This window comes from Providencia sp. JGM181 (assembly GCF_018257375.1).
GTDB lineage: Bacteria > Pseudomonadota > Gammaproteobacteria > Enterobacterales > Enterobacteriaceae > Providencia > Providencia lanzhouensis.
In genome coordinates, this window is record NZ_JAERJY010000001.1 from 1 (window position 1) to 57,671 (window position 57,671).

At 43.6% G+C, this 57,671-nt stretch carries 51 protein-coding genes and 2 tRNA genes (1 of these 53 running past the window's edge); 14 read left to right on the forward strand and 39 right to left on the reverse strand.

What is annotated here, in order from left to right; all coding sequences use genetic code 11:
• Nucleotide 1 precedes the first annotated feature (1 nt).
• Nucleotides 2-77 (reverse strand) — tRNA-Val (locus JK188_RS00005).
• Nucleotides 78-433: 356 nt separating this feature from the next.
• Between JK188_RS00005 and gltX the strand changes: the two genes are divergently transcribed.
• The 3 genes from gltX (at nt 434) to JK188_RS00020 (ending at nt 3,681) form a co-directional block, all read left to right on the forward strand.
• Nucleotides 434-1,855 carry a glutamate--tRNA ligase gene (gene gltX, locus JK188_RS00010; protein ID WP_211886116.1) on the forward strand — a complete coding sequence of 474 codons (1,422 nt, stop codon included), beginning with the start codon at nt 434-436 and terminating at the stop codon, nt 1,853-1,855.
• Between the two features lie 192 nt (nt 1,856-2,047).
• Nucleotides 2,048-2,123, forward strand: a tRNA-Ala gene (locus JK188_RS00015).
• Nucleotides 2,124-2,334: 211 nt separating this feature from the next.
• Nucleotides 2,335-3,681: a flavin monoamine oxidase family protein gene (locus JK188_RS00020; protein ID WP_211886118.1), complete on the forward strand. Its 1,347-nt coding sequence runs from the start codon at nt 2,335-2,337 to the stop codon at nt 3,679-3,681.
• A 22-nt stretch (nt 3,682-3,703) separates the two neighbouring features.
• Here the strand turns inward: JK188_RS00020 and JK188_RS00025 are convergent, their stop codons facing one another.
• The 4 genes from JK188_RS00025 to zipA all read right to left on the reverse strand — a co-directional run bounded on the left by JK188_RS00025 (nt 3,704) and on the right by zipA (nt 8,567).
• Entirely contained in the window at nt 3,704-3,919 is a 216-nt protein-coding gene (locus JK188_RS00025; protein ID WP_211886127.1) for a DUF3820 family protein, read from the reverse strand.
• A 95-nt stretch (nt 3,920-4,014) separates the two neighbouring features.
• Nucleotides 4,015-5,199, reverse strand: a complete 1,185-nt coding sequence (locus JK188_RS00030) for a NupC/NupG family nucleoside CNT transporter (RefSeq protein ID WP_036949543.1) — start codon at nt 5,197-5,199, stop codon at nt 4,015-4,017.
• Between the two features lie 242 nt (nt 5,200-5,441).
• Nucleotides 5,442-7,478 (reverse strand): NAD-dependent DNA ligase LigA, encoded by a 2,037-nt coding sequence (gene ligA, locus JK188_RS00035; RefSeq protein ID WP_211886129.1) that lies wholly within the window; start codon nt 7,476-7,478, stop codon nt 5,442-5,444.
• A gap of 45 nt (nt 7,479-7,523) precedes the next feature.
• Complete coding sequence (gene zipA / locus JK188_RS00040; RefSeq protein WP_211886131.1) at nt 7,524-8,567, reverse strand: cell division protein ZipA; 1,044 nt, start codon at nt 8,565-8,567, stop codon at nt 7,524-7,526.
• 219 nt (nt 8,568-8,786) lie between these two features.
• On the opposite strand from zipA, the gene cysZ reads away from it, so the two are divergent.
• The 5 genes from cysZ to crr all read left to right on the forward strand — a co-directional run bounded on the left by cysZ (nt 8,787) and on the right by crr (nt 13,798).
• A complete protein-coding gene (gene cysZ / locus JK188_RS00045; protein ID WP_187129367.1) occupies nt 8,787-9,551 on the forward strand; it encodes a sulfate transporter CysZ in 765 nt (254 codons plus the stop codon).
• A gap of 255 nt (nt 9,552-9,806) precedes the next feature.
• Nucleotides 9,807-10,763 carry a cysteine synthase A gene (gene cysK / locus JK188_RS00050; protein WP_211886133.1) on the forward strand — a complete coding sequence of 319 codons (957 nt, stop codon included), beginning with the start codon at nt 9,807-9,809 and terminating at the stop codon, nt 10,761-10,763.
• 355 nt (nt 10,764-11,118) lie between these two features.
• A complete protein-coding gene (gene ptsH, locus JK188_RS00055) occupies nt 11,119-11,376 on the forward strand; it encodes a phosphocarrier protein Hpr (RefSeq protein ID WP_006658608.1) in 258 nt (85 codons plus the stop codon).
• A 136-nt stretch (nt 11,377-11,512) separates the two neighbouring features.
• Nucleotides 11,513-13,240 (forward strand): phosphoenolpyruvate-protein phosphotransferase PtsI, encoded by a 1,728-nt coding sequence (ptsI, locus tag JK188_RS00060; RefSeq protein WP_211886135.1) that lies wholly within the window; start codon nt 11,513-11,515, stop codon nt 13,238-13,240.
• Between the two features lie 48 nt (nt 13,241-13,288).
• A complete protein-coding gene (gene crr / locus JK188_RS00065) occupies nt 13,289-13,798 on the forward strand; it encodes a PTS glucose transporter subunit IIA (protein ID WP_006658610.1) in 510 nt (169 codons plus the stop codon).
• A 109-nt stretch (nt 13,799-13,907) separates the two neighbouring features.
• On the opposite strand, the gene cysM is transcribed toward crr, so the two are convergent.
• The 5 genes from cysM to JK188_RS00090 form a co-directional block, all read right to left on the reverse strand.
• A complete protein-coding gene (gene cysM / locus JK188_RS00070) occupies nt 13,908-14,792 on the reverse strand; it encodes a cysteine synthase CysM (RefSeq protein WP_211886137.1) in 885 nt (294 codons plus the stop codon).
• 81 nt (nt 14,793-14,873) lie between these two features.
• Nucleotides 14,874-15,962, reverse strand: a complete 1,089-nt coding sequence (gene cysA, locus JK188_RS00075; RefSeq protein WP_132495536.1) for a sulfate/thiosulfate ABC transporter ATP-binding protein CysA — start codon at nt 15,960-15,962, stop codon at nt 14,874-14,876.
• A 2-nt stretch (nt 15,963-15,964) separates the two neighbouring features.
• The gene (gene cysW / locus JK188_RS00080; RefSeq protein ID WP_036949527.1) at nt 15,965-16,825 is read right to left on the reverse strand and encodes a sulfate/thiosulfate ABC transporter permease CysW; all 861 of its coding nucleotides are present in this window, start codon (nt 16,823-16,825) and stop codon (nt 15,965-15,967) included.
• Complete coding sequence (gene cysT / locus JK188_RS00085) at nt 16,825-17,655, reverse strand: sulfate/thiosulfate ABC transporter permease CysT (RefSeq protein WP_036949525.1); 831 nt, start codon at nt 17,653-17,655, stop codon at nt 16,825-16,827. The genes cysW and cysT overlap by 1 nt, the downstream gene beginning before the upstream one ends.
• Nucleotides 17,655-18,677, reverse strand: a complete 1,023-nt coding sequence (locus JK188_RS00090; protein ID WP_211886139.1) for a sulfate ABC transporter substrate-binding protein — start codon at nt 18,675-18,677, stop codon at nt 17,655-17,657. Before JK188_RS00090 ends, cysT begins: the two co-directional genes overlap by 1 nt.
• Nucleotides 18,678-18,956: 279 nt before the next feature.
• Between JK188_RS00090 and JK188_RS00095 the strand changes: the two genes are divergently transcribed.
• Entirely contained in the window at nt 18,957-19,142 is a 186-nt protein-coding gene (locus tag JK188_RS00095) for a type II toxin-antitoxin system HicA family toxin (RefSeq protein WP_132495542.1), read from the forward strand.
• 54 nt (nt 19,143-19,196) lie between these two features.
• Nucleotides 19,197-19,613, forward strand: a complete 417-nt coding sequence (locus JK188_RS00100; protein ID WP_036949521.1) for a type II toxin-antitoxin system HicB family antitoxin — start codon at nt 19,197-19,199, stop codon at nt 19,611-19,613.
• A gap of 50 nt (nt 19,614-19,663) precedes the next feature.
• Here the strand turns inward: JK188_RS00100 and JK188_RS00105 are convergent, their stop codons facing one another.
• The 3 genes from JK188_RS00105 to JK188_RS00115 all read right to left on the reverse strand — a co-directional run bounded on the left by JK188_RS00105 (nt 19,664) and on the right by JK188_RS00115 (nt 21,915).
• Nucleotides 19,664-20,560, reverse strand: a complete 897-nt coding sequence (locus JK188_RS00105; RefSeq protein WP_036949519.1) for a Dyp-type peroxidase — start codon at nt 20,558-20,560, stop codon at nt 19,664-19,666.
• Between the two features lie 236 nt (nt 20,561-20,796).
• Nucleotides 20,797-21,381 (reverse strand): RpoE-regulated lipoprotein, encoded by a 585-nt coding sequence (locus JK188_RS00110; RefSeq protein WP_211886141.1) that lies wholly within the window; start codon nt 21,379-21,381, stop codon nt 20,797-20,799.
• 102 nt (nt 21,382-21,483) lie between these two features.
• The gene (locus tag JK188_RS00115) at nt 21,484-21,915 is read right to left on the reverse strand and encodes a GNAT family acetyltransferase (RefSeq protein WP_211886447.1); all 432 of its coding nucleotides are present in this window, start codon (nt 21,913-21,915) and stop codon (nt 21,484-21,486) included.
• Between the two features lie 137 nt (nt 21,916-22,052).
• On the opposite strand from JK188_RS00115, the gene hemF reads away from it, so the two are divergent.
• The gene (gene hemF / locus JK188_RS00120) at nt 22,053-22,976 is read left to right on the forward strand and encodes an oxygen-dependent coproporphyrinogen oxidase (protein WP_211886143.1); all 924 of its coding nucleotides are present in this window, start codon (nt 22,053-22,055) and stop codon (nt 22,974-22,976) included.
• Between the two features lie 149 nt (nt 22,977-23,125).
• Entirely contained in the window at nt 23,126-24,256 is a 1,131-nt protein-coding gene (locus JK188_RS00125; RefSeq protein ID WP_211886145.1) for a M4 family metallopeptidase, read from the forward strand.
• A gap of 172 nt (nt 24,257-24,428) precedes the next feature.
• Here JK188_RS00125 and rluF read toward each other — a convergent pair whose 3' ends face one another.
• From rluF to trmJ, 22 genes are all read right to left on the reverse strand, one after another.
• Nucleotides 24,429-25,307, reverse strand: coding sequence for a 23S rRNA pseudouridine(2604) synthase RluF (gene rluF, locus JK188_RS00130; RefSeq protein WP_211886146.1), 879 nt, complete (start codon nt 25,305-25,307; stop codon nt 24,429-24,431).
• Nucleotides 25,308-25,434: 127 nt separating this feature from the next.
• A complete protein-coding gene (der, locus tag JK188_RS00135) occupies nt 25,435-26,913 on the reverse strand; it encodes a ribosome biogenesis GTPase Der (RefSeq protein ID WP_036949510.1) in 1,479 nt (492 codons plus the stop codon).
• Between the two features lie 129 nt (nt 26,914-27,042).
• Complete coding sequence (bamB, locus tag JK188_RS00140; RefSeq protein WP_211886147.1) at nt 27,043-28,215, reverse strand: outer membrane protein assembly factor BamB; 1,173 nt, start codon at nt 28,213-28,215, stop codon at nt 27,043-27,045.
• Between the two features lie 21 nt (nt 28,216-28,236).
• Nucleotides 28,237-28,860: a YfgM family protein gene (locus tag JK188_RS00145; RefSeq protein ID WP_181477332.1), complete on the reverse strand. Its 624-nt coding sequence runs from the start codon at nt 28,858-28,860 to the stop codon at nt 28,237-28,239.
• A 10-nt stretch (nt 28,861-28,870) separates the two neighbouring features.
• Nucleotides 28,871-30,148, reverse strand: a complete 1,278-nt coding sequence (gene hisS, locus JK188_RS00150; protein ID WP_132495550.1) for a histidine--tRNA ligase — start codon at nt 30,146-30,148, stop codon at nt 28,871-28,873.
• Nucleotides 30,149-30,361: 213 nt separating this feature from the next.
• Nucleotides 30,362-31,483 carry a flavodoxin-dependent (E)-4-hydroxy-3-methylbut-2-enyl-diphosphate synthase gene (ispG, locus tag JK188_RS00155; RefSeq protein ID WP_036949502.1) on the reverse strand — a complete coding sequence of 374 codons (1,122 nt, stop codon included), beginning with the start codon at nt 31,481-31,483 and terminating at the stop codon, nt 30,362-30,364.
• A 178-nt stretch (nt 31,484-31,661) separates the two neighbouring features.
• Nucleotides 31,662-32,612 (reverse strand): cytoskeleton protein RodZ, encoded by a 951-nt coding sequence (rodZ, locus tag JK188_RS00160; protein ID WP_211886148.1) that lies wholly within the window; start codon nt 32,610-32,612, stop codon nt 31,662-31,664.
• A gap of 199 nt (nt 32,613-32,811) precedes the next feature.
• A complete protein-coding gene (locus JK188_RS00165) occupies nt 32,812-33,957 on the reverse strand; it encodes a bifunctional tRNA (adenosine(37)-C2)-methyltransferase TrmG/ribosomal RNA large subunit methyltransferase RlmN (RefSeq protein ID WP_410431076.1) in 1,146 nt (381 codons plus the stop codon).
• 225 nt (nt 33,958-34,182) lie between these two features.
• On the reverse strand, nt 34,183-34,608 hold the full coding sequence (gene ndk, locus JK188_RS00170) for a nucleoside-diphosphate kinase (RefSeq protein WP_006658631.1): 426 nt from the start codon (nt 34,606-34,608) through the stop codon (nt 34,183-34,185).
• 288 nt (nt 34,609-34,896) lie between these two features.
• A complete protein-coding gene (gene pbpC / locus JK188_RS00175; protein ID WP_211886149.1) occupies nt 34,897-37,218 on the reverse strand; it encodes a peptidoglycan glycosyltransferase PbpC in 2,322 nt (773 codons plus the stop codon).
• A gap of 112 nt (nt 37,219-37,330) precedes the next feature.
• Nucleotides 37,331-42,370, reverse strand: coding sequence for an alpha-2-macroglobulin family protein (locus tag JK188_RS00180; protein ID WP_211886150.1), 5,040 nt, complete (start codon nt 42,368-42,370; stop codon nt 37,331-37,333).
• A 240-nt stretch (nt 42,371-42,610) separates the two neighbouring features.
• A complete protein-coding gene (locus JK188_RS00185) occupies nt 42,611-43,063 on the reverse strand; it encodes an enhanced serine sensitivity protein SseB C-terminal domain-containing protein (RefSeq protein ID WP_154602674.1) in 453 nt (150 codons plus the stop codon).
• 113 nt (nt 43,064-43,176) lie between these two features.
• The gene (gene pepB, locus JK188_RS00190; RefSeq protein WP_211886151.1) at nt 43,177-44,472 is read right to left on the reverse strand and encodes an aminopeptidase PepB; all 1,296 of its coding nucleotides are present in this window, start codon (nt 44,470-44,472) and stop codon (nt 43,177-43,179) included.
• A 243-nt stretch (nt 44,473-44,715) separates the two neighbouring features.
• Entirely contained in the window at nt 44,716-44,916 is a 201-nt protein-coding gene (gene iscX / locus JK188_RS00195; protein ID WP_006661301.1) for a Fe-S cluster assembly protein IscX, read from the reverse strand.
• Nucleotides 44,917-44,923: 7 nt separating this feature from the next.
• Nucleotides 44,924-45,256 (reverse strand): ISC system 2Fe-2S type ferredoxin, encoded by a 333-nt coding sequence (fdx, locus tag JK188_RS00200; protein ID WP_132495558.1) that lies wholly within the window; start codon nt 45,254-45,256, stop codon nt 44,924-44,926.
• A gap of 2 nt (nt 45,257-45,258) precedes the next feature.
• Nucleotides 45,259-47,109: a Fe-S protein assembly chaperone HscA gene (gene hscA / locus JK188_RS00205; protein WP_154633966.1), complete on the reverse strand. Its 1,851-nt coding sequence runs from the start codon at nt 47,107-47,109 to the stop codon at nt 45,259-45,261.
• A gap of 12 nt (nt 47,110-47,121) precedes the next feature.
• The gene (hscB, locus tag JK188_RS00210; RefSeq protein WP_036949485.1) at nt 47,122-47,643 is read right to left on the reverse strand and encodes a co-chaperone HscB; all 522 of its coding nucleotides are present in this window, start codon (nt 47,641-47,643) and stop codon (nt 47,122-47,124) included.
• 112 nt (nt 47,644-47,755) lie between these two features.
• Nucleotides 47,756-48,079 (reverse strand): iron-sulfur cluster assembly protein IscA, encoded by a 324-nt coding sequence (iscA, locus tag JK188_RS00215; protein WP_154628970.1) that lies wholly within the window; start codon nt 48,077-48,079, stop codon nt 47,756-47,758.
• A 204-nt stretch (nt 48,080-48,283) separates the two neighbouring features.
• On the reverse strand, nt 48,284-48,670 hold the full coding sequence (gene iscU / locus JK188_RS00220; protein ID WP_036949481.1) for a Fe-S cluster assembly scaffold IscU: 387 nt from the start codon (nt 48,668-48,670) through the stop codon (nt 48,284-48,286).
• A gap of 24 nt (nt 48,671-48,694) precedes the next feature.
• Complete coding sequence (locus JK188_RS00225) at nt 48,695-49,909, reverse strand: IscS subfamily cysteine desulfurase (RefSeq protein WP_132495564.1); 1,215 nt, start codon at nt 49,907-49,909, stop codon at nt 48,695-48,697.
• 128 nt (nt 49,910-50,037) lie between these two features.
• Nucleotides 50,038-50,535 (reverse strand): Fe-S cluster assembly transcriptional regulator IscR, encoded by a 498-nt coding sequence (iscR, locus tag JK188_RS00230; protein WP_036949477.1) that lies wholly within the window; start codon nt 50,533-50,535, stop codon nt 50,038-50,040.
• 117 nt (nt 50,536-50,652) lie between these two features.
• On the reverse strand, nt 50,653-51,384 hold the full coding sequence (gene trmJ / locus JK188_RS00235; protein WP_211886152.1) for a tRNA (cytosine(32)/uridine(32)-2'-O)-methyltransferase TrmJ: 732 nt from the start codon (nt 51,382-51,384) through the stop codon (nt 50,653-50,655).
• A 124-nt stretch (nt 51,385-51,508) separates the two neighbouring features.
• Here trmJ and suhB point away from each other — a divergent pair, with 124 nt between their 5' ends.
• Nucleotides 51,509-52,312, forward strand: a complete 804-nt coding sequence (gene suhB / locus JK188_RS00240) for an inositol-1-monophosphatase (RefSeq protein ID WP_211886153.1) — start codon at nt 51,509-51,511, stop codon at nt 52,310-52,312.
• Between the two features lie 81 nt (nt 52,313-52,393).
• On the opposite strand, the gene JK188_RS00245 is transcribed toward suhB, so the two are convergent.
• Together JK188_RS00245 and glyA are read right to left on the reverse strand one after the other, a co-directional pair.
• The gene (locus tag JK188_RS00245) at nt 52,394-53,545 is read right to left on the reverse strand and encodes a 3-phenylpropionate MFS transporter (RefSeq protein ID WP_211886154.1); all 1,152 of its coding nucleotides are present in this window, start codon (nt 53,543-53,545) and stop codon (nt 52,394-52,396) included.
• 129 nt (nt 53,546-53,674) lie between these two features.
• Nucleotides 53,675-54,928, reverse strand: a complete 1,254-nt coding sequence (glyA, locus tag JK188_RS00250; protein ID WP_211886155.1) for a serine hydroxymethyltransferase — start codon at nt 54,926-54,928, stop codon at nt 53,675-53,677.
• Between the two features lie 350 nt (nt 54,929-55,278).
• Between glyA and hmpA the strand changes: the two genes are divergently transcribed.
• Nucleotides 55,279-56,478, forward strand: a complete 1,200-nt coding sequence (gene hmpA / locus JK188_RS00255; RefSeq protein ID WP_211886156.1) for an NO-inducible flavohemoprotein — start codon at nt 55,279-55,281, stop codon at nt 56,476-56,478.
• 186 nt (nt 56,479-56,664) lie between these two features.
• Here the strand turns inward: hmpA and glnB are convergent, their stop codons facing one another.
• Both glnB and JK188_RS00265 read right to left on the reverse strand, forming a co-directional pair.
• A complete protein-coding gene (glnB, locus tag JK188_RS00260; RefSeq protein WP_004921424.1) occupies nt 56,665-57,003 on the reverse strand; it encodes a nitrogen regulatory protein P-II in 339 nt (112 codons plus the stop codon).
• A gap of 12 nt (nt 57,004-57,015) precedes the next feature.
• Nucleotides 57,016-57,671 carry the 3' portion of an NAD+ synthase gene (locus tag JK188_RS00265; protein ID WP_211886157.1) on the reverse strand. 967 nt of this gene lie beyond the right edge of the window, so 656 of the gene's 1,623 nt are visible here — the last part of the coding sequence; the start codon falls outside the window, past its right edge; the stop codon is at nt 57,016-57,018.

A 57,671-nucleotide genomic window follows, 5' to 3' on the forward strand; every position in this document is an offset into this window, starting at 1 on the left:
GTGGTGGGCGATAGCGGGCTCGAACCACTGACCCCCTCCTTGTAAGGGAGGTGCTCTACCAACTGAGCTAATCGCCCCGTCGTCGATGGAGGTGCATTATAGGGATACTGCGTTCTGAGTCAACGGTTTTTGAATAGATTTTTTCTGTTCGTTGCAAAAATAATCAAGATGTTTTAATTATCACCTAAGAAGTACCCTTTTTAATCAATTATCTACATTATCCTACTAAATTTTATTAGAAAAAAATCATCCAAAGCCCACCAGACTAAAAAATTTAGCGGTTATTTTCCCAATTTGATGATTTTCTTTATCAGTATAGGGATAAGCAGATTGAGGATTCACTACAGGGTGATAGAATAGAGGAACTTTTAGCAATGCTTACGATGATCATAAGCGCATTAAGAAACAACGTTTCGCAATTAAGGCAATCTCGATGAGTAAAATCAAAACCCGTTTTGCACCAAGCCCAACTGGCTACTTGCACGTTGGTGGTGCTCGTACCGCCCTGTATTCCTGGTTATATAGTCGCCACAATCAGGGCGAATTTGTCCTGCGTATTGAAGATACCGACTTAGAACGTTCAACTCAGGAAGCTATCGATGCCATTATGGACGGTATGAACTGGTTGAATTTAAATTGGGATGAAGGTCCTTACTATCAAACTAAGCGTTTCGACCGCTACAATGCGGTAATCGATACCATGTTAGAAGCAGGTACCGCTTACCGCTGCTACTGCTCTAAAGAGCGTTTAGAAGCGTTACGCGAAGAACAAATGGCAAAAGGTGAAAAACCTCGCTATGACGGTTGTTGCCGTGACCATGAACATAACCACACTGCGGCAGAACCACATGTTGTTCGCTTCCGTAACCCGCAAGAAGGTTCCGTTATTTTCAATGACACCATTCGTGGTCCAATTGAATTCAGTAACCAAGAACTGGATGACTTAATCATCCGTCGCACTGATGGTTCTCCAACGTATAACTTCTGTGTGGTGATTGATGACTGGGATATGGAAATTACTCATGTCATTCGTGGTGAAGACCATATCAATAACACCCCTCGCCAAATCAACATTCTCAAAGCATTAGGCGCGCCAGTGCCTGAATATGCCCACGTTTCGATGATTTTAGGTGATGATGGTAAAAAACTGTCTAAACGCCATGGCGCTGTTAGTGTTATGCAATATCGCGATGACGGTTACCTGCCACAAGCACTATTAAACTATTTAGTACGTTTAGGCTGGTCACACGGCGACCAAGAGATCTTCTCAATTGAAGAAATGAAAGAATATTTCTCTCTTGATGCTATCAGCAAATCAGCGAGTGCATTCAACACTGAGAAATTACAGTGGCTGAACCATCACTACATCAATACCCTGCCAGCTGAAGAAGTCGCAACTTACCTTGCATGGCATATCGAACAGCAAAATATCGACACCAGCACAGGTCCACAGTTAGTTGAATTAATCAAGTTACTGGGTGAGCGCTGTAAAACACTGAAAGAAATGGCGGAATCTTGCCACTACTTCTATCAGGATTTTGAAGAGTTTGATGCTGATGCAGCAAAAAAACACTTACGCCCAGTTGCACGTCAGCCATTAGAAGTGGTGAAAGACAAATTAATCGCTATTTCCGATTGGACGGCAGAGAATGTCCATCAAGCGATTGAAGCGACTGCGGCTGAATTAGACGTGGGTATGGGTAAAGTAGGAATGCCTTTACGTGTAGCGGTAACGGGTGCAGGTCAATCTCCAGGGTTAGATGTTACCGTTCATGCTATCGGTCAGGCTCGCTCTGTGGCTCGTATCGAAAAAGCATTAGCGTTTATCGCAGAACGCGAAGCATCCGCACAATAAATTTCTAAACAAGATTCCTCTCTATATACTGCCTCTTAACTTAAGGGGCAGTTTTTTTTTCAGCTACCATATCAAATGGAAATCGATTGCAAAATGTTCTATATTTCAGCAGTTAAACCCGAAAAACATATTAATATATTGACACTCCAACCGAGCTTGAATATGATGCCTCCCGTCCAAAAGATTTTGTTTGGGGCTATAGCTCAGCTGGGAGAGCGCTTGCATGGCATGCAAGAGGTCAGCGGTTCGATCCCGCTTAGCTCCACCAAACTCTTTCCTATCTCCCTTTAATTTATTCTTTATTCTTCCAAATCCCATTTGCAGTTATTCTTGGAATTTAGCCTAATTCACTTTCTTCTACTTTACCGTCTATTCACATTTGATTAACTCATATATAATTGGCTCATAATTTTATTTAAATGAAATTATTCAGATGTGTAATCACACATCGTCCGTATTCCATTTCAACTAGGTGAGTTATGCCACACATAGATGCCGATATCATTGTGATAGGAGCAGGCGTTTCAGGTTTATCAGTCGCAAATCAATTACAGTCACAACCCCAAAACTCCCAACATAAAAAAGTCCTTATCTTAGAAGCACGCGACCGTCTTGGTGGGCGTATTCATACGCGTGAAATTGATAACCAATTTTATGATTTAGGCGCTTCTTGGATCCACGGTATTACCGACAATCCAATTAGTGCAATCGCACAACAGCACCATATCCAAACCGTTGTTTTCAATTACCAAGACGCTATTTTCTATAAAAAAAATGGCTTGGTTTTGTGTGAGAACGAAAAAGAGGCTTTTGAAGCGGGTCTTGACTATTTAATGGAACAGTTTGAAACCATTTCATCACCCTGCCAATTTAACAATGCAGCCGAAGCGTTAAATAGTTGGTTGCAAAGCCCTGAATTCCACCATTTATTGACAGTAGACCACCATGCAAGTCAATCCCTGTTTGAACAGCTACAAACAGGTTTACATGAGTTTTTTGAAGTTATCGCTGAAGATCCCTGTGCTTGCACATTAGAGACATTATCTCCCTATTTTTTACAACTTGAAGGCTTTTGTGAAGGCGATGAAGTGATCTTCCCTCGCGGATATTCCCAAATTATCGAAACGCTATCAAATGGGCTGGATATTCGCCTTAACCATCCAGTTGAACATATTCATTACTTAGATAATTATGTCACTATCACCACGCTTAATGGACAACAATTCAATGCCCATAAAGTCGTTGTCACCGTACCGCTAGGGGTGTTGAAGAAAAACAAAATTCATTTTACGCCTGCACTGCCTGAAAAAACTCAAGAAGCTATTCATCAGTTAGGTTTCGGTGTATTCAACAAGTTATTTGTCACCTTTGAACAGGCTTTCTGGCGTAAAAACTCACTCAATAACGTCAATAGTATGTATATTCATGAGTCTGATTATTGGCTAAATTTTATGGATGTGAGTGCAATTTACCAAAAACCAACGTTGCTGTTTTTATTTGGTGGGTTATCCGCAAAATGGCTTGAAGAGTGTGATGAATACGCCGCATGGCATGAACTGCAACAATCGCTCAGTAAGGTATTTGATAATGTACCCGCACCTATACAGCTGATAAAAACCGAGTGGGAAAAAGATATTTACGCTTATGGTTCGTTTAGCTACCCCGCCCCTAACTATTCGGCGGATCAAATAGCCCAGTTAAAACAGCCTATTGATAACAAAATTTTCTTTGCTGGAGAACATTTAGCACTATTAGGAGCCGGCACCGTACATGGTGCTTACCAATCGGGTATAGATACGGCCAACAGCCTACTCAACACGCTTTAATTATCGATTAAGCCTCTAACCCTTACCTTCGTTTTAGGGGCTTAACAATACTATCTAGCCCTTCTATCTTCAGCCCGAGCGTCATCTCCATCAATTGCCCTAATCGCCCTGCCGGAAACTCCCCTTTTTTATAAAACCACAGCAAGTATTCCTCAGGAAGATCAATCAGGACACAACCTTTATATTTACCAAATGGCATCGATGTATTGGCTATATCGAGTAAGTCTTGTTTTTCCATTTCTTCCCCATTCCTTCTAAACAGAAAGCGTTAAACATAAAAAAACGGCATTCACTGAATGCCGTTTCTCACTGTAACACTTTTTATCGTAATGACTACAGGATTAATCCAACCACCGCAGCAGATAAGAAGCTTACCAGCGTTGAACCGTACAGTAATTTCAGACCAAAACGTGCAACGGTATTACCTTGTTTTTCATCTAACCCTTTAATTGCACCAGCAATAATACCGATGGAAGAGAAGTTAGCGAATGACACTAAGAATACCGATAAGATGCCCACAGAGCGGTCAGATAAACCCGATGCTACCGCTTTTAAGCCATCCATTGCCACGAATTCGTTGGTCACCATTTTCACTGCCATGATGCCGCCAACTTGTAGCGCTTCATTCGCAGGGATACCTAACATCCAAGCAAATGGATAGAACACATAGCCCAGCATAGTTTGGAAGCTAACATTGAAAATTGCAGAACAGATTCCATTAACCATCGCAATCAGGGCGATAAAACCAATCAGCATCGCAGAAACGATAATCGCAACTTTAAACCCTGCAAGAATATATTCACCCAGCATTTCGAAGAAGCTTTGACCTTCATGCAGGCTGCGCATTTGGATCTCTTTTTCCCCTTCTGGTGGGTAAGGGTTGATCAGCGATAACACCACGAATGTACCAAACATGTTTAAGACCAAAGCGGCAACCACATATTTTGGATCTAACATGGTCATGTATGCACCCACGATGGACATTGAAACGGTAGACATCGCCGTTGCCGCCATGGTGTACATTCTTCTTTCTGACATGCTGCCTAATTGGTCTTTATAGGCAATAAAGTTTTCTGACTGACCCAACAGTAATGAACTTACTGCGTTGAATGACTCAAGTTTACCCATGCCGTTTACTTTCGACAGCACCGTACCGATGATGCGGATAACGAAAGGCAGGACTTTAATGTGCTGTAAAATACCAATCAGTGCAGAGATAAAGATAATTGGACACAATACTTGTAGGAAGAAGAATGCTAAGTTGCCTTCAATCATTCCGCCAAAGATAAATTTGGTCCCTTCTGCCGCATAACCCAATAAATGGGTAAATACGCCAGCAACACCAAGAACGAAAGACTCACCGATACCTGATTTTAAGAACAGGTAAGCGAGTGCAATTTGGATCACAAGTAATTGAATAACATAACGAGGGCGGATCCCTCTACGGTTACTACTCGCTAAAATAGCGAGAGCGCCGATGATGACAATGGATAAAATAAAGTGCAGGATCGAGGTCATATTTGACTCCAACAAAGTTACGAATCAGTCTATGCGCATATTCTATGTAATAGACAACATTTAAATGAGATTAACGTCACATTAATATGAAAACTGACTCAGCCTATCTTTCAAAAGTCACGACCAGATCACGTTTCATGAGTAACACATTAATAACAACTGTAAAAATGTTAGCCCGAAAATAAGAAATGCCATTATCACCGTGGACGATAATGGCATTGCGCATTAAATATAGGTCACGATTAGATATTCAGCAAACGAATTAATTCTTCTTCATCAATGACTTTTATCCCCAATTCTGTCGCTTTCGCTAACTTTGAACCCGCCGCTTCACCGGCAATCACCAAGTCAGTTTTTTTCGATACACTACCCGCGACTTTCGCGCCTAAGGCAATCAATCTATCCTTAGCTTCATCGCGAGAAAGCGTTGACATCGATCCGGTTAGCACGACCGTTTTTCCAGCAAATGGGCTATCGATGTCAGCACTGTTAATCACTTTCACTTCAGGCCAGTGGATGTTCGCGATGGTCAGTAAATCATGAATCACTTGGCGATTGTGCTCTTCGCGGAAGAAATGCACCACATGTTTTGCCACCACTTCACCAATATCTTGAACGGTTTTCAGTGATTCTTCATCCGCCGCCATCACCGCATCTAATGATGCATAATGTGCTGCAAGGTTCGCCGCTGTCGCCTCACCCACTTCACGGATCCCTAATGCATAGATAAAGCGAGCCAGTGTCGTTTGTTTGGATTTTTCGAGCGCATCAATGAGTTTTTGTGCAGATTTCGGTCCCATTCGTTCTAGGCCGGTTAATTTACCCGCTGATAATTGATAGAGCTGCGCCGCATTTTTCACATATTCCGCGTCGACCAGCTGCTCAATAATTTTATCCCCCATCCCATCGACATCCATCGCACGGCGAGAAACAAAGTGTTTCAGTGATTCTTTTAATTGAGCGCCACAGGTTAATCCGCCGGTGCAACGTGCCACCGCTTCCCCTTCGATACGCTCAATATCCGAATTACAGACTGGGCAATGGGTTGGGAATAAAATTTCACGACTATCCGCAGGGCGTTTATCTAGCACGACACTCACGATTTGAGGAATAACATCCCCTGCTCGACGGATCACAACAGTATCCCCAATGCGAACACCCAAACGGTCAATTTCATCCGCGTTATGGAGTGTGGCATTACTCACCACAACACCCGCAACTTGCACTGGCTCTAATCGAGCCACGGGCGTAATCGCCCCTGTGCGCCCCACTTGGAACTCGACATCTTTTAGTAATGTGATTTGCTCTTGAGCTGGGAATTTAAACGCCGTCGCCCAGCGTGGTGCCCGGGAAACAAAACCTAATTCTTCTTGAGTGGCAATATCATTCACTTTAATCACGACACCATCGATATCAAAACCGAGCGTCGGGCGAATTTTTTCAACATGGTGATAGAAATCAAGCACTTGCTGGCAACCAACACGTAGCTGTACATGCTCACTCACTGGCAGCCCCCACGCTTTAAATTGCATCAAGCGCTCATAATGGGTATCTGGCAATGTTTTGCCTTCCACCAGTCCTACACCATAGCAGTAGAAAGTTAATGGACGTTTAGCGGTAATACGCGGGTCTAACTGGCGAAGAGAACCCGCCGCCGCATTGCGTGGGTTAGCGAAAATCTTACCATCTGTTTTACGCGCTTCTTCGTTCATGGCCTCAAAGCCTTTTTGAGGCATAAAAACTTCACCACGAATTTCAACACGGGCAGGAATATTATCCCCCCGTAAACGTAGCGGAATAGCTTTGATCGTGCGTACGTTGGCCGTGATATTTTCGCCAACAGTACCATCACCACGGGTTGCCGCTTGAACTAACTCACCATTTTCATACAGCAAACTAACGGCTAGACCATCCAATTTAAGTTCGCAGCAGAATGTCAATTCCGTGTGATTATGCAGTCGGTCTTTCACGCGTTTATCAAATGCAAGATAGCTTTCTTCATCAAATACGTTATCTAAAGAAAGCATGGGAATTTCATGGCGAACTGTATCAAATGCGGCTAATGGCGCAGCGCCCACTCGCTGGGTTGGGGAATCTGTGGTGATCAGTTCTGGATGCTGCGCTTCGAGGCTTTTAAGTTCCTGCATCAGCTTGTCATATTCCACATCAGGAATTTCTGGTGCATCCATAACGTGATAGAGGTATTCGTGATGGCGCAATTGTTGTTTTAACGCGTCTATTTTTTGCGTGAGTGCATCTGAGGTTTGTTTCGTCGTCATGTTTCACCAATAGATATAAAAAACCCCCTGAATCGGGGGTTTTAATTAACTTAATGTATTTCGAATTCTAGCATGATACACCTCTATTTTTTGAGGTGTCAGTATTTTTCGTTCATCATCCAACACAACACCACCTGCATCTGATGCAATACGTTGTGCCGCTTGGAGCATTAATTTAAAGTTCTGGCTAGCTTCACCATAAGACGGCACCATCATAAAGATAGAGACGCCCGGTGTGGTGAAATCAGACATAGCTTCTGGGTCAAATGACCCCGGTTTCACCATATTTGCCAAACTAAATAATACTGGCCCCGATCCCGCTGGATGAACGTGACGGTGGAAGATATTCATGGCACCGAATTGGAAGCCAGCTTGAAGAATGCTTTGCAGTAATGCTTCACCTTCAAGAACCTGCCCGTGATGCGCTGCAACATGCAGTACCAGAACAATTTCTTTTTCGCTTGCAACTGCCGCTTTTTCTGCTGGTGCACTTGGTGCTTCGTGATCGACTTCACTATGAGGTTGAGCCACAGGTTGTACCGCTTCTTGATGAACAGAGACTTGTGGTACAGACTCTTGCTGTGCAGACACATGAATTTTCGGCTCTGTATGAATGCGTACAGGTTCTGAAACATGCTCTTGTAAATCTGCTTCATCTGCCATATTAATCGTCAATTGCTCAGGAGCATGGCGATTATCAACATGTGGAGCAAACACAGGCTCAGAAGCTGTTGGTTTAACTGGCTTTGAAGCAGGCTGTGGTGAGTGCTCCGCAGTTAAATTAAACTCAGGCTCAGCGTCACGTTGAATTGTATGGGGTTGAGAAACAGGTTCAGCACGTGGCTCCTCTTTCACCATATAGATAGGCTGATCTTCAACAGCGGCTTTTTGTACCGGTTGATTTTCAGTAAACAGAGCAGAATCATCATATTCTGATGAATTTTCCTGCGTGTCATTCTTTCTACGTTTTACAGGTCTGTCGCGAAATAACTTAGAGCGCTCTTTACGGCTGGTCCATAAACCATGCAGTAATAAAGCGACAATGGCTATCGCACCTACGACCACTAATATTAGACGCAAATCCTGCATCGCTGCTATCTCTAGTTGATGAATAATGATGCCATCACGGCGGAAACTACCTTAAGATTATTTCTCAATTGCTCTAAGTGCAACCCTCAGAACGATTTTCTTACAAGAAAGAGAATATTCCGCCTTCGTTTGCTGCTTTTTTAAACAAAATTATCACTAGTCAGTGTAATTTCATACCTATATGATACATGCTCACCCGCAAAGGAGATAATAAGAAGTATGACCCAATCGACATTTTCGCCACAAAAAAATCACTCTGGTTTTTATTACTTTTCACAAGGGTGGCGACTAATCACTCGTCCTGGCATTAAGCGTTTTGTTATTTTACCCCTATTAGCAAACATTCTGCTGCTTGGTGGCGCTTTTTGGTGGTTATACAGCAAGCTTGGCGGATGGATTGAGCAGGTAATGAGCTACATCCCTAGCTGGCTACAATGGCTTGACTATCTGATTTGGCCTGTCGCCGTCATTTCTATCTTACTGGTTTTCAGCTATTTCTTTAGCACGATTGCCAATATCATCGCGGCTCCGTTTAACGGCTGGCTATCAGAGCATTTAGAAGCTGAATTGACCGGTAAGCCTGCACCTGATACGGGAATGGCAGAATTGCTAAAAGATGTACCGCGCATGATTAAACGCGAATTTGTGCGAATTGCTTACTATTTGCCGCGAGCCATAGTGTTATTGGTGCTGTTCTTTATTCCCGGTATTGGGCAAACTGTTGCACCCGTTTTATGGTTCCTGTTCGGCGCTTGGATGATGTCTATTCAATATTGCGATTACCCATTTGATAACCATCGAGTTGGGTTTAACGACATGAAGCAAGCACTCTCAAAAGACCGAGTGAATAATGTTCAATTTGGTGGTGCCGTCAGCTTATTAATGATGATCCCAATTTTGAATTTAGTCATCATGCCGGTTGCAGTTTGTGGCGCAACCTTAATGTGGGTTGACCGTTATCGCGCTCGTTATGCTCGCTATTAGCCCTTATCAAAACTAACGCTTTCTAGGGATATGCAGGTACCTATCTGCATATCCTTCTCCACTGCTCCTACTCTCAAATTCGCCCGATATCAAACATTCCATCTTAGTTATAATAATCCAATTTTAAATAACCCATGGTTATATTCTAGCGTTAAATCATATTTGCAATAATCAGATGTTCGAGTATGTTGAATTCATATTCAATTTTGAAAACACACCTAATTCTTGGCTAACCGTTAATTTTAAGGATGTCCCATGAGCAAAATTTATGAAGATAATTCGTTGACCATTGGAAATACTCCATTAGTGCGTTTACAGCATTTTGGCAACGGTAATATTTTGGCAAAAGTGGAATCTCGTAACCCAAGCTTCAGCGTGAAATGCCGTGTGGGCGCGAACATGATTTGGGATGCAGAGAAAAAAGGCATCCTGACAAAAGATAAAGAACTGGTTGAGCCAACAAGCGGAAATACAGGTATTGCCCTCGCTTACGTGGCTGCGGCTCGCGGTTATAAACTGACGCTAACCATGCCAGAAACCATGAGCGTAGAACGCCGTAAACTTCTAAAAGCCCTTGGCGCTAATTTAATCCTAACTGAAGGCGCCAAAGGTATGAAAGGCGCTATTGCGAAAGCGGAAGAAATCGTCAACAGCAACCCAAGTAAGTATCTGCTATTACAGCAATTTAGTAACCCAGCCAACCCAGCCATTCACGAGAAAACGACCGGACCTGAAATATGGAATGATACTGATGGCAACGTGGATGTCGTTGTTTCTGGTGTTGGAACTGGCGGAACTATCACAGGTATTGGACGCTATTTAAAGCAGACAAAAGGGAAAAAAGATGTGGTAATGGTTGCCGTTGAACCCGCAACTTCCCCAGTAATCACTCAAGCTCTTTCTGGTGAAGAAATTAAGCCAGGCCCCCATAAAATCCAAGGAATCGGTGCTGGTTTTATCCCTGGCAACTTAGACCTTTCTATTATTGATAAAGTCCTGCAAATTACTGATGACGAAGCAATTTCAACCGCTCGTGAGTTAATGGAAAAAGAAGGTATTCTGGCAGGTATTTCTTCGGGTGCTGCGATTGCGGCAGCCGCTAAACTTGCTGCACTACCAGAATATAAAGACAAAAATATTGTGGTCATTCTTCCGTCTTCAGGAGAGCGTTACTTATCCACCGCACTGTTTGCAGATATTAATGCTGAATAATGATTGTTAGGTTAACATTACGTTAAAAAAGCACCAATTAGGTGCTTTTTTTGTGGGTGAGATCATAGATTAGCACGGATTGGGATGATTTATTATCCGGCATTTAGTATTAAACATAGTAATTATTTCACACCTCGAAATTAATCATTTTTTAGTCACTCATCCATTGAATGGCAAAATACCCACTAAAAGCGTCGTGTGAAATTTAAGCTAAATAAATGATAATTTGGTTGATACCAAACAAAGTAGAAAACCAAATGAATCGTTGATAATCTAAATTATACGCATGCTCAGCATATTTCATCTACAATAGGCTGTGTCATCATAAAAATCTTAAAATCACTGAGGAAATATTATGTTCCAGCAAGAAGTTACTATTACAGCACCTAACGGTTTACATACTCGTCCTGCGGCTCAATTCGTTAAAGAAGCAAAAGCGTTCACTTCAGACATTACTCTGAGTTCAGGAGGCAAGTCAGCTAGCGCAAAAAGCCTGTTCAAACTACAAACATTAGGTTTAACCCAAGGCACCGTAGTCACCATTTCTGCTGAAGGTGAAGATGAGCAACAAGCAGTTGAATTTTTAGTTAAACTGATGGGCGAATTAGAATAACGTTTCACTTTGCCATCTTGTTTTAACGTAATAATTCCCTGTCCCTGAATAGATTATTCGGGGACACCTGCTTAATCACTTATATCTACTGTTGTCTCTGCAACATCAAATCTCCTATCAGTAGTAAGGTAATATTATGATTTCAGGAATTTTAGTATCCCCAGGTTTTGCTTTTGGTCAGGCTCTCATCCTCAAAGAAGATCCTATTGTTGTCAGCACCCGTAAAATCACTGACGAGCAAATTGATAAAGAGATCCAAAACTTCATTGATGGACGTAACAAATCAGCTGAGCAGCTTAGCCTTATCAAAGATAAAGCAGAAAAAAATCTTGGTGCGGAAAAAGCTGAGATTTTTGAAGGTCATATCATGCTGCTGGAAGATGAAGAATTAGAGCAAGAAATTGTCTCTCTCATCAAAGGCGATAAAAAAACCGCAGATGCGGCGGTATACTCAGTCATTGAAGACCAAGCCCAAGCATTAGAAGCATTAGACGACGAATACCTAAAAGAGCGTGCCGCTGACGTACGCGATATTGGTAAACGACTGCTCAGAAACATTCTGAATATGCCGATTGTGGATTTAAGTGCAATCACCGAAGAAGTTATTTTAGTCGCCCCAGATTTGACACCATCCGAAACCGCTCAGTTAAACTTAGACAAAGTATTAGGTTTTATCACTGACCTCGGTGGTCGTACTTCCCATACCTCTATCATGGCTCGTTCACTGGAAATTCCTGCGATTGTCGGTACCACCGATGCGACCAGCAAAGTGAAAAGCGGTGATTTTATTGTATTAGATGGCGTGAACAACACCATTTACCTCAATCCATCTGAAAGCGAAATTGATAAACTGAAAGCCTTCAGAAATGAATACCAGCAAGAAAAAGAAGAGCTGGCAAAATTAAAAGATTTACCGGCAATGACCTTAGACGGTCATCAAGTTGAAGTCTGTGCAAACATCGGTACTGTGCGTGATGTTGCAGGTGCTGAGCGTAATGGCGCAGAAGGTGTAGGTCTATACCGCACTGAATTCTTATTCATGGATAGAGACGCTCTGCCAACAGAAGAAGAGCAATTCCAAGCATATAAAGCTGTAGCAGAAGCCATGGGCAGCCAAGCCGTGATTGTACGTACAATGGATATTGGTGGTGATAAAGACTTACCTTACATGAACTTACCGAAGGAAGAGAACCCATTCCTTGGCTGGCGTGCAATTCGTATTTGTCTTGACCGCAAAGAAATTCTACACTCTCAATTAAGAGCTATTTTAAGGGCGTCTAAATTTGGTAAACTGCGTATCATGTTCCCGATGGTTATTTCTGTCGAAGAAGTTCGAGAACTGAAAGCAGAACTTGAGATGCTTAAAGAGCAGCTACGAGAAGAAGGCAAAGCCTTTGATGAAGCGATTGAAGTCGGTATTATGGTGGAAACGCCAGCTGCAGCAATCATTGCTCATCATTTGGCGAAGGAAGTTGATTTCTTTAGTATTGGGACGAATGATCTCACTCAATACACTTTAGCGGTTGACCGTGGTAATGAGCTGATTTCACACCTTTATAATCCTATGTCTCCAGCCGTCTTGAACTTGATTAAACAAGTGATTGACGCTTCTCACGCGGAAGGTAAATGGACGGGTATGTGTGGTGAATTAGCAGGTGATGAACGTGCGACCTTATTGCTGTTAGGCATGGGGCTGGACGAATTTAGTATGAGCGCAATCTCAATTCCTCGTATCAAAAAGCTGATTCGTAATGCGAATTTTGCAGATACTCAAGCGCTAGCGGAACAAGCACTTGCTCAACCAACAGCCGATGAATTGATGAAACTTGTCGATACCTTTATCCAAGAAAAAACGTTATGCTAACAGCAGCACATTAGTTCGGTCCCATATAAAACGATTAGGAGAAGGTCCATGGGTCTGTTTGACAAACTGAAATCACTAGTTTCGGAAGACAAGAGTAGCAGTGGCAATATTGAAATCATCGCGCCATTATCAGGCGAGATAGTCAATATTGAAGATGTACCAGACGTTGTGTTCGCAGAAAAAATTGTTGGTGACGGTATTGCTATCAAGCCTTCTGGCAACAAAATTGTGGCTCCGGTTGATGGTACAATCGGTAAAATCTTTGAAACTAACCATGCGTTTTCTATTGAATCTGATGATGGTATCGAACTGTTTGTTCACTTCGGTATTGATACTGTTGAACTCAAAGGCGAAGGCTTTAAACGTATCGCAGAAGAAGGTCAATCTGTGAAAAAAGGCGACGTTGTCATTGAGTTTGACTTAGCCCTGTTAGAAGAAAAAGCAAAATCAGTTCTGACTCCAGTTGTTATTTCAAACATGGACGAGATCAAAGAGCTGAATAAATTAAGCGGTACCGTGACTGTGGGTGAAACAGTCATTATGCGTATTAAGAAATAATTGCGCTAAACCTTAAAAAGCAGCTTAATAACAAACCACCAGCGACATTTTTGCCCTGGTGGTTTTTTGTTGGGTTCTATTTTCTAGTCGTTGATTTATCAAAAAACGTTTACTTATCAAAAACACCTGTCGACAAATAGCGATCACCACGGTCACAAATAATCGCCACAATCACCGCATGAGGGTTCTCTTTTGCTACACGCAACGCACCCGCTACCGCTCCGCCAGAACTTACACCACAGAAAATACCTTCACGTTTTGCTAAAGCACGCATCGTATCTTCAGCTTCTTGCTGATTAATATCGAGTACAGTATCCACTAATTCACTGTCAAAAATCCCCGGTAAATATTCTGGAGACCAACGACGAATCCCTGGGATTTGGCTCTTTTCAGCGGGTTGTAAGCCCACAACTTCCACATCTTGTGATTGGCTTTTTAAGTAACGACTCACGCCAGTGATGGTGCCTGTTGTCCCCATACTGGACACAAAATGGGTAATTCGCCCTGCTGTTTGTTGCCAGATCTCGGGTCCTGTAGTTTTAAAATGGGCTAAAGGATTATCAGGGTTATTAAATTGGTCTAAAACCTTCCCTTCGCCTCGCTTAGCCATCTCTTGAGCTAAGTCCCTCGCCCCTTCCATTCCTACTGTCGTACTCACTAAAATAAGTTCTGCACCATAAGCTTGCATAGACGCTTTACGCTCTTGGCTCATGTTATCCGGCATTAACAGCTTCAGTTTGTAACCTTTCACCGCAGCAATCATCGCTAAAGCGATCCCTGTATTGCCACTGGTGGCTTCAATAAGCGTATCTCCCGGTTTGATCTCCCCGCGTTTTTCCGCTTCGTTGATCATCGAAAATGCCGCTCTATCTTTTACTGAACCGGCAGGGTTATTTCCTTCAAGCTTTACCCAGATTTCAGCATCCAAACCTTCCGTTAGACGTTGCAAGCGAACCAACGGCGTATGACCAATAAACTGTTCCAACGTTGACACTGTGTTTTTCCTTATAATAATTTTTTATTGATTGATAATATAATTAACAATTAATTCTAAAATCAATCATCCCTTATTAATCTACGCGCTTTTAGCTAGAGAGGGGAAAAATAATGGCTCTTTACCCTGATAAATTTGTGTTTGTTGGCTGCCGAGATAGTAATTTTCGCCCCTTGTAGGAACAGTACGCGCATCCTGCCATACCACGGATAAGGTTTCCTCATTCCAGCCTAAAGGTTGCACCGTTAATTGCCAAAAATGGCCGCGAGGGCCCGATTCAATGATCCTTACTGGCAATTGGTGTTGTTCATCCCTTTCTTTCTGCAAACGAATATCCCAAGGGCGAATAAACACATCAACCTCCCCTTGCTGAGCACTAACCTGCGCGAGTGGGAAGGTAAAGTTCGCTATCTGCAACTGTGAACCGCGGATCTGTCCAGGGATTTTGTTAACCTCCCCCATGAATTCAAGCACAAAACGCGTTTCCGGTGATTGCCAAATTTCATTTGGAGTACCGACTTGTTCAATATGCCCTTGGCTCATCACGACTATGCGATCTGCAACTTCCATCGCTTCCTCTTGGTCATGAGTCACGAATACACTCGTGAATTTCAACTCTTCATGAAGCTGACGCAACCAACGACGTAATTCAATACGCACTTGCGCGTCTAGTGCACCAAACGGTTCGTCTAACAGCAAAATTTGCGGCTCTACCGCTAATGCTCTTGCCAATGCTACCCGCTGTTTTTGTCCACCAGAAAGCTGAGAAGGAAAACGCTCAGCCAAATGGGCTAATTGCACCATCTCAAGCAGCGCCATTGCTTTTTGCTTAATCGCTGCTTTTGAGGGTCGCTGTTTTCGAGGTAATACCGTCAAACCAAACGCCACATTCTCGAATACCGTCATATGGCGAAATAGCGCATAATGCTGGAAAACGAAACCGACATGCCTATCTTTCGCATGGACTTGGCTTACATCTTGACCATGGAAACGTAACGAACCGTGGCTTTGTTGCTCTAGCCCCGCAATAATCCGCAACAAGGTGGTTTTCCCAGAGCCAGATGGCCCCAACAATGCCACCATTTCCCCTGAGCCGATATCCAATGAGATATTGTTCAGCACTGATGTTTTACCAAACAATTTACCAACATGATTAATTTCAATACTCATAATTAATGGACTCCTGACTCAGTTTGCTGCCGGCTTAAATGCCATTGCAAAGCACTTTTCACAATCAAGGTAATAATCGCTAATAACGCTAAAATAGCCGCAGCCGTGAACGCACCTACCGTATTGTAATCTTGATGAAGCAACTCAACTTGCAGAGGCAATGTGTAAGTTTCACCACGAATAGCGCCCGATACCACAGACACCGCACCAAATTCGCCAATGGCACGCGCATTGGTTAATACCACGCCATAAAGCAGCGCCCAGCGAATATTAGGTAGAGTGACTCGCCAAAACATTTTCCAACCCGAAGCACCCAATAATGTTGCTGCTTCGTCCTCTTGGCTTCCCTGACTTAGCATCAATGGCACTAACTCCCTGACGACAAATGGGCATGTCACAAAAATAGTCACTAACGCCATTCCCGGCCATGAAAACATCACCTGAATATCAAAGCCTTCTAACCAGCCACCAAACCAACTATTCGAACCGTAAAAGAGTAAATAGAGTAGCCCTGCCACGACCGGCGAAACCGCAAAAGGAATATCAACTAAGGTCAATAACAACTGGCGCCCTGGAAACTGAAAACGCGTCACCAACCATGCCAACATCACGCCAAAAACCAAGTTAACAGGCACTGTGATCAACGCGATAAGAATCGTTAATCCGATGGCATGGAGCATATCTGGGTTGCTTAAGTTGACGAGTACTTCACCTAATCCCTTCTCAAATGCCGTGATAAAAATCCAGATAATTGGCACCACCAGCAGCAATACCGAAAAAAATAGCCCAATTCCAATGAGTGCCCATTTTCCCCAGTTGATATTTCTGCGTTGAGTGACTGGAAATGGTGTGACTTGTCCCATTAATGCCCTCCTAAGCGTTTACCAAAGCGGCTTTGGATTACATTCACCGTGAATAAAAGAAGCAGTGATACCGCTAAAATTACCGAGGCAATCGCACTAGCGGCAGGGTAATCAAACTGTTGCAATTGGCTGAAAATCATTAAGGAGACCACCTCCGTTTGCCACGCAATGTTTCCGGCGATAAAAATAATCGCCCCAAATTCACCAAGGCTGCGTGTAAAAGATAAAACGGTTCCCGCTATTAGTGCAGGAGAAACTTCCGGTAACACAACACGGCGGAACGTTTGCCAGCGTGTTGCACCTAGCGTTTGTGCAGCTTCTTCGTATTCAGGTCCTAACTCTTCCAGTACAGGCTGAACCGTTCTGACCACAAAAGGAATGCTGGTAAAAGCCATCGCGACGGCGATACCTAACCAAGTATTTACCACTTTGATATCGAACTGATGCAGATACTGTCCATACCAGCCCGATGTGGCAAATAAGGTCGCAAGAGTCAGCCCAGCGACCGCCGTAGGAAGTGCGAAAGGTAAATCTACCAATCCATCTAGGAACAAGCGACCAGGAAAGCGATAACGCGTTAAAATCCATGCCAGCAACATGCCGAAAACCGCATTAAACAGGCTTGCGACCAGAGCCGCCAATAAAGTTACTTTATAAGCAGCAACCACTTGAGGGTAACTGATCACAGCCCAATACTGCTGCCATGTCATATCGGAAAGCTGCACTACGAGAGCGCTTAAAGGCAATAGCAAAATCAAACAAACGAAAAACAAGCTGCTGCCTAACGTCAGTCCGAAACCGGGTAAAAACCGCTTTCCTGATTTACGCATTAACGACGACCTTGTTCCATAAGTTGATCAAATTCCCCGCCCGTCGAAAAGTGGTCATTCATCACATTGTTCCAGTTGCCAAATTGTGATTCCACCGTAAATAGCTGAGTTGACGGAAATTTGCCTTTATTCGCTTCCATCACCTGTTTGTCATTCACGCGGTAATTAAAGCGAGTAATAATATTTTGTGCCTCAGGTGTGTAGAGGTAATTCAAGTAGGCTTTTGCCGCTTTTTCTGTGCCATTTTTTTGCACATTTTTGTCAATCCACGCGACTGGGAATTCCGCCAAAATATCGACCGGAGGCACAATCACTTCGTAGTCGGATTCGCCATATTGACTACGGATGTTATTTACTTCTGACTCAAAGCTAATTAAAACATCCCCTAACCCTCGCTCGATAAATGATGTCGTTGCACCACGACCGCCCGTATCAAACACTTCAACGTTTTTCAGGAATTGCTGCATTTTTTCGCGTGTTTTAGGGCTATCTTTACCATTTTCTTGGTTAAATGCTCCCCATGCGGCAAGGTAGGTATAGCGACCATTTCCCGACGTTTTGGGGTTTGGAAATACCAGTTTCACGTCACTGCGTGCAAGGTCGTCCCACGTTTTAATGCCTTTCGGATTGCCCTTACGAACTAAAAACGCCATTGTCGAATAATAAGGGGAGCTATTATTCGGTAAACGCGCTTGCCAATCTGCCGGGATTAATTGCCCTTTATCGTGGAGAATTTGCACATCAGTCACTTGGTTAAACGTCACCACATCCGCTTTTAGCCCTTGCAAAATGGCCAACGCTTGCTTCGATGAGCCCGCGTGAGACTGCTTGATTGTCAGTGGATCATTAGGGTTTTCCTGCGCCCACTGTTTTTCAAATTCAGGGTTTAACGCCGCAAATAGCTCTCTTGAAATATCATAGGAACTATTCAGTAATTCAGCCGCCGTCAGGGATGCGCTACTCATTAACGAAAACATCGCCAAACTCGCTAAGCCTGTATTTTTAAAAATTGATTTTTTCATATGATCCCTACTCGTGACTAAACCCAAACATGATCTAAAAAACAATGTATATGTTTTGGTTATAACTTTGTAGTTATCAATCATCTTTTGATATATCAAGTTGGAATAACAAAGAGGTTATAGCAATAAGCCATAAAATTCAGAGGAAATTTAAGACGTTAATGTAATGAGGAAGGTTCATTTAAGCCTAGAATAAAACGTTAAGAATAAACATGCATACTTGCCAAACCTAATTGTAGTGTGTATCGTGTGTGTGTCAGTTAACGAGATGGAGGGATCTTGAAAAGTTCGGAGCTGATAAATATGTTAGAAAATAATGGATGGAAATTAGAGCGAGTTAAAGGGAGTCATCATCAATTTTCTCATCCAGACTTTTCAATTGTTATCACAGTCCCGCATCCTCGAAAGGATTTAAAGATAGGTACACTTAATCAAATTCTTAAAGCGGCTAAACTGAAACATTAATTAAAGACGCGCTCTTTTAACACGCTCCGAGCGCTATCTTTATGGAGACAAAACATGCTATACCCAGCCTTTATTGAAATTGATCATGATGGTAGTGCGAGTGGTTGGTTTCCAGATATTGAAGGTTGTACTTTTGCTGGCGACAATATTGAAAATGCTTACACTGATGCAAAATCAGCACTCGATGCCCACTTTGAATTATTAAGTGAAAAAGGGTTTGAAATTCCTGAGCCAAAATCTCAGCAAGAGCATCTAAATCGTACAAAAGATGAATATCAAAATGGTCTTTGGTTATTCGTTGATATCGACATGGATAAATATGATGGACGTGCAGAAAGGATTAATATTACGCTACCTCATCGCTTACTACATCGTATTGATACGCTAGTTAAAGCCAATCCCGAGTATGGAAGCCGCAGTGGATTCATTGCTGCCGCAGCACGTAAAGAACTCCAAAAAACCGATCAGTAAACACTTTCAAGCTGCCGCTATCTGCGACAGCTTGAATTGTCTCGATAAGATTATAGGGATAATAATCTTTCAATTGATGGCGCGTAATAATAGCTACCAGAAACGGCTTTCGTCATACGCAGCAGATCATCATATTTACCATCAGTTTCACCAAACATGCTCAGCAATTGTTGTTCAATATTATGGATGGTTGCGCAGTAGGCAATAAAGAATAAACCATGTTTACCGCTTGCTGTGCCGTATGGCAGGCTATGGCGCATCACAGAAAGCTCTTCCCCCTCTTCTTCAATCACTACGCGAGAAACGTGAGATGTTTTATTACGTGCATCTTCGTCTAATTCAACGCTATCGTGTTTAGTACGACCAATCATTTTCTCTTGTTCATGCTCAGAGAAACGAGACCATTTTTTCAGGTCATGCTCATAGCGTTGTACCATGACATAGCTACCACCAATGTCATCGCCTTGATTAATCAACGTCACTTCAGCAATTTCTTCGCCTTGAGGGTTTTCTGTACCATCAATGAAACCGCTTAAATCTCTATCTTCAACCCAACGGAAACCATGAATTTCTTCAACCACTTCAATGGATGAACCAAATGCTTTTAGCGCGGCTTGCGCCAGAGAAAAGTTAATATCATGACGTAATGATTGAATATGAATAAACATATCGCGCTGAGTCGCAGGCGCTAGCCCTTTGCCGAGCGTGCGAAATGGCTTTAATTCTGGTGAAACAGCGGAGTGTCCGAGCTGCTTCCAAACATCTGAACCAAATGCAATCACTGCACCAAGACGATCATCAGGGAATTTTGCTTGTAGTTTGGTTAATTCATCAACAAAAATCTTGCACCCTGATTTCACCTCTTCGAGCGACCCGGTCACCATGGCTTCAATAAAAATACCAAAACGACTATGTTCCTTCAAAATACCACTTTGGGAATGAGACATGCATAAACCCCTTAGAATGAATAAATTACACAAACCTATACTTTAAATTAGTTTATCGCATTAATAATGATTTTCACCTTGTTTTAACGCAAGAGTTGGTCAGTCTAGAAGATATCAGAAGGGTCTGATGCGAGAGGAGAATAAATATGAATATTATCAGCAGATTAAAACCGTAAATTATTGCCTATTAAATCGAATAACTTACGGTATTTTGTTCAAAACCTTAGCGAAGTAACTTATTTATGCCAAATAATTTGCGACACTTTCCATGTTTTCAACACTTCATCCGCAGGCATTAAATTCTCAGGACCTTGCCATTTTCCGCTGAATTTATAAACCACTTTGCTACTTTGCGGTGCAACACACAGTACCGTCGGCACATTATCAACCGCTTCCCCTAAGGAACATGAGCCGTAGGCTTTCTGGTAAATGTCGCTAAACTCAGTACCAATTTGGGTATCCCATTCAGTGAGCATATCCGGATCATTCACGACAATACGAGATACGGTGCCTTTTTCAGGACCAAAGACTTCGACCTCAACGTCTAAATCTTTCATGGCTTGAAACACAGAAACCATTTCACCATTTTCAAGCTGCAGGCCACCACGCACTGCGTAGCGGTCATCAAGTTGATTATTAATCACATCACGATCCATTGGGGTCAGACTTGTGATTGCCCCCACGCCCGATTCTGAAATCATCAGAGGGCTATGAAACCATGTGGATGGTGAAAATAGGCTTTTACCAGCACAACCCGATAGCATCACCGCGCCACCGAGTAGAGAAATTTTAAATAAGGTTACGAATGCGTTTTGGGACATATCATCCTCTTTAGCGGGTCATATAATGGATACTGAGACCGTCCATTTCATAAAAGATTCACGCTATTTAGCTAAACCTTCAAGAAAATAATCACCGGTAGTTTAGAAATCCACTTCGTGAGTCAATCTTTTGGAATAGATCAAACGCTCAGCTTGCTCTTCTTCATATAACATTTTTTCAAACATGCAGATTGCCGAATCAGCCTCTTCGCTGACCAATAATTCAATTCTGCCACAGCCACGGGCAATCAATTTTTTCTCTAAACGACTCACTAACGCGTTAGCAATACCGCGCCCGCGAAATTCAGGATGAACGGCTAAATACACAGCGGTACCACGAATTCCATCGTAGCCCCCCATAATGGTTCCGACCACTTCACCCGATACCTCGGCGACAAGGAAAAGATCGGCGCCACACTGTAGTTTACGCTCAATATCTAATTCAGGATCACCTGAAATTTCATTCAATTGGCAACGTTCCCACAATGTAAGCACTTCTTCATAATCATTTTGGCGAAATATGCGTATTTCCATCATCTTATCCGTTTGAGCTAAACTGTCTGCCATTATCACTGCTTTTGATACACAATCAATAATCAATATGCCTTTTTTACCTCAACGGGGTATACTTTACCCAATTTATTTCTCTCGACGGTTTTATTAAAAAAACAATGAATTACCCAGATATTGAACGCATAAAAGCCTATTTTCAAAGCTTGCAAGATACCATCTGCCAAAAAATCACAGAATTAGATGGCAAAGAAACCTTCCTTGAACAAACTTGGGAACGTACTGAAGGCGGTGGTGGACGCAGCCGAGTCTTAACCCAAGGTGCACTTTTTGAACAAGCTGGCGTGAATTTTTCACATATCAAAGGTGAAAAAATGCCCGCTTCAGCGACTGCACATCGCCCGGAGTTAACAGGGCGTAGCTACCAAGCCATGGGCGTTTCATTAGTTATCCACCCTCTCAACCCTTATATACCGACCACACATGCCAATGTGCGCTTTTTCATTGCTGAAAAAGAAGGTGCCGATCCCGTTTGGTGGTTTGGTGGTGGCTTCGACTTAACCCCCTATTATGGATTTGAAGAAGATGCAGCCCATTGGCATACCGTCGCTAATGAGCTTTGCACCCCTTATGGAGCAGAGATTTACCCTAAATTCAAACAGTGGTGCGATGACTATTTCTTCTTAAAACATCGTAATGAGCCTCGTGGTATCGGCGGATTATTTTACGATGATCTCAACCAATGGGACTTTGAGTCTTGTTTCTCATTCACACAGGATGTTGGCAATGGCTTTTTACAAGCTTATGTACCCATTGTCGAAAAACGTCGAGAGATCCCATGGGGTGAGCGTGAACGCCAATTCCAACTATATCGTCGTGGGCGCTACGTAGAATTTAATCTTGTCTGGGATAGAGGCACACTCTTTGGCTTGCAAAGCGGCGGGCGCACAGAGTCCATTTTGATGTCTATGCCACCATTAGTGCGTTGGGAATATGATTACCATCCAGAAGCGGGTAGCCCAGAAGCTAAGCTATGTACCGACTTTTTGGTCACTGGCAAAGATTGGCTCACACACAATAAATAGTACAAACTTTTGTAATTAATCAGATTTCTATCTGCTAGTTATGTTAATAAAAATTAGCAGATATTGATTTAATTACTTAATTATCATGTAGTTACAATAAAATCACAACCGTTTATGATTCCATTTCGTCAAACAAAATGGAGTTATAAATGAATCAGATACTTGGTCGTTCACTATTATCACCTAGCTTAATCTCTCACTTCTATCAAGAAAGCCAATGCAATGATTTAAAATCTACCTTATTTCATATCAATGACATCATGAGCCGCACTTACTCTGAAGAAGATGTGAATTATCAACGTCAATTATTGGCTAGCGCTTGTAACATTACCGGCGGCACTTATAACCGAGTGATCCGTGATGCCCAACAACGTGTAGAGAATTACACTCACAACCACTCTAGCCTACCGATTTGTCGACGCGAAGAAATGCCAGCTGATGAGCATATGGCACATAACGATTTCGCCGTTATTATGCGAGAAGAGGATAAGGTGGCACCGACTGAGCCAGCACATCGCGTGTTCGCTGCTATTGGATTGATCCGCTCATTCCTTAAGGAGAAACTCAATATTGATCAGATGTTTGGTTGTGATGCTGATATCAATGCGGTTATCCATTATGACAAAAACTATTCCAATGCATTTTGGAATTCTCAAGCTATTTTCTTTGGGGATGGTGATGGAACTGTTTTTGGTCCGTTCTACAACGATATTGACATAATTGCTCACGAACTCGCTCATGGGTACATTAGCTCACAAGCTGACTTTGATTATGTCGATCAATCCGGTGCGTTAAATGAATCTGTCGCTGACGTATTAGGCATCATGGTGAAACAATATGTTCAAAAGCAAACCGCAACACAATCTAGTTGGTTGCTGGGTGAAAATTTGTTTATTGATAAGAGAAAAGGACCTGCATTACGCTCAATGAAAGAGCCTGGTACCGCTTACTATTTCACTAAATCAAATAATGACCCGCAAGTGGGACATATGGATCAATATCGCGATTTACCTCGCTATGTGGATAATGGCGGTGTGCATATCAACTCAGGTATTCCAAATAAAGCCTTCTACTTACTGGCAACAAGATTAGGCGGTTATTCCTGGGAAATAACAGGGAAAATCTGGGTTGCCGCGGTATCGGATCCAAGCGTCTCGAATACGGCGACGTTTATTGAATTTGCTCAGGCAACAATTCGTTCAGCAAAAAATCTGTTTGGTGATCAAATTGAATTAGCAACTCGCCAATGCTGGCTAGATGTTGGGTTACGTGTTCAATAAAAATGAAGTGTAATAAGTAATTTATACACCCTTGTCGGCCCACAAACAGGCTGACTTTTATTTAAAACTTTGATCGAAAATCATAATAAAAAGGCCAAGTACATACGAGTTTTAGGTCACTCATCCTCAGCCTTTTTTCACTTCAATATCTTTTATTTCGTCATTTACCCAATTAACGTTTTTTCTTTTTGCGTCCAGGCTGGGTAAATTTCTTTTTCGGCGGTTCCGCATTTGCTTTCGGCTTTTGGCTACCCACACCTGGTTTTCCTGCTACTTTCCCGCTACCGCTACGCGCTTGAGGTTTTGCCGCTTTTTTAGGTTTAACATCGGACTCTGATTTTTCAATCAAATTAAACAGCTCGATAAGCTCATCATCAGTTAAGTCGCGCCACTCACCCACAGGAATGCCCGTGAGCCTCACATTCATAATTCGCACGCGTTCTAACTTCGTGACTTCGTAACCAAAATGTTCGGTCATACGACGAATTTGACGGTTTAAACCTTGGACTAGCGTAATACGGAAAACAAACGGTGCCTCTTTTTTGACTTTACATTTCTTCGTCATGGTACCGAGAATTGGAACCCCCGCGCCCATGCCACGAATAAATTCATCAGTCACAGGCTTGTTCACTGTGACAATGTACTCTTTCTCGTGATCATTACCTGCGCGTAAGATTTTGTTCACTAAATCGCCGTGGTTCGTCAGGAAGATCAAACCTTGGGAATCTTTATCTAAACGACCGATTGGGAAAATACGGGTACTGTGATTCACATAGTCCACAATATTATCTTTTTCACCACTTTCGGTGGTACTGACAATCCCAACAGGCTTATTCAACGCGATCAAGACTAAATCTTCTTCATTGCGCGGTTCAATTAACTGACCATTGACCTTGACCACGTCTCCCGCGGAAACTTGGTCGCCAATGCCTGCGCGTTTACCGTTAATGAACACATTGCCTTGCTCGATATAACGATCAGCCTCACGTCTAGAGCAGATACCGCTCTCGCTAATGTATTTATTCAGGCGTGTGGTTGAATTGATTTCCATGGTTTTCCTCAGTCATTAAAACAACTTAAATTTTAGGGCTGTGGCGAGCTAATAAATAATAGTAAAAAGCCGTAACAACCTAATTGGGTTACGGCTTTAGTCTGTTTATCGCGCTAACAGTTGGCGATTAACGTTTTTTCAAGTGCTGCATCAGACGCTTACGTTTACGTAGCTGGGTTGGCGTCAGTTTATTTTTCTTATCTGCATATGGGTTTTCACCCTCTTTAAACAGAATACGAATTGGCGTTCCCATTACATTTAATGAACGACGGAAATAGTTCATTAAATAACGTTTATAGCTATCTGGTAAATCAGAAACTTGGTTACCGTGGATTACAACGATTGGTGGGTTATGACCCCCAGCATGCGCATATTTCATCTTCACGCGGCGACCGCGGATCAATGGTGGCTGATGTTCATCTTCCGCCATTTTCATAATACGTGTTAACAGTGCAGTACCAACACGACGAGTCGCTGACTCATACGCTTCTTGCACAGATTCAAACAAGTTACCCACGCCGCTACCATGTAGTGCGGAGATAAAGTGAATACGGGCAAAATCGACAAAACCAAGACGCAGTTCCAGCATATCTTTGACATGCTCGCGATCTTCAGGCTTCATGCCATCCCATTTATTCACTGCAATCACTAATGAACGACCTGCGTTCAAAATGAATCCTAGTAACGATAAATCTTGGTCAGAGATACCTTCACGGGCATCGATAACTAGCAAGACAACGTTAGCATCTTCAATCGCTTGCAGCGTTTTGATCACTGAGAATTTTTCTACAGTTTCAGTTACCTTACCGCGCTTACGCACCCCAGCGGTATCGATGAGAATATATTCACGCTCATCACGCTCCATTGGGATATAAATACTGTCACGGGTGGTACCCGGCATATCAAAGACGACCACACGGTCTTCACCGAGAATACGGTTAGTTAGGGTAGATTTGCCTACATTAGGACGCCCTACAATAGCCAGTTTTATTGGCAATGTACTTGGGTCGAAATCATCCTCTTCGTCTTCGGAGAACTCGCCCTCTGCTTCCAGCTCAGCCCAATATGCAGCATTCGCTTCTTCATCAGTAAGTTCGATTTCTTCGTCTTCAACCTCGATAAAAGGTTTTAAAGAGTGTTCAATTAACTGAGTGACGCCACGACCATGAGAGGCGGCAATAGGGTAAATTTCCCCAAGACCCAGTGAATAGAAATCACCAACAACGATATTGGCATCAATACCATCAGTTTTGTTGGCAACTAAATACGTTTTTTTCTTGCGGCTGCGTAAGTGCTTAGCGATGCCTTCATCCGCTGGCATTAAGCCTGCTCTTGCATCTACCATGAAAAGAACAACGTCAGCTTCTTCAATCGCTTGAAGCGACTGAGCCGCCATATGGGTTTCTACGCCCTCTTCTGTACCATCGATACCACCAGTGTCGATAATAATAAATTCGTGCCCTTCAACTTCTGCACGACCATATTTACGATCACGGGTCAGACCGGGAAAGTCCGCTACAAGTGCGTCACGGGTACGGGTTAATCGGTTAAATAACGTGGATTTTCCTACGTTTGGACGCCCAACCAGCGCTACGACGGGTATCATTCTTCAGTGCCTCACAACTTTAATTAACTAATAGAATTCTGAGGCTAAACTCAGAAAACAAAAAAACGAAACGGCCCCTGTATTCAGGAACCGTTTATTTTATCGATAAATTGTCTGCTTGTCAGAAAATTAACGTGTTAACAGGTAAACTGTTCCGTTTCTTGTCTGAACCATCAGTTTATCACTCGCAATGGCTGGGCGGCTGTGGATCCCTGAACTGTTCAGTTTATTTTGAGCCACAAAGCCACCTGTGCTGGTATCTAACCAGTGCAGATAACCTTCTTTGTCACCCACAACAATATAGCCGTTATAGACTTCTGGCGCAGATAATCCACGGTTCAGTAACTGATCTTGCGTCCATAATGTCACGCCATCGCTCTTACGAACAGCCAGCACGCGGTCAGTCTGGTCAACTAAATACAGGGTATCGCCCGATAGCACCATGTCATTGATGGAGCCTAAATCACGCTTCCATAACATTTGACCAGAACGCATGTCCAGCGCCGCTAATGTGCCGTTATAGGCGATCGCGTACACTTTGCCATCATCAATCACAGGCGTCATATCCACATCGTTCAGACGACCAATTTCTGTCGAGCTGGTGACTAAAGAGATGCGTTGTTGCCAAATTAATTGACCTTGGGACAATAGAACTGCACTCACTCGACCGTTATCACCACCAACGATAGCTGCACCAAATGCAACCGCAGGCGCAGACTCACCGCGTAATGACAGTGATGGAGTATCCATATTCACTGTCCACTTAATCGCGCCTGTCGCTGTATCCAGCGCTTGTAATTGACCATTGCTCGTGTGGATGACCACCATGTCGCCACTCACGACAGGCTTGGACAAGGCTTCGCCAGCCACTTCCACATCCCACAATACTTCACCATTTTCTTTATTTAGCGCGATAACTGTACCACGCTCAGTGCCGATGAAAATTTTGTCATCAGAAATGGTCAAGCCACCAGACAGTAACGCAGATAAATTGGCAGAAAGAAAACCAGTACGTTTTGATAAATCGACAGACCACAGTTCTTTACCGCTATCAAGTTCTAGCGCTTTAACTAAGCCTTTACGATCCGCAGCGTAAATTGCTGAACCATCCCACACAGGAGAAAGTTCAGAATAAAACTGCTCAACACCATTACCGACGGATTTATCCCAAACAATAGAAGGTGTAAATTGATTCTCAACCTGTGGTAATGGCGCCATCACAATAGAATCAGTTTCGCTGGAACAACCGGCAAGTAAAGCTGAAGCAACCAGGCCTACCAAAAGAGTTTTGCGCAACTGCATAGTGTGTCGTTTCCTTTCTTCTTATGAATTAGATACGTTGTTCAATTTCAGAGTCAAAATACCTCTGAGTGATTGAGAACCTTCACTTTCTAACCCCTGAGTGTATGCCGCTTTAGCGCCGGATTTATCACCCTTATGGAGTAAAGCATCCCCACGGACATCCTGTGCCGTAGCTTGCCATGACTTACCTTGGATCTTAGCAACAGAGGCGATAGCCGCATCCGCATTACCGAGTGCAAGTTGGATACGCGCTAAACGCAGGTTAATCACATCTTGCAAATCAACGGTTTTTGCTTTCGCTAATGCGTCAGTCAGTGCTTTCTCAGCACCTGCTAAATCGCCTTTATCAGCAAAAACTTGCGCCAGCTCCAGCCCAGTCATTGAACTGTAAACGTCGTTAGTTTCTGCTGCAAATTTTTGTGCAGCTTGAATACCTTCAGCTGAACCTGAACGTAACTGAGTATTGACGGCCTCGTATTTTGCTGCACTTTCTTGCAACACATTCGACTTGTGTGATTGCCAATAGTTCCAACCAAACACACCACCGACACCAATAACCAGTCCAACCACTAAAGCAACGCCGTTGTTAGCGAAAAAACGTTTGATCGCCTCAACTTGATCTTGTTCGTTTGTATAGACTTCCACTTGTCTCTCCTTAACCTAACAGCGTGGCGATACGCGATGCCATTAGTTGCTGTGAAATAGTTTCTTGCTCACCAGTACGTAAATCTTTCAACGTCACTTGGCTATTATTGATTTCGTCTTCACCTAAGATCAGAGCAATTTTTGCCCCTTGCTTATCGGCACGCGCGAGCTGCTTCTTAAAGTTACCACCGCCGTGGTTAGTCATTAAACGCAGAGTTGGCAGTTCATCACGTACTTTTTCTGCAACTAACAATGCAGCTTGTTGGCTATTTTCACCAAAAGAAGCCAGATACACATCGGCAACGGAGGTATCTGCGGTAAACTCTGGATTCACTTCTTGAACCAGCAGAACCATGCGCTCCATACCCATTGCAAAGCCAACCGCTGGTGTTGCACGACCGCCCAGTTGTTCAACCAGACCATCATAACGACCACCCGCACAGACCGTACCTTGGGAACCTAGCGCAGTTGTCACCCACTCAAACACAGTGCGGTTATAGTAGTCTAAACCACGCACCAAGCGTTGGTTAACACGGTATTTAATACCCGCGTTATCTAATAATTTGCACAGTCCATCAAAATGCTCGCGAGATTCCGCATCCAGATAATCAAACAGCGCCGGTGCATCATTTAATAATGCTTGAACGTCTTGGTTTTTAGAATCCAGTACACGCAGAGGATTGCTGTACATACGACGTTTGCAATCTTCATCCAGCTTATCTTTGTGCTGTTCCAGGAAAGCGACTAACGCATCACGGTAGTTTGCGCGAGCTTCTAATGAACCGATTGAGTTGAGTTCCAGCGTAACATGCTCGCTGATCCCAAGTGCACGCCACCAGCGCGCAGTCATTAAGATCACTTCCGCATCAATATCAGGACCTGCCAGACCAAACACCTCAGCACCTAGCTGATGGAATTGGCGATAGCGACCTTTCTGTGGACGCTCATAACGGAACATTGGCCCTAAATACCATAAGCGCTGTTCCTGATTGTACAGCAAACCATGCTCAATACCGGCACGGACACAACCTGCGGTATTTTCTGGGCGCAGTGTGAGGCTCTCTTCGTTACGGTCGTTGAAGGTATACATCTCTTTTTCAACAACGTCAGTCACTTCACCAATCGCCCGTTTAAATAACGGGGTCTGCTCTACAATCGGGGTACGAATTTCGCTAAAACCATAACCCTGTAAAATATTCTTCAATGTTGCTTCGATTTTTTGCCACACTCGAGTATCTGCTGGCAAGTAGTCATTCATGCCTCGGATGGCTTGGATATTTTTTCCCACTTTATTTCTCTATTTTCAGAATTACATAAGGTCGATTATAAGAGCGAAATGTCATCAGGTTCAATCAACAAACTGCAAAACCACCGTGGAATCGGGAATTATCTGTTGATTTTGGTCGCTATGGCGTAATTTTAAGAAAAAATGACCGCGATTAACACTGCTAATCACGGTGATAAATAAAAAACTGACTCATGATGAGCCAGTTTCTAAATATTATTTATCTATCTGATTAACATTTATTCGCATGCTTTCGTCTAGCATTGCCGCTTTGGCTCGAATTTTAGCTTCTAGCTGATCAATAATGTTGTCATTATCAAAACGCTCTTTTTGACGAATACCATCTTCGTAGAATCCACTCTTGGTTTTCGCACCCGCGACACCCAATGTGGACACTTCAGCTTCACCAGGACCATTCACAACACAACCGATGATAGACACATCCATTGGCGTGATAATGTCTTCAAGTCGCTGTTCTAACGCATTCACCGTGCCAATCACGTCAAACTCTTGGCGTGAACAGGTTGGGCAAGCAATAAAGTTAATACCGCGGGAGCGAATACGCAGCGACTTCAGAATATCGAAGCCTACTTTGACTTCTTCAACGGGGTCAGCGGCAAGGGAAATACGCAGTGTATCCCCAATACCTTCAGAGAGCAGCATACCTAAACCGATAGCTGACTTCACAGAACCTGAGCGCGCACCGCCCGCTTCAGTAATGCCTAGATGAAGTGGTTGGTCAATTTTTTGAGCAAGCAGACGATATGAACCCACAGCAAGGAATACATCAGAGGCTTTCACACTGACTTTAAATTGATCAAAGTTCAATCTATCCAAAATATCCACATGGCGCATGGCTGATTCAACCAACGCTTCTGGTGTCGGTTCACCGTATTTTTCTTGAATATCTTTTTCTAGCGAGCCGCCATTCACCCCAATACGAATAGGAATATTGTAATGACGAGCGCAGTCAACCACTTGGCGAATTCGCTCTTCACTACCGATATTTCCTGGGTTGATACGCAGGCAATCAACACCATATTCAGCCACTTTTAAGGCAATACGGTAGTCAAAGTGAATATCAGCGACCAGAGGGACATCAACTTGCTGTTTGATTAATTTAAAGGCTTCTGCGGCATCCATCGTGGGTACTGATACGCGCACAATATCTACCCCAACACGTTCAAGGGCTTTAATTTGGCGAACAGTGGCTTCGACATCGGTTGTACGGGTATTGGTCATTGATTGAACAGCGATAGGTGCGCCGTCGCCAACAGGAACATTACCGACATAAATACGGGTGGATTTGCGTCTTTTGATTGGTGATTCGTTATGCATTTTTGTTTAATTCTCCGAACATCCATGTGCTCATTTTAATACCATGGCGCTCTTTAATATCATGGCATAGTGTATGGTCATTGCTTTAACGCGCCCCACTATACACAAGAAAGCAAACTATAAACTATCACAAAGAGTGTTTTAGGATATAGTTTGCTTCTTTAATTTCGTAATATTTTTATGCTTCTGGCAACTTAAATTTCGCAGAACGTTTCGCTTTGATAAAGCGGCTTAAATCAACGTTTTTACCTTGGAATTGCACCGTCACATTGGCTGGTGCACCGATGTTTAAACGGTAAGGTTGTGCACCATCAAGTTCTAATTTGTCGCCGTTATTTTTCATGCCGCTAAATAAAACTTTATTGTTTGCGTCACGAATTTCTAGCCAACATTGACCAGAGAAACTTAACGTTAAACCATTACCTGTTGCGGCTGGCATATCCGTTGTTTGAGAAGCATCTCCTTGAGCTCTGTCTACTGAAGGCGTTGTTTGCGGCGCATTCGGCAGTGGGATCGTTCTCACCCCTTCCGCATCGGTATTCGCTGCTGTTTGGGTGTCTGTCAATACTGGTGCAGGGTCGACCAGTGGATCGGTTTGCACAGCGCTATTGTCAGTTGCAAGTGGCATATCAACCGCAATATTGTTCACGGGTTCGCTGGAATCTTGTTGAACCAATGCTTCATTTTGGTTCGCCATGGTTAACAGGTCTTTCTGCTGGGCATTATGTTCTTGCCACCACCAAATACCCACCATCGCGATAAGTACAATGACAATCAACCACGTTAATTTCATTAGCCAACCTTCGCGTTTTTTACGCTTTTTGCCTAATGAGTAGCTGTGCATTGGAGAAACATTGGGAGACTGTGCGGGAACATCACTTTTTAAGAGTGTGGCAAGATCGTTTTCAGGAATTCCGACCATTCGTGCATATAGACGAATATAACCACGTAAAAACGTTGGCTCTACGCCCGCAGGATGAATATCTTGTTCTATTTCCTTTACCGTACTCACTTTAAGACACAGTCGCTCCGCAACCGCTTCTTGCGTTAGACCCATACGCTCGCGAGCGCGGGATAATAATTGCCCTACAGTGATAGAAGTTTGTTCGGTATTATTTTCGATAGTCATTAGCTGGCAACACTATTTCCAAGTTTAATAAATATAAAGCAGATTTTACGCTACTTTACCCGTCTGATTACGTCATAGTTTCCAACAACAATAGAGAAGATATGCCGCTTTAATTATTGTAGGCGAACCAGGGCGTTTTGCCTAACCATAAAACGCCCCGAATTATAACCTAACTCACTGATTAGATATTATCTATATATCAGACTGATTTTACCTGGATAGGTTCCCCAGCAAGGCGTTTTTTCAAGGTACGTTTCGTCCTATCAATAACATCCCCTGCTAGTTGCCCACATGCAGCATCAATATCATCACCACGAGTCTTGCGAACTATAGTCGTAAAACCGTATTCCATCAATACCTTAGAGAATCGATCAATTCGGCTGTTGGAACTGCGACCATATGGCGCTCCCGGGAACGGGTTCCATGGGATCAAGTTGATTTTGCTTGGTGTGTTTTTCAAACATTCTGCGAGTTGGTGGGCTTGTTCAACGCTATCGTTAATATGATCAAGCATCACATATTCAACTGTGACACGTCCCGCATTCGCATTGGATTTCGTTAAATAACGATTCACACTGGCTAAGAATGTTTCGATATTATATTTCTTATTGATTGGTACGATGTCATCACGCACATCGTCCGTTGGTGCATGCAGAGAAATAGCCAGCGCAACATCAATCATATCGCCTAACTTATCCAGTGCAGGAACCACGCCTGAGGTGGAAATTGTTACGCGGCGTTTTGACAGACCGAAACCAAAATCATCTAACATGATTTCCATCGCAGGAACCACGTTATTTAAGTTCAATAACGGCTCACCCATCCCCATCATCACCACGTTGGTGATAGGACGGCGACCGCTAGACTTCAGCGAACCGATAATTTTAGCTGCACGCCAAACTTGTCCGATAATTTCGGAAACACGCAAGTTACGGTTAAAACCTTGCTGCGCGGTAGAACAGAATTTACATTCCAGTGCACAGCCAACTTGAGAAGAGACACACAGTGTTGCGCGATCAGCTTCAGGGATATACACCGTTTCAACCAGTTGATCACCCACTTTGATAGCCCACTTAATTGTGCCATCGGATGAACGTTGTTCATCAGCCACTTCAGGTGCTCTAATCTCTGCGACTTCTGTTAATTTCGCGCGTAGCACCTTGTTGATATCGGTCATTAGTTCGAAATCATCGTAGCAATAGTGGTAAATCCACTTCATCACTTGGTCTGCACGGAACGGTTTTTCGCCGAGCTCAGCAAAAAATTCGCGCATCTGCTTGCGGTTTAAATCGAGCAGGTTAATTTTTTGACCGCTTTTTTCTGGCTGCCCATTTTTTTCTGGCATAGCAGATACAGCAGAAGGAGTTGCACATTGTGCATTGGTAGTCATATCAGACATTGAGTTTGCCTCGTTATTACACTTTCGGCAGTGCGAAAAGCACGACGTAAATTGGGATTGCGATTAGTCGGGACGACTAAAAAATAAATCACCCTGTTAACGCGATGATTAACAGGGCGACATATTGTACAAATATTATAACAATAATGCTAATGCATTATTGAGAACGCCTTAGCGTGGGCAGATTTCGTCAGCAGCGAAGAAATATGCGATTTCACGTGCAGCAGACTCTTCTGAATCTGAACCGTGAGTTGCGTTTTCAGTGAAGCTATCTGCGTAGTCAGCACGTAAAGTACCCGCTAATGCGTTGTCTGGGTTAGTTGCGCCCATCAGGTCACGGTGACGTTGGATTGCGTTTTCGCCTTCTAACACTTGTAACATGATTGGACCAGAAGTCATGAATTCAACCAGACCATCAAAGAAAGGACGACCTTTGTGCTCAGCGTAGAAGCCTTCAGCTTGTTCACGAGTCAGGTGCATCATTTTAGCAGCAACGATTTTGAAGCCTGCGCTTTCAAAACGGTTGTAAATTGCACCGATGACGTTTTTCTTAACTGCGTTTGGTTTGATGATAGAAAATGTACGTTGAACAGCCATAAATAACCTCTTAGCGATTGACTTGACTTTTACTCTTTATTCTCTGCTTTGTTTCTCTTATTTAACCCAATGTTTCCACTAGAATTTCAAGAGGGGCATATGAAGAACCAAGAATATGTGCCTGTTGTAGTTTTTTATATTGTTTCTATTCCTGATGTTAGGAAGCAGAAAAATAGGGCGTTGATTATAGGGGCTTGGATTACAATTTCCTACAGTCACATCAACATTTTGTTAATCTTTTCATAGCAAAAAATGCTAGATTTTTAATTAAGTCGTCGTTTTATGCTATTACTTCACCTTAAAGTTGATAGCGGTGACCTGTCCGCTCATATCTAAGACAGATATTTGGTAGTTTCCACTTTTTTCGAGCGTCAGCAAAATTGCCCCATTTTGCTCGGTATTGTTCACTTGCTCGCCGTTTAAAAACCACCATTTTTGCCCTTGTCCACCTTGAGTGAGTAAACGCAGGTCTAAACTGGTTTTTCCGGGTAAACGTTGGAGAACCTCCCCTTCGCGGATACCTGAAATTAATAATGGTGGCATTTCAAGATTTAACGGCGGACAAACGGCATCCGGCTTAGGCAGTCGATTTATTCGTTTTTCACTTACAGGCAACCACGACTCTACGGTAATCGGCCATAAATGGATCTCTTTTTCTTGGGCATTTGGGCAATCTGGCGCAACTTGTAGCCCCTGCTCATTCACCCACACTTTTTGTCTGAGTCCAAGAGAGGATTCTTGATCCCGTGCCATTAGCGTTGGTGGAATCGTATTATCTAAAATCCAGCTCAAACGGCGCTGGCGACAATTACTATCTTCTTTCAGTAATGAGGTTCCCCCTGGCCAGCAGATCACGGCTTGGCTAACGCTCGCGGGTCTTGAATCTTTCGGAAGCACTTCTCGAGATTGATAAATTCGCGTCAGCAGCATGTAATTTACTTGGTTCATAATTGGAATTGCTGTGGCATAGCCAAGCTGCCCTGCAACTGGCGTTGCATCAGGACGCCCAACCCAAACACCAATCGTATAACGTGGGTTCACACCAATAGCCCAAGCATCGCGGTATCCGTAACTAGTCCCTGTTTTCCATGCAAGATTTGGCTGTCCCGATAAATTAGCATCAGGGACTGGGCGGGCTTCTCCTGCCATAATCCGGCGAACAATCCACGCGGCCCCCGGAGACATTAACTTGCGGTCGCGGATAACATCTGTCGGTCGATAACGCAGTGGAGAAACTTCTCCTTGGCGAGCAAATGCACTGTAAGCTGACACTAAGTCTTCCATTCGTGCCGCCGTTCCCCCGAGGATCAACGACAAGTTAGGTTCTCCGCCAACTGGAAAACGCAGTTCTGTGCCCACATTACGTAATTGCGCCGCAAAACGCTTACTGCCATAGACATCCAGCAGTTGCACAACGGGCAAGTTTAATGAGCGCACTAACGCATCACTCACACTGACAGGGCCATTAAAGCCGCTATCAAAGTTACCGGGACGATAATCATTAAATCGACGAGGAACATCCTGCAACAGTGATTCGGCGTGGATCAAACCATCATCCATTGCCAGCGCATATAAAAATGGCTTGAGTGTTGAGCCCGGTGAGCGCCACGCACTGATCATATCCACATGACCAAAGCGACTATCATCCTGAAAGTCAATCGATCCGATATACGCTTTCACGCTCATATCCGTGTGATCAACCACCAGCAATCCTAAGGAAGTTTGCTTCGGTAATTGGTTTTTCCAGTTCATCGCCATATCTTCAAGCTGCTTTTGCAGGCTAGCATCAATGGTAGTTTCCACGATGGATTCTTGGGAATCTTTGACCATCCGACGCGCCAGTAATGGTGCTAAATGCGGATTTTTACGTGGGGCAAGCCAGATTTGCTCTTGCTTGATTTCATTGACTTTTTCAGTGCTCCAAACTTGGTATTCAGCCAGTCTGTCGAGTACTTTATCTCGTGCTGCTTGCGCCCGTTCTGGGTATCTGTCAGGTCTTAAACGGCTTGGCGCTTGTGGTAAAACCGCAAACAATGCCGCTTCACTTGCGGTCAATTTTGCAGGGGATTTATTCAAATAGACCCAGCTGGCAGCACCTATGCCCTCAATCGTCCCCCCATAAGGTGCTCGGTTAAGATACATTTCGAGGATTTCATCTTTAGAATAGTGATATTCCAGCTGTGCAGTACGCCATAACTGTTTGAGTTTGCCACCAAACGTGCGCTCATGTGGGTCAATCAGCCTTGCCACCTGCATTGAGATGGTACTGCCCCCAGAGACAATGCGTCCTGAGCTCACTAACTGCCCTGCCGCCCGCATTAACGAAAATGGGTTAACCCCCGGATGCTGGTAAAAATGGCGATCTTCATAGGTTAATAACGCGTCAATATATTCCGGCGAAACCTCGTCCAACTTAACAGGGAAACGCCAAATACCTTCTTTATCGGCAAAACGCCATAACGGAGTCCCATCCCCCGCGACGACCGTGCGTGCCATTTCAATCTGCTTGATTGGCAAAGGCCAAATTTTATCTGCTGCTAAAAAGGCCAGTGGCAATACCACGACCAAAACCAGTAGCGTCCACCCAATGCGACGTAGCCATCTCTTCATTCGTCAATATACCGAGAGTTATTATTTGTTTTTATGATACTAAAAAAAGAGGGAAACACACGCTTCCCTCTTTATCTTCATCTAGTTCAATGATTCTCTAATTTAATATGAATTAACGAACCACTTCCAACTGACCATCGGAGTAACCTGTGGCACGCCATTCTGGCACATACATGGATTCCACCTGTGGCACTGGTTTGTTATACACACCCGGCGTAACCGCGCGAGCTAAGTAAACCAGTGTGGTTGGACGATATTGCTGAACTTCTACTGCCGCCACAAAACGGTCATCACGGTATTCCATGTGACGAATTTGCGATTGCTGCATATCATCAATCATCTCTTGCAGATTTGGCGCAGACTCACTGAGGTTAGCGCTGCTATTGGCTAAGTTTTGGTTTTCCAACTCTAAGCCCGCAGGTAATAAATCCACCACCAATGCATCAGGGACAGTTTGGTTGGCATTCACTTCCAACTTCACTACCACCATTTCGCCGCTTCTTAATCTATCGATTGAAATACGGTTGCCTTTCATATCGTAGTAACTGCGTTTGATATCCAGCACATTTGAATATGGCTTCGGTGAACGCATCGGATAGCCGACAACATTCAAACGAGTATACAGTGTGCTGGTACCGCTGTTTTCAACACTATAACCATTCACTAACTGTTGTTTCGTTAAGAACTCACTTACTGGTTTCTCTGAAACCAATGGTGGCTCTTGACCATTCACTAGCGCTTTCCATGGTGTTTCTGTCTCATTGGCATAGAAACGACCTGCTAAGTACAGGGCATTGCTCTCTTGAGTCGAGAAATACTTCTGTGAAGTCAAGTTGTTAGACAGCGTTTGCAGTTTTTGGTCACGGGATTTTGGCATTAAGTTATATTCATTCAGTAATGCCACGATCATCGCATCATCACGAATCGCTGAGCCGTAATCACCAATGCTGCTATAACGTGCGCTCTGTTTCTTCATACCATCAATAATGGCACTTTCACCACGCGCTTTATCACCCATCAGGTTTAATGCCACACCCAGTTGAACTAACGCTAAACCGCTGGTCGCATTGTTAGCTTGACCATAGATTTGACGCAGTGCCCCTAATGGCGCTTTTTGCTGAGTTGCTAGTACTAAGCCCGCATAGGCTTGGATCGCAAAACGAGATGCGTCTGGCTGATCCGTGTACGGATAACTTACTTGGCTACCATCTTGCAGATAACTTAACAGGCGTGTGTTAGCGTTATTCAATGCGCTTTGCGGTACGGAGAAACCACGCTGATTCGCTTTGTTTAAGAAATCCGTCGCATACGCGGTTAACCAATACTCTTCACGCCCCATTTTATCCCATAGAGAGAAGCTACCGTCATCACGCTGCATGCTCAGTAAGTGCGGGATGCCTAACTCAATCGCTTTATGGCGATCTGCGTCAGTTTGTGAATTAATCCCCAGCTTTTGCAGTTCAGCTTGTGTCGAGAATAGTGACGGATACAGCCCGCTCACGGTTTGTTCTAAACAGCCATACGGATAAGCAAACAGCTCACGAATATAGCGTGCAATTTGCAGCGGTGGACGGCTCGTTAACAGCACTTGTCCTTCCAGTGTATCTTGCTGTAAATAAGCAAAATCGTTGGTTGGTAATGACCAAATTTCACCCGGCTCAATCGCAGTAGCAAATGCCACGGTTTCGGCTGGCTGTGCTGGACGCACGCCCACTTTCCAACTGTTTTTGTACTCTTTCTCCGCTTCCCCTTCAACTTTTACGCCGTTGATGGTCATGGAGACTTCACCTTCACCAAAGCCATAATCGGCACTGACTGGCAGCGTCACTGTGGTACGTTTGCCTTTGGTCAGTTCGATATCACGAGTTGCTGCGCCATCTAATTTCACCATGCCCGATGCTTTGAATGTCACTGTCACATTCTGCGTGTTGTCGGTCATATTGGTGAGGTCTAGCGCGAAGTAAGACTTGTCACCGCTCGCCATAAAGCGAGGCATCGACATTTGCGTCACTAATGGTGCCGCAACAACGACCTTACTGTCTGCATGACCAAAATCTTTTTGGTTCCATGCTTGCGCCATTAAGCGTAATTCACCATTAAAATCAGGAATTGCCAGCGTAATTTCGCCTTCGCCATTTTTGTCTAAGATGACTGGTTGCGCTTGTTCCGCAATGATTTGCACCTCAGTCAGAGGCTTCATACCACCACGTTCCAGTGCAGCATCTTCACCATCACCACCAAAGCGCAGGTTGGCTAACTTGCCTTGACCTTCAATTAAGTGACCATACACATCATATTGGTCAACGCTGTAGCGCTTACGACCAAAGAAGGCATCGTATGGGTCTGGAGTTTTGAAATCGGTGATATTCAGGACGCCCGTATCCACCGCAGACAGCAACACGTTCACTTTTTCAGGCAGCGGCTTGCCATCTTGAGAAGTGGCTTTGATCTTCACTTTCAGATCTTCATTTGGACGCATTTTTGTCGGTGCGTTCAACGCCAATGCAATCTTACGATTTTCATCAGCTAGTGGCAGATGTAATACCCCAACAGCGCGTTTAACGGTCGCCTCTTTAGAGTCATCTCCCGGACGAACTACGACCGCAGAGATATATAAATCATGGCGTGCCCACTCTTTATTCACTGGCACTTCCACATCTAACCCGCCAGCTGGGACATCAATTTCCTGCCACCATAATGGCGCACTGCTCGATTCAAGCAGAATGTAACCTTTACCTGCTTTTGGCGCTTCGATGCGGACTTTGGCTTTTTCACCCGGTAAGTAAGCGGGTTTATTCAAGCTTAATTTCACTTGGTCAGGGCGAACGGAACCGCTGCCTCCGGTATTATCTTGCCAAGAGAAGCCTGCCCAGAATTGAATGCTGCTGACTAACTCATTGTCAGGGTTGGTAATTTCTAAACGGAATGACCCCCAATCCACTGGGAACGAGATCTTAGCGGTACCATCTTTGGCGATAGAAATATTCTCATTCGCCACCACGAGATCTTTTTGATCGTAGTTAGAAACCCAGCCACCACTTTCTGACCAGCTCCAGTAGTAATCACGACGTTCATACACTAAGCGCGCAGTCAGGTTTTCCGCTGCCAGCTTATGCCCTGCCATATCTGACATGACAATTTCAAACTCAGCTAATGAATTTTCATCGACGTTATAACGCTTCGCGTAGCGGTCTGTACGGTAATCGTAGATCTCTTTTTTCTCAAAGAGAGGACGAATACCCACTAATTTTTTCGCTGGCCAAATCGCTTGCTCAGCACGACGAGTCACAGGACGACCGCCTGCTTCTAATAAGCTAGCTTGCAGAACTGCTGTAATCGGAGAGCGCGTTGATTCCCAGTTGCTTTGCGGCAAGGAGATCACGGTTTCACCGCTACCATCTAAGGTTAAATCAAACTCATCCAGCTTACGCGGTAAGCCTTCTTCATTCGTCGCACCGAATTCAAAGCCTGGCAATTTCGCAACCGCTTCACGATTAGCTTTCAGCAACACTTGCCCTTGCAACTGATTATCCGCTGCTGGGGCGCCGTAGAGGTAACGACCTTTAATGTCAAAGTCAACGGGCTGCGAACTTAATACCGGTTTCTCACTGCCTGTAATATCCAGCGCCATACGCTCTGGCATAAAATCTTCAACATTGAATTTGTAATAGCGTTGTGGTGAACCATCACCTAAATCAAAACGCAGTGACCAACCACCCGTTTCCGCATTTTTCGGGATCTCTAGCTGATACTGGTACAAACCATCTTGTTTTTCATCCCCTTGCCATACAAAGCTCTTGTAGACCTGACCATCCGTCTTTAAGACATCCACTTTGACTGGCTGAGATTTCACTGGCTGACCATCACCATCACGCAGTAAACCATTCACTAGCAGTAATTCGCCCGGACGATATAAATCACGAGGACCGAACACAAAGAACTGTTTTGCATAGCCTGAAGGACCTGAAATATCAAACTCAGACAGGTCTAATGCGGCTTGAGTCAAGTCAATCATACTGGTTTGCCCTTCGTGGGTTGCCAGTAATAATTTGCCGCCAGCCAGTTTGTCTAACTGAGCATGACCGTCACCATCAGTCGTGCCTTTGGTCACTAATTGACCTTTTTCATCCAAAATCCGCAGCTCGACGCCTTTAATCGCCGAACCTTTGGCTAATGATTGGGTGAAAATATCCACACGATCATGGTAGCTATGTAATGACACGCCGATATCACTAAGCGTAAAGACTGTCGCAGGGAATTGATAACTGTAGCTACCCGCTTTTTGCATGATCGCTAAATAAACGCCATCTTGTTGCAGCTCTTTGATATCTTTTAATGGCAACAGAATGGATTGGCGGGTGTTTTTATCTGGGTTTAAATCGAAACGCCCTGTATAGGCTAATTCGACTTTGTCGAGGAATTCATCGGAATACCAATATTCATAGTTACTGCGGTATTGCCACATCGCGAGGAATTGCGGTAATTGTTTTTCATCGACACGGAAGAAATTTACGTCGATTTTATCCACGTTCAGCGCGATGACAGGCAAGCCTTGGGCAACTTTGCTTGGCAGTAAAGAGCCTTTACTTGCGAACCCAACGGTTGGAATAATTTGCGCCGTTTGGAATTTCTTCTCAAAGCTGTTGTTGATAGTACGTTCGTTGACCGCTTTCACTCCCGGATTAACCGAAAGGTTTAATTCTTTCGATGGCGGTAAATGGCGGAAACGTAATTCCATCTGGTTATCAGATAACTCCCAATCTCCATCCAGCTTGCCTGATTTCACATCCACCAGATTCAGATACTGACCAAAGTTTTGATTTGGTTGTAAAGGCACCGAGAATGTCACGACCATAGCGCTTGCACCATCTAGCTGCAATTCCGAGGCATCCAAAATCTCCAGATCTTTCCCGGCATATTTCTTCACTAACTCTTCATTGGAAAGCTTAGGTGCAGCCTGTTTTTGTTCTGCAACGGGCGCCGTTTTGGTACTCGTTTCTGCCGCTGAGGTTGAGACATTACTCTCTTTTTTCGTGGTATCGTCTGTATTATCGCAGCCCGCTAATGCCATAACGGACGCTAAGGCTAATGCTACATAACGCTTTTTCGTTTTTAGACCCGCCAATGAAGTCCAACTTGATTGTTGTTTCATTACCGCCCCATCCCTTATTAAGTTAATTTATTATGTTCATGAAGCCCAAGAAAATCCTTGAACTTAAATACGTTGCGATGATTGAGCTTAGTGTGTAATCCGCAATAATAAGTATGCGCATTAATTGAATACATAATTTAACAGAATGTAACACCAACACCTATCAGACAAAACGGAAAAAACAGCATGAAAAAATAAAGACGCGGAGAAGTCCGGTCTTTATTTTGAGTAAGGAGAGAATTAGGTATTTTTGATGGGAATACTGTCGCGCAAGAAGCTGCCTAAGCGGCGTTGATAAAATGGTGCAACGTGCTGGGTAATAAAGTGGCTTAACCCTTTTTCGTCTTCATTAACAATGCAAAAATCAATGGATTCATCCTCATCAATATATTCGCATGCGGTTGCACCCGCTTCTTGAATAATTTCATCGATATTTTCTGCGCCTGGAACAAATTCCAACGCTATCATCAAAATATCATCAAATTGTTCATCTTCCACTTCTTGGACCGAAACAATAAACGCGCGTCGTACAACTTTATGTTGTTTAAAAAACTCACTGAGCGCCGCTGTCAATTCTTCAGGTTCTTGTTCGAGAACGCTTAATTTTAATGAAGAACCTTCTGGTACCGTGAGTTCAGTAAACTGAACATCAGATTGCGAGTCTGTTGTTAGGTTTTGGGATTGTTGCGTCATTCAATATCCTCTACAACCAAAAATAATATCGTCTAAATTCAAAAACCATTCATGTTAAAGAAAAAATCGCAGGCTGCATTGACTGCACCACTGCGATTTCATTATAACTCGAATTATTTTGATTTTTTGAGAAGTAAGTTGGCTAATGTTCTCACACCAATACCGGTTGCCCCTTCAGCCCATAAGCTCACTGGCGATTTACGGTAAGTTGCTGAACAATCGATATGTACCCAGTTTTGACGATAATTTTCAACAAAGTGAGACAAAAAGGCTGCCGCAGTGCTTGCACCCGCAGTATGCGAAGGCGCTGCAATATTGTTCAGATCAGCAAAACCAGAAGGCAGTTGTTGACGGTGGAATTCAGCTAATGGTAAGCGCCAGAATAACTCGAACTCTTCATCTGATGCTGACATTAATTCTGCCACTAATTTGTCATCAAAGCTCAGTACCGAGTGGTAGTCATTACCCACAGCTGTTTTCGCAGCCCCAGTTAAGGTTGCCGCATCGATTAATAACGTTGGTTTCTCTTTGCTTGCATCAATTAAACCATCCGCTAAGACTAAACGCCCTTCAGCATCTGTGTTCATGATTTCAACAGATTTGCCATTACGATAACGGATAATATCCCCTAATTTAAAGGCATTGCCGCTAACCATGTTGTCTGCAATACACAGGAATAATTTTACGCGTTTGTTTAAACCACGCGTGATCGCCAGCGCTAAAGAACCCACTAATGTTGCTGCGCCGCCCATATCTGCTTTCATTGAGTTCATTGAAGCAAATGGCTTAATGCTATAACCCCCTGAATCGAAGGTAATGCCTTTACCGACTAAACAGGCGAACACTGGCGCTTTCTCATCTTTGCCTGGGTTGTAATCCAATGCCAGCAATACTGGAGGACGGCTAGACCCACGACCCACAGTATGAATACCTGCATAACCTTGTTCTAGTAAGTCATCGCCTTTGACAATGCGGTAGCTGATATCTTGAGCGCCCACTTTGCACAGTAAATCGATTGAACGTTGAGCCAGTTGCTCTGGACCTAATTCTTCTGCTGGCGCATTGATAATATCGCGAACCCAATCAATGGTATTGATGCGCTGTTCTAATTCTTTGCGATCCGCTTCTTGCAATGCTGGCCATTCGATAGTTCTCGCCCCTTTTGGTGCGCGGAAACCTTGCCAAAATGCCCAACTTTTTTCTAAGTCCCAACCTTCGCCCGTTAATGAAACATTGCGAATGCCTTGGCTATCTAACTTACGACCAGCACTTTGTACAGCACACAGCTTACCCGGATGCTTAAGGTGGATAGTCATGCCTTTATCGTTTGAACTTAATAGAGCGCCTTCACCCCAGCATGGTGCCGCAGGTTCGCATGTAATCATGACTGGCATAATTTGTTTGGTCATTATTCTTCTCACTTTATCCACTAAGTTGATTATTGCGGGATCTTGAATTTAGCTTATCACTTTCTGCTATCAATCTTTGCTAATTCGCCAACTATACCCTAAAAATGGCAACGTTATTGAGTTTAGTTTCTATCAGACTAATAGGTTCTTTTGAATCATTTTAATTTCTTATGCAGTCTGTTACAGACGAAAAAAAACCGGATGCAACCTATTCAGCGCTATCCGGTTTTTTATCCACGAAACTTATTCGTACTCGTCCAGCCAGACTAATAGAATAGCTTCGAGGATTTTTTCGTTAGATTTTTGCGGGTCATCCTCAAAATCTTCTAAGTCGCAGATCCATTGATGCATATCCGTGAAACGCACGGTTTTTGGGTCTGTATCCGGGTAAGCATCATAGAGCGCTTCACCGATTTCACGACTGTTTGTCCATTTTAGGCTCATAGCTAACTCATTCTCTAGCATGGTTGATAGTATATTTCGGAAGATCGACAACGAGGTCTTCATCCGCAACACGTGCCTGACAGCTTAGACGGCTTTCTGGCTCGAGGCCCCATGCTTTATCCAGCATGTCATCTTCGAGTTCGCTGCTTTCTTCAAGTGAGTCAAAGCCTTCACGAACGATGCAGTGGCAGGTTGTACATGCACAGGATTTTTCGCAGGCATGGTCGATTTCAATTCCATTGCGCAGTGCTACGTCTAAAATAGATTCGCCCTCTTGTGCTTCGACTACTGCACCTTCCGGACATAACGTACTATGAGGTAAAAAAACGATTTTAGGCATAATTATATCTCATCCACAGAATGGCCTGACAGCGCCTGACGAATAGATGCATCCATTCGGCGAGCGGCAAATTCTTGGGATTTCTTATCCAGTTGTTTAATTGCATTTTCAATAACAGTAGGGTCTGTACCCTCTACTGCTTGGATTAACTCATTGACCGCATTATCAATTTCTGACTCTTCGGTTGGAGTCAGTAAATGTGCATCTTGCTCTAATGCGCTCGTTAAACTTTCAAGCACTCTTGCCGCTTCAACTTTTTGCTCCGCTAGGCGGCGCGCATTTAAATCATCTTGCGCGTTAGTCATTGAATCTTTAATCATGGTTGAAATTTCGGTGTCAGTTAAACCGTAGGATGGCTTAACTTGAATCGATGCGGCAACACCCGTGGATTTTTCCATGGCACTCACACTGAGTAAACCATCTGCATCCACTTGGAATGTGACACGAATATGTGCGCCACCTGCCGCCATTGGCGGAATGTCACGCAGCGTAAAGCGCGCTAATGAACGGCAATCCGAAACCATTTCACGCTCACCTTGTACAACGTGAACGCTCATGGCGGTTTGTCCATCTTTAAATGTTGTGAACTCTTGCGCACGGGCGACAGGGATGGTGGTATTTCGTGGGATCACTTTTTCCACCAAACCACCCATGGTTTCCAAACCTAATGATAGCGGGATAACATCCAATAGCAGCATGTCGCTGTCTGGTTTATTACCCACTAAAATATCCGCTTGAATTGCAGCGCCGATAGCCACGACTTTATCTGGGTCGATGGAGGTTAATGGTGTACGACCAAAAAACTCACCCACTTTTTCACGAACTAATGGTACGCGAGTCGAACCACCGACCATTACCACATTTAAGACGTCATCATTTTCTACGCCAGCATCTTTTAAGGCACGGCGACATGCCATTAATGTGCGTTTAATATGGGTTTCAATCAGCGATTCAAACGTTTCACGGCTCACTGTACCCTGCCAATTTGGCAAAGTGATTGTCGCGGAATCAGCGTCACTTAATGCGATTTTTGTTTCGGTGGCAATGTTCAATAATTGGCGCGTTAAATGGTGATCACCCTGAATGGAAAGCCCCGCTTGCTGTGCAATCCACTGCGCTAATACGTGGTCAAAATCATCGCCACCCAACGCCGTGTCACCACCTGTTGCCAACACTTCAAAGACACCGCGGCTCAGGCGTAAAATCGACACGTCAAATGTGCCGCCACCTAAATCATAAACGGCGATAACCCCTTCTTGACCGGAATCTAAGCCATAAGCAATCGCGGCGGCAGTAGGTTCATTCAGTAAACGCAAAACATGCAAGCCCGCCAAACGAGCTGCATCTTTGGTGCCTTGACGCTGAGCATCGTCGAAGTAAGCTGGAACCGTGATCACCACGCCATCCATTTCACCGCCAAGAGTTTGCTCTGCGCGTTTTGCCAACGTTTTTAAAATGTCAGCAGAAACTTGAATAGGATCCACTTGCCCTGCTGCCGTTTGAATAAATGGTAAACCATTTTCGCTAGCAGTTAGCTGATAAGGTAAATCAGGGTAACGTTTTTGAATATCCGCTAATGAACGCCCCATCATACGTTTCACCGAAATCACGGTGTTGACAGGATCTTGTTCGGATAATTGTTTCGCTTCCCAACCCACAATGCGGTTATCTGCTTGATAATTAACTACAGAAGGAAGCAAATAGCGCCCTTTTTCATCGGGCAATGCAGCTGCTTCACCACTACGAACAGTGGCAATCAGAGAGTGTGTTGTACCAAGGTCGATCCCTGCCGCCAACTTGCGTTGGTGTGGCGCGGCGGTCATTCCTGGTTCGCTAATTTGCAATAAAGACATAATCGTTTTCTCTTAAAAGTCGTCTAGTAACCGTTCTTCGAGTTGCTCAGCTTGTTGCTGTAACTTATCGAGAAAACGCAATTTTCGGACGGTATCAGCGGCTTTTTCCCACTGCATCGCATCGAGTTCTGAAACCATCAAAGCGCTGCGCGTCTGCTGCATTTGTTTGACATTTTTCATAAAGGCAGACACCCGTTCAAGGGCTTGTGGGCTATTTTCGATGTTATCTAACTCTTCGCGTAATTCGAGTTGCTCCATCAGAAATGCGGTGTCATGCATGGTATGTTGTTCGTTATTTATATCAAAACCATGTAGTAACAGCATATATTCCGCACGTTTCAGCGGATGACGAAGGGATTGATATGCCGCATTGATAGTTGCAGCATGTTGTAGTGCTTGCATTTTTTCCTGTTCTGAACAGGTTGCAAAGCGATCGGGATGATATTGTCGCTGTAATTCTTGAAAGCGATGTGTGAGTTGCTCACTATCAATCGCGTAATTAGGGGTTAGCCCAAAAAGAGTAAAGTAATCCATAAGTGCTCAGTTTCTCGAACCGGGTACCAATGTAGCTAAGCTTAGCTAAAGATCATGTGGTCATTAACGCCACGTTAGTTACATTGGTCAAAGTCATGCTCATTTGAAGACATTATACGTGAAAACTTTCACCGCATCCGCATTCACTGTTAACGTTAGGGTTATTAAATTTAAACCCTTCGTTTAAGCCTTCTTTTACGAAATCCAGCTCAGTGCCGTCTAAATAAACCATGCTTTTGCCATCAACGATGACCTTAACACCCTTGTCTTCAAAAACGGTGTCTTCTTCATTAATTACATCAGCGAATTCAAGCACGTATGCCATTCCCGAGCAACCTGAAGTTCTTACACCCAAACGCAAGCCTTCGCCTTTACCACGATTATTCAAGAATGCTTGAATTCGTTGCGCTGCACTTTCAGTAAGAGAAATCGACATTGCAAACCTCACTTTAGAAACAAACAAGGCAGATGCTAGAAATTATTAGCATCCGCCTTCAAATCATCGGTACAACTCATTATATTTAAAGTTGCATAATAAATACACCTTTAATTAATTTGAGTTTATCTATCAGTCGTGGGCTGTCTATTTTTGTTGTTTATATGCTCTAAGGTACAGCCCTTACTTACTGATATTTATCTATTATTTGCCTTGGCGTTTGCTTTTGTAATCAGCAATAGCAGCTTTGATTGCATCTTCAGCCAGAATTGAGCAGTGAATTTTCACTGGCGGTAATTCTAACTCTTCTGCGATCGCTGTATTTTTGATTGACTCAGCTTCGTCTAAGCTTTTGCCTTTCATCCACTCAGTTACCAGTGAACTTGAAGCAATTGCAGAGCCGCAACCATAGGTTTTAAAGCGTGCATCTTCGATGATACCGTCATCATTTACTTTGATTTGTAACTTCATAACGTCACCACAAGCAGGTGCACCTACCATACCGCTACCCACACTTGGATCATTGTTATCAAATGAACCGACGTTACGTGGATTTTCATAATGATCGATAACTTTTTCGCTGTAAGCCATTTTTAAACTCCTGAAACTGTCTGATTAATGGTGAGACCATTCGATGCTGTTGAGATCTACGCCTGCTTTAAACATATCCCATAAAGGAGACAGCTCACGTAAGTGGCCGATCGCACCATGAATTTGTTTAATTGCATAGTCAATTTCTTCTTCAGTCGTAAAGCGACCGAAAGAGAAGCGAATTGAGCTATGAGCCAGTTCGTCATTCATACCTAAAGCACGCAGCACGTATGAAGGTTCTAAGCTTGCAGAAGTACATGCTGAACCTGAGGAAACTGCTAAATCTTTCAGCGACATCATTAATGATTCACCTTCAACATAGTTGAAGCTGACGTTCAGAATGTGCGGCGCACCATTTTCTAAGTCACCGTTAAGGTAAACTTCTTCGATATCTTTAATACCGTTCCATAAACGTAAGCGTAAACCACGCAGACGCTCAGATTCTTGAGCCATTTCTTCTTTAGCGATACGGTAAGCTTCGCCCATGCCCACGATTTGGTGAACAGGTAAAGTTCCTGAACGCATACCACGTTCATGGCCGCCACCGTGTTGTTGCGCTTCCAAACGGATACGTGGTTTACGACGAACATACAGTGCGCCGATACCCATTGGTCCGTACAGTTTGTGTGCAGAGAATGACATCAGGTCAACTTTTAGCGCAGACAGGTCGATAGGTAATTTACCGACGCTTTGGGTTGCATCAACGTGGAACACGATACCACGGCTACGGCATAATTCGCCGATTGTAGCGATGTCCTGAACAATACCGATTTCGTTATTCACGTGCATGATTGACACTAAAATGGTGTCTTCACGCATTGCCGCTTCTAACTCTTTCAGGTCAATTAAACCGTTGCTTTGAGGTGCTAAGTAAGTCACTTCAAAACCTTCACGCTCTAATTGACGGCATGTATCCAGAACTGCTTTATGTTCTGTTTTACAAGTGATGACGTGCTTGCCTTTTTTCTGATAGAACTGGGCAGCACCTTTGATAGCTAAGTTATCAGATTCTGTTGCACCTGATGTGAAGACGATTTCACGAGGATCAGCATTCACTAATTCAGCGATTTGATTACGAGCAATATCTACCGCCTCTTCAGCTTGCCAGCCGAAACGGTGTGAACGAGATGCTGGGTTACCAAAATTCCCATCCATTGTTAGACATTGCATCATTTTTTCAGCAACGCGCGGGTCGACAGGCGTAGTTGCTGAATAATCTAGATAAATCGGTAATTTCATTGCTCACATACTCCAAAGGACAAGACAACTTTGCCTTTAATTTTTTAATGACCCCAATGATGCAAGCCGCTATAGGCTGGGCTTTTTCACCATTTGGTGATCGACTGCAATTTATAATCTATTTTATATTAGGCACGAACATTGATAATGGATTCTGGCGTAATGCCGTTCGGCATTGTTTTACGCTTTTCATTATCTTGCCTATCAGCAACATCCAGAACTTCTTGGTTCTTAACCAGCTCATCAAGGCTGATGCTGCTAAGGAAACTGGTGATTCTATCGCTTAGGTCACGCCATAATGCGTGAGTTAAGCAGCGGTCGCCATTTTGACAACCTTCTTTATTACCCTGACAACGGGTTGCATCTACGGATTCATCAACCGCAGCAATTACTTCAGCAACAAAGATTTGGTCAGCATCACGCCCAAGCAGATAACCGCCACCAGGACCGCGAACACTAGAAACTAAATCGTTTTTACGTAAACGAGAGAAGAGTTGCTCAAGATAAGAGAGGGAAATTCCCTGACGTTCAGAAATGTCAGCTAAAGGTACTGGACCTGTCTGAGAGTGTAACGCGACATCTAGCATCGCAGTTACTGCGTAACGCCCTTTGGAAGTGAGTCTCATAACATAAATACTCCGTGGTAAAATATGCAGCAATTGTGACATACCTGAGTAATTTGGTCAACTATTTACCTGACTAATTTACTCAAGTATTATGCTCACTTTACCACGGCATTAACCTCATTTTTTCGCCCATTTTTCCATTGATGTCAAAATGCCGCGAAGAATGTGCAACTCTTGGGTTTCAACATGGGCACGGGTAAATAAACGTCGCAGTTTATTCATAATTAACCCCGGGTGTGCCTTGCGAATAAAGCCCGATTCATTCAACACGTTTTCAAGATGAACATAGAAACGTTCTAAATCTTCAGCTGGTGGATATTCTACCTCATCATCGGTCGATGTTTGCGTATTTTTTTCAGCAATTGCCAAATGCGCCATGCGAATCTCGTAGCTAACTAGTTGAACCGCCATTGCCAAATTCAACGAGCCGTATTCTGGATTGGTCGGAATATACAAATGGTAATTACATTTTTGTAATTCTTCGTTGGTTAAACCGACACGCTCACGACCAAAAACAATCGCGACGGGTGACTCTTTTGATTGTTCAACAGACTTCACACCACATTCACGAGGCTCGACCATTGGCCAAGAAAGTGTACGAGAACGGGCGCTGGTACCAATGACTAATTTGCACCCTTCTAATGCTTCATCGAGAGATTTTACGATTTTTGCATTACCAATCACATCACTTGCTCCCGCAGATAATGCGATAGCATGGGAATCAGGTTCGACGAGTGGATTAACTAAATAGAGATTTGAAAGCCCCATGGTTTTCATTGCGCGAGCCGTTGAGCCCATATTGCCAGTGTGTGAGGTTTCAACAAGAACGATACGAATATTTTCTAGCATGGTTTATACGTTGTCATGAAAAATTAATCGCAAGAGTCTAACACAAAATTGCTTATTGTGACGAACATCTATATACTTTGCGTCTCTTGATTTTCGTTCTTTAACATCCCAGTGGAAAATACCCATGCATCCGATGCTTAACATCGCCATACGTGCTGCACGTAAGGCTGGTAATTACATAGCTAAAAACTATGAAGATCCTCAGAACGTAACAGTAACCCAAAAGGGTGCTAACGATTTCGTCACTAACGTTGACCGTGACGCTGAACAAATCATCGTTGATATTATTCGTAAATCTTACCCAGACCACACTATCATCACTGAAGAAAGTGGTGAGTTATTAGGTAAAGATGAAGATATTCAATGGGTAATTGATCCACTGGATGGCACCACCAACTTCACAAAACGTTTCCCTCACTTCTCAGTTTCTATCGCTGTACGCGTAAAAGGCCGTACAGAGGTTGCTGCTGTCTATGACCCAATGCGTAACGAATTATTTACTGCGGTACGTGGTCAAGGCGCTCAAATGAACGGCTACCGTTTACGTATGGCTGAGAAGCGCGACCTTGAAGGCGCAGTTGTCGCAACTGGCTTCCCATTCAAACACAAGCAACACGCATCTATCTACATGAACATCATGGGTAAAATGTTTGACCAGTGTGCAGATTTCCGCCGCACAGGTTCAGCAGCTCTGGATTTATGTTACGTGGCAGCAGGTCGCGTTGATGCCTACTTCGAAATCGGTTTAAAACCATGGGATTTCTTAGGCGGTGAACTGATCATGCGTGAAGCTGGCGGGATCATGACTGACTTCGTAGGCGGTCATAACTATTTAGCATCTGGCAACTTAGTTGCAGGTAGCCCACGCGTTGTTCGCGATATTCTGGCTGCTATGAAAGATGAATTATCTGAAGCATTAAAACGTTAATTTAACCCTCGTTAAATTTGCTAAAAGGGCGCTAGTGAAAACTAAGCGCCCTTTTTATTATTGCGTTACGACAACTTCAGTCTAAGACTGAGCCGTCACTTTTGGTCGAATAAACAGCGCAGGCACAGCCAAGAGCGCCATCAAATAAAACACGACGCCATGTTGTTCAGGCATACGTTCATAAATATAACCGACCATAATCGTGATCACCGCAAGCCCTCCCCCAGTCGCTAATGCAGAATAAGCGCCTTGTAGCGGAATGATTTCATTTTCTTTACGCGCACTAATAAAGCGCATTGCCGCTAAGTGGCAAACGGTGAAGGTTCCGCTATGTAAGATTTGAACAATAATTAAGACTGGTAATGCAGTAAATGCCCCCATCATTCCCCAGCGGATAATCCCACAAACTGCGGATAATAAGAGTAAATTACGAGCACTCCAACGTCGGAATAATCGATGGCTCAGCATAAATACGATCACTTCTGCCACTACACCCAGCGACCATAAATTACCGATCACTAAATCGGAATAACCCGCTTCTTTCCAGAACAGCGAGGCAAATCCATAATAAGCGGCGTGCGCACCTTGTAATAAAGTTACACAGATTAAAAACAACAGCACATTTTTATCTGCAATCAGCTGTTTAAATGAGACCTTATTTGCCCCATCTACTTTTGCCACACCCGCGGGCATAATTGCCGGTTTTAGCATCGCCCCCAGTAATAGGGCAGCGCAGCTGATCACCAGCGCTACCATGATAGAGATATGTCCCCACACACCAGCGAAATAGCCCATCGACGATGAGCCAATAATAAAGGCGATGGAGCCCCAAACGCGGATTTTGCCGTAATCAAACGTAAATTGTTTCTGCCATGTTCCTGCCAGTGAATCACCTAATGGCACCATAGGGGCAAAAAAGAGGTTAAACCCTATCATGACAAACATCAGCCAAGCCCAATGGGAGCCGAACGAAAATCCAATGGAGAAAATAAGGGAAAGTGCCGCCAGTAATCGTAATGCATTGATCAGCTTGGAAGGCTCTTTGACTTGGGGGGTGATGAACATTGCACCGAGAAAACGCGCCGCAAGCCCCATACCTAACAAAAGCCCTATCATTTCTGCATCTATTCCCTCACCTTGTAGCCACACTGACCAAAATGGTAGGAAAATACTGTAAGCAAAAAAGTAGGTAAAATAATCAATCGCTAGCCAACGCGTTGATGGAATAACCATCACTCCTCCCTTATTTTCATATCACCCTCTCTATGAAGGGGTTTACAACTGACAACAAAAAACCCGCTTTTACAAGTGTAGAAGCGGGTTTATCATGCTAATTCAGCTTACTTTATGGGCATATTGCCATTATGCATAAACTGGGTATTTTTTGCAGATAGCTAATACTTTCTGTTTAACAGCTTCAATGGTCGCTTCGTCATTGAGGTTATCCAGAATATCACACATCCAGCCAGCTAGCTCGCGTGCATCTGCTTCATTGAAGCCACGACGTGTAATTGCAGGAGAACCAATACGTATACCAGAAGTCACAAACGGGCTCTTCGGATCGTTAGGTACGCTGTTTTTGTTTACTGTAATGTTTGCGCGACCCAGTGCAGCATCAGCGTCTTTACCCGTGATATCTTTGTCAACTAAGTCAACTAAGAACAGGTGGTTTTCAGTACCGCCAGATACCACTTTAAAGCCGCGTTTTTGGAAAACTTCAACCATTGCTTTCGCATTTTTAGCGACTTGCTGTTGGTAAGTCTTGAACGCTGGCTCCATCGCTTCTTTCAGTGCTACCGCTTTACCTGCGATAACGTGCATCAGAGGACCGCCTTGAGAACCTGGGAATACCGCAGAGTTCAGACGCTTGTACAGGTCTTCGTCGCCACCTTTGGCTAAAATCAGACCACCGCGTGGACCCGCTAATGTTTTATGGGTTGTTGTAGTAACTACGTGAGCATGTGGAACTGGGTTAGGATAAACACCCGCGGCAACAAGACCCGCAACGTGAGCCATATCAACGAACAGGTAAGCACCGATGCTGTCAGCGATTTCACGCATTTTAGCCCAATCAACCACACCTGAGTATGCGGAGAAGCCGCCAATGATCATTTTTGGTTGATGTTTTTTCGCTTGAGCCGCGATATCGTCGTAATCAATTTTACCGCTTTCATCGATACCGTAAGGAACGATGTTATACAGTTTACCGGAGAAGTTTACTGGGGAACCGTGAGTTAAGTGACCGCCGTGTGCAAGGTTCATACCTAATACTGTGTCGCCTGGTTGCAGCAGCGCCATATAGACGGCAGCGTTAGCTTGTGAACCTGAGTGTGGCTGTACGTTTGCGTAGTCAGCACCAAATAACTCTTTTGCGCGGTCGATAGCTAATTGCTCAACCACATCAACGAATTCACAACCACCATAATAACGTTTAGTTGGATAACCTTCCGCATACTTATTGGTCAGCTGAGAGCCTTGAGCCTGCATAACTCGTGGGCTGGTATAGTTTTCAGAAGCAATTAATTCAATATGTTCTTCTTGACGTTGTACTTCTTTTTCCATTGCTTCCCACAGTTGTGGGTCGTAATCTGCAATATTCATTTCACGCTTTAACATTCGCTTCTCCTGCCTCAGCAATTCAATAAGGTAACAATCAATTCAACTTAATGACTGACAGTGTAAACTCTTTTTCGTCGTTGAGATAGCCCCTAAGAAAAAATATACGCAAACGATTGCATTAATTTTTTTGCTTTCAGATACCTTTAAACAACACAAAATATAATAGCGCACATTTCAATAATACCGAGACGAATATCTAACTTTGCTAGCTACCTCTAATTTTGCGGTGAATTCCCCCACTTTTTGATGCGTTAATTATTTACATTTCCCGCTAAATATTATAAGTTGCATACAAAATGCATGTTTATAAATTCATAATATTATGAAAATAATTCAGGAGTACCTGTATGCTTGATCAACAAACTATCGCCACAATTAAATCCACCATACCTGCCATCGCAGCAACTGGCCCTAAATTAACCGCTCACTTTTATGACAGAATGTTTAAACAACATCCTGAACTGAAAGATATTTTCAATATGAGAAATCAAACGAATGGCGATCAGCGTGAAGCCCTATTCAACGCTATTTGTGCCTATGCCATCCATATTGAAACCCCTGAAGCATTAATTGGTGCAGTGGAAAAAATTGCGCAAAAACATGCCAGCTTAAATATCAAACCAGAGCATTACCCGATTGTTGGGGAAAATCTGCTCGCTGCGATTGATGAGCTACTGAGCCCAGGTCAGGAAGTGTTGGACGCATGGGGAAGAGCTTATGGCGTACTGGCGGATATTTTCATTAACCGTGAAAACGCGATCTACCATGAAAATGCGGAAAAATCTGGCGGATGGGAAGGCTTACGTGAATTTAAAGTCACTAAAAAACAGCCTCAAAGTGCCGTTATCACCAGTTTTGAACTCACTCCGGTAGATGGTAAAGCTGTGGCCGATTATCGTCCAGGGCAATATATTACTGTATACCTGAATGAAAATAGTTTTGAAAATCAAGAGATTCGCCAGTATTCACTCACTACTGCGCCAAATGGGAAAACCTACCGTATTGCGGTAAAACGTGAAGAGCAAGGCATCGTTTCAGGCTTCTTACATCAAAATCTCAATGAAGGCGATATTGTTCGTTTAGCGCCACCTTGCGGTGACTTTTACCTTGATGTAGAACCGAAAACGCCAGTGACTTTAATCTCTGCTGGCGTCGGCTTAACACCAATGCTCAGCATGCTTAACCACCTCACTATGCACCAACATCAAGCACCTGTGAATTGGCTACACGCCGCTGAAAATGGGGATGTACACGCTTTTAATCAAGAAGTTAGCCAATTGATGTCACAACATACCCAAGGTCATTCGGCAGTCTGGTTTAACCAGCCAGCACCACAAGATAAACAGGGTGAAGATTACCAATACTGTGGATTACTGGATTTAACGCAAGTCAAAGAGAAAGTGCTTCAGCCAAATATGCAATTCTATTTCTGTGGACCTGTTGGCTTTATGCAGCATGTTGGAAAACAGCTAATTGAAATGGGTGTTACTGCCGATAACATTCATTATGAGTGTTTCGGTCCTCATAAAGTATTACCGTTAAATTAATTGCAGTTATTCATTATAGTGAATTGTTTTTAAAGATTTAGTTTATATAAATTTTTAATTTTTGCGGTAACGGACTCGCATATAAATATATTATCATCCCATGTAAGATATATTTATCCCGTTACCGCATTTTTCATTCTAGCTAACTCGCCAGCCTAAAAGCTAATCCGCCAACTAGAACAAAAATTAAATTGCTTCTTCGTCTTGCTCACCTGTACGAATACGAATGACGCGAGCAACGTCATACACAAAGATTTTCCCATCACCGATTTTGCCGGTTTGCGCCGTTTGCATAATGGTTTCTACACAGCTTTCAACAATATCATCCGGCACAACGATTTCAATTTTTACCTTTGGTAAAAAATCCACCATATATTCCGCACCACGATACAGTTCAGTGTGACCTTTTTGGCGACCAAAGCCTTTCACTTCAGTCACTGTCATGCCGGTGATCCCCACTTCAGCTAACGCTTCGCGCACATCATCAAGTTTGAATGGCTTTATAATTGCATCAATTTTTTTCATTTTCAGTTCCTGTTATGACCAGTTTTTGCGGCCAAAACCTGAGGTAATCGGATAACGACGATCTTTACCGAAATTACGCATTGTGATCCGCGGTCCAACAGGAGCCTGACGGCGTTTATATTCGTTAATATCGACAAGACGCACAACTTTGCGAACAATTTCTCTATCAAATCCGAGCTTGATAAGGTCAGCCACAGATAAATCTTTTTCTACATAACCGTCTAAGATGGCATCTAACACATCGTATGGCGGTAAACTATCTTGGTCTAATTGCCCTGGAGCCAGCTCCGCTGAAGGTGGTCTATCAATCACGCGCTGCGGAATTGCTGGCGATATTGTATTACGATATTTAGCCAGTTCAAAGACCAGCGTTTTTGGCACATCTTTCAGGACATCAAAGCCCCCTGCCATATCGCCATACAACGTTGAATACCCAACTGCAGATTCACTTTTATTGCTAGTCGTCAGCACTAAACGGCGGCGCTTATTGGACATCGCCATTAAGATCACGGCGCGACAACGGGCTTGTAAATTCTCTTCCGTGGTATCCGGTTGAGTCCCTTCAAACATCGGCTGCAATTGTGCCATAAAGGCATCAAACATCGGTTCAATGGAAACGATATCAAACTCAACACCCAGTAATTCCGCCTGCTCTTTAGCATCATGGA

Bases quoted from the DNA above. Each gene is read 5' to 3' on its own strand.
- gltX (WP_211886116.1), top strand. From the start codon at position 434: ATGAGTAAAATCAAAACCCGTTTTGCACCAAGCCCAACTGGCTACTTG.
- JK188_RS00020 (WP_211886118.1), top strand. From the start codon at position 2,335: ATGCCACACATAGATGCCGATATCATTGTGATAGGAGCAGGCGTTTCA.
- JK188_RS00025 (WP_211886127.1), bottom strand. From the start codon at position 3,919: ATGGAAAAACAAGACTTACTCGATATAGCCAATACATCGATGCCATTT.
- JK188_RS00030 (WP_036949543.1), bottom strand. From the start codon at position 5,199: ATGACCTCGATCCTGCACTTTATTTTATCCATTGTCATCATCGGCGCT.
- ligA (WP_211886129.1), bottom strand. From the start codon at position 7,478: ATGACGACGAAACAAACCTCAGATGCACTCACGCAAAAAATAGACGCG.
- zipA (WP_211886131.1), bottom strand. From the start codon at position 8,567: ATGCAGGATTTGCGTCTAATATTAGTGGTCGTAGGTGCGATAGCCATT.
- cysZ (WP_187129367.1), top strand. From the start codon at position 8,787: ATGACCCAATCGACATTTTCGCCACAAAAAAATCACTCTGGTTTTTAT.
- cysK (WP_211886133.1), top strand. From the start codon at position 9,807: ATGAGCAAAATTTATGAAGATAATTCGTTGACCATTGGAAATACTCCA.
- ptsH (WP_006658608.1), top strand. From the start codon at position 11,119: ATGTTCCAGCAAGAAGTTACTATTACAGCACCTAACGGTTTACATACT.
- ptsI (WP_211886135.1), top strand. From the start codon at position 11,513: ATGATTTCAGGAATTTTAGTATCCCCAGGTTTTGCTTTTGGTCAGGCT.
- crr (WP_006658610.1), top strand. From the start codon at position 13,289: ATGGGTCTGTTTGACAAACTGAAATCACTAGTTTCGGAAGACAAGAGT.
- cysA (WP_132495536.1), bottom strand. From the start codon at position 15,962: ATGAGTATTGAAATTAATCATGTTGGTAAATTGTTTGGTAAAACATCA.
- cysW (WP_036949527.1), bottom strand. From the start codon at position 16,825: ATGGGACAAGTCACACCATTTCCAGTCACTCAACGCAGAAATATCAAC.
- cysT (WP_036949525.1), bottom strand. From the start codon at position 17,655: ATGCGTAAATCAGGAAAGCGGTTTTTACCCGGTTTCGGACTGACGTTA.
- JK188_RS00090 (WP_211886139.1), bottom strand. From the start codon at position 18,677: ATGAAAAAATCAATTTTTAAAAATACAGGCTTAGCGAGTTTGGCGATG.
- JK188_RS00100 (WP_036949521.1), top strand. From the start codon at position 19,197: ATGCTATACCCAGCCTTTATTGAAATTGATCATGATGGTAGTGCGAGT.
- JK188_RS00105 (WP_036949519.1), bottom strand. From the start codon at position 20,560: ATGTCTCATTCCCAAAGTGGTATTTTGAAGGAACATAGTCGTTTTGGT.
- JK188_RS00110 (WP_211886141.1), bottom strand. From the start codon at position 21,381: ATGTCCCAAAACGCATTCGTAACCTTATTTAAAATTTCTCTACTCGGT.
- JK188_RS00115 (WP_211886447.1), bottom strand. From the start codon at position 21,915: ATGGAAATACGCATATTTCGCCAAAATGATTATGAAGAAGTGCTTACA.
- hemF (WP_211886143.1), top strand. From the start codon at position 22,053: ATGAATTACCCAGATATTGAACGCATAAAAGCCTATTTTCAAAGCTTG.
- JK188_RS00125 (WP_211886145.1), top strand. From the start codon at position 23,126: ATGAATCAGATACTTGGTCGTTCACTATTATCACCTAGCTTAATCTCT.
- rluF (WP_211886146.1), bottom strand. From the start codon at position 25,307: ATGGAAATCAATTCAACCACACGCCTGAATAAATACATTAGCGAGAGC.
- der (WP_036949510.1), bottom strand. From the start codon at position 26,913: ATGATACCCGTCGTAGCGCTGGTTGGGCGTCCAAACGTAGGAAAATCC.
- bamB (WP_211886147.1), bottom strand. From the start codon at position 28,215: ATGCAGTTGCGCAAAACTCTTTTGGTAGGCCTGGTTGCTTCAGCTTTA.
- ispG (WP_036949502.1), bottom strand. From the start codon at position 31,483: ATGCATAACGAATCACCAATCAAAAGACGCAAATCCACCCGTATTTAT.
- rodZ (WP_211886148.1), bottom strand. From the start codon at position 32,612: ATGACTATCGAAAATAATACCGAACAAACTTCTATCACTGTAGGGCAA.
- JK188_RS00165 (WP_410431076.1), bottom strand. From the start codon at position 33,957: ATGCCAGAAAAAAATGGGCAGCCAGAAAAAAGCGGTCAAAAAATTAAC.
- ndk (WP_006658631.1), bottom strand. From the start codon at position 34,608: ATGGCTGTTCAACGTACATTTTCTATCATCAAACCAAACGCAGTTAAG.
- pbpC (WP_211886149.1), bottom strand. From the start codon at position 37,218: ATGAAGAGATGGCTACGTCGCATTGGGTGGACGCTACTGGTTTTGGTC.
- JK188_RS00180 (WP_211886150.1), bottom strand. From the start codon at position 42,370: ATGAAACAACAATCAAGTTGGACTTCATTGGCGGGTCTAAAAACGAAA.
- JK188_RS00185 (WP_154602674.1), bottom strand. From the start codon at position 43,063: ATGACGCAACAATCCCAAAACCTAACAACAGACTCGCAATCTGATGTT.
- pepB (WP_211886151.1), bottom strand. From the start codon at position 44,472: ATGACCAAACAAATTATGCCAGTCATGATTACATGCGAACCTGCGGCA.
- iscX (WP_006661301.1), bottom strand. From the start codon at position 44,916: ATGAGCCTAAAATGGACAAACAGTCGTGAAATCGGTGAAGCGCTCTAT.
- fdx (WP_132495558.1), bottom strand. From the start codon at position 45,256: ATGCCTAAAATCGTTTTTTTACCTCATAGTACGTTATGTCCGGAAGGT.
- hscA (WP_154633966.1), bottom strand. From the start codon at position 47,109: ATGTCTTTATTGCAAATTAGCGAACCAGGAATGACCGCCGCGCCACAC.
- hscB (WP_036949485.1), bottom strand. From the start codon at position 47,643: ATGGATTACTTTACTCTTTTTGGGCTAACCCCTAATTACGCGATTGAT.
- iscA (WP_154628970.1), bottom strand. From the start codon at position 48,079: ATGTCGATTTCTCTTACTGAAAGTGCAGCGCAACGAATTCAAGCATTC.
- iscU (WP_036949481.1), bottom strand. From the start codon at position 48,670: ATGGCTTACAGCGAAAAAGTTATCGATCATTATGAAAATCCACGTAAC.
- JK188_RS00225 (WP_132495564.1), bottom strand. From the start codon at position 49,909: ATGAAATTACCGATTTATCTAGATTATTCAGCAACTACGCCTGTCGAC.
- iscR (WP_036949477.1), bottom strand. From the start codon at position 50,535: ATGAGACTCACTTCCAAAGGGCGTTACGCAGTAACTGCGATGCTAGAT.
- trmJ (WP_211886152.1), bottom strand. From the start codon at position 51,384: ATGCTAGAAAATATTCGTATCGTTCTTGTTGAAACCTCACACACTGGC.
- suhB (WP_211886153.1), top strand. From the start codon at position 51,509: ATGCATCCGATGCTTAACATCGCCATACGTGCTGCACGTAAGGCTGGT.
- JK188_RS00245 (WP_211886154.1), bottom strand. From the start codon at position 53,545: ATGGTTATTCCATCAACGCGTTGGCTAGCGATTGATTATTTTACCTAC.
- glyA (WP_211886155.1), bottom strand. From the start codon at position 54,928: ATGTTAAAGCGTGAAATGAATATTGCAGATTACGACCCACAACTGTGG.
- hmpA (WP_211886156.1), top strand. From the start codon at position 55,279: ATGCTTGATCAACAAACTATCGCCACAATTAAATCCACCATACCTGCC.
- glnB (WP_004921424.1), bottom strand. From the start codon at position 57,003: ATGAAAAAAATTGATGCAATTATAAAGCCATTCAAACTTGATGATGTG.